We start from the raw sequence: 55,810 nt of genomic DNA on the forward strand, positions 1-55,810 counted from the left end.
AACAGAGGGGCTTGTTCCTCCAGATGCATCCGTAGATCCACGTCATGCGTGGATGGACAGCGCGAGTTGAGCTGTAGTGACCATGTCCTGATCTGGCGCGGGACGCGACGCGCTTTGTGCGTCGCCCCAAACGTTGCCGTGCAACGTTCGGGCCCCTCCCTTTGCCGGCCTCTCCCCGCCCCTGTCGGGGCAGCCCCTCAACAGAGGGGCTTGTTCCTCCAGATGCATCCGTAGATCCACGTCATGCGTGGATGCTGTTCCTGCCGAGCTGGACCATCCACGTATGGCGTGGATGTACCCATTTCATCGCGAGCTGCGGGTTAAACTGCCTGCATCACCTGCTGGAGCTTTTTCCCATGACCGCTGAAATCCTCGTCCCCGTTTCATTCGGCGAGCTGCTGGACAAGATCTCGATCCTGCAGATCAAGTCCGAGCGCATCAGCGACGAGGGCAAGCTGGCCAATGTGCGCAAGGAGCTGTCGGTGCTGGAGCAGACCTGGATGGCGCACCCGGCGGCGGTGAAAGACATCGCCAAGCTGCGTGCCGAGCTGAAAGCGGTCAACGAGCAGCTGTGGGACATCGAGGACGACATCCGGCTGAAGGAGAAGGCGCAGGCGTTCGACCAGGGTTTCATCGACCTGGCGCGCAGCGTCTACCTGCGCAACGACGAACGCGCGCGCATCAAGAAGGCTATCAACCTGGCGCTGGGTTCGGCGTACGTGGAAGAAAAGTCCTACCAGGATTACGCGCAGCGCGCGTAATCCCGGCCAAAGAGTGGATCCACACCATGCGTGGATGGGGCCTGCCGCTCACCCCAGGTGGTCGGCGACGTAGCGTTCGAACGCGGCGATACCGTCGTCGACGGTGATCAGTTCCATCACATCGTCGAACTCGATCTTGGTGCCCCACTTCAGATCCGCGGCCTGCTTGGCCAGGTACTTGCGCGCGGCATCATCGTAGCGGTCCACGCAGTAGCGGCGGTCGGAATAGGGGCCGCTGCGGTTCGGATTGCTGGCCGCATGCAGGCCCAGTACCTTGGCGCCCATCGCGTTGGCGATGTGCATCGGGCCCGAGTCCGGAGTCATCACCAGATTGGCGCGGGCCAGCAGCGCCGGCAGCTGCTTCAAGGTGTCCTTGCCGACCAGGTCCAGCGCCGGTGTGTGCAGCTGCGCCTGGATGGCATCGGCCATGCTGCGCTCCAGTTCGCTGCGCCCACCGCACAGCACCACCCGCCAACCGCGCTGTGCGGCATGGTTGGCCACGGCTGCATAGCGGTCTGCATACCAGTTGCGGCGCACGTGGCTGGAACAGGGCGAGATCATCAGTACCGGTCGGCCATCGTCCTGCCATTGCGCGGCGGCCCACTCATACGCGGACTGCGGTACGGCCAGGTCCCAGCTGACCTCGGTCTGGCGCAGGCCAAGGGGTTCACAGAAGCTGCCGATGGCGTCCAGCACGTGGATGCCGGGGCGGTCCGGGATGCGCTCGTTGATGAACAGGCCGTGCAGATCCTTTGATCGGCTGCGGTCGTAGCCGATGCGACGCTCTGCGGGAATGAAGGCCGACAGCAGGTTGGCGCGGAACGCCACCTGCATCTGCAGCAGCGCTTCGAAGCGCCCGGGCGGCAGCTGCCTGCGCAGTTCCTTGACCCCGGCCATGCCGCTTTTCTTGTCGTAGGCATGGAAGGTGATGCCGGGCAGGCCGTCGAGCAGCTTGTGGCCGGCCTTGTCGATGATCCAGTGGATCGGCGTGTCCGGGCGTGCGGCCTGCAGGGTGCGCACGAGGGGCACCACGTGGGTGACATCGCCAAGTGCGGACAAGCGCAGGAGGCACAAGGAGGAGGACGCTGATGCCATGTGTTGTTAGACTCAATGAAATGGTCGCATTCGACGCCAATGAAGCGCTGACGCCATGCCGCGAGGGTCGCGGCATCGGGGCCATTCTGTTCGACCGCGAGCGGCTGCGGCAAGCCGAGATCGGCCTGTTCTCGCCCCAGCACTGGGGCAGCAAGGCCCGGCCGGTGGACGAGGGCGGGCGCGGCAGCGCCTGGTTCGTCGATGCGCCGTTCGGTGCCAGCGTGCTGCGCCATTACCTGCGCGGCGGCATGGCGGCCCGTATCAGCCACGACCAGTACCTCTGGCGTGGCGCGGACCGGACCCGCAGCTTCGCTGAATTCCGCTTGATGCGCGCACTGCGCGAGAAAAAGCTGCCGGTGCCACGGCCGATCGCTGCGTTCTACATGCGCGAGGGCCTTCGCTATCGGGCCGCGATCCTGATGGAGCGGCTCGAGGGCGTGCGCTCGCTGGCCGACCGGGCATTGGTCACCGGCCGGGGCGCCCCCTGGGAGGAGACCGGACGGCTGATCGCCCGTTTCCACCGTGCCGGCCTGGACCATGCCGACCTCAACGCGCACAACATCCTGTTTGATGGCAGTGGCCATGGCTGGCTGATCGACTTCGACCGTGGGGTGATCCGCATCCCGGCCACCGGCTGGCGCGAACGCAATCTCAAGCGCCTGCTGCGCTCGCTGATCAAGCTGCGCGGCGAGCGCAGCATGGAAGACGTACAGAAGGACTACGCGCGGCTGCGCCGCGCCTATGACATGGCCTGGAACCGGGGCACCTGATGGACTGGTCGTTGCGTTTCCTCGGCGTCGGCAATGCGTCGGCGGTCGAGCTGGGATCACCGATGTCGGTGATCGAGCGGGACGGGCGTCCGTGGCTGACCATCGACTGTGGCGGTGAAGGCCTGACCGCGTTCAAGGCGCACTACGGCCACATGCCGCAGGCGTTGTTCGTCACCCATGTGCACCTGGACCACGTGGCGGGCTTTGAGCGGCTGTTCGTCGACACCTTCTTCAATTCCCACCGGCGCGGCAAGGTGCGCCTGTACGTGCCCGCCACGGTGGTGCCGCTGCTGCACAGGCGTATCGGTGACTATCCGAACGTGCTGGCCGAGGGCGGGGCGAACTTCTGGGATGCCTTCCAGCTGGTCGTGGTGGGCGAGGCGTTCTGGCATGAGGGGGTGCGCCTGGAGGTGTTTCCGGTGCGCCACCACTGGCCGGAGACGGCCTATGGCCTGCGCCTGCAGGGCGCGTTGACCTGGAGCGGTGATACCCGGCCGGTTCCGGAGATGCTGGCCCGCTTCGCCAATGACAACGAACTGATCGCGCACGACTGCGGCCTGCACGGCAACCCGTCGCATACCGGCGTGGACGACCTGGAGCGCGAGTACAGCGCGGAACTGCAGGCGCGGATGATGCTCTACCACTATGCGAGCGTGGCCGATGGCCAGGCGCTGGCCGCGCGGGGGCATCGCGTGGCGCAGCCGGGGCAGTGCGTGCCGCTGGCCACCCCCACTGCACCGCACGTGCTGGCGCAGGATCCGCCGTGAGCGGTGCTGGCCAGCACGCCGACGTGGCGCTGGCCGCCGAACTGGAGGCGCTGGAACGCGCGCTGCATGCGCCGCAGGTGCGGGGTGATCGCGAGTCCCTTGCGGCCCTGCTGGACGAGGATTTCAGCGAGATCGGCAGTTCCGGGCAATGCTACGGCCGTGATGCGGCGTTGCAGGAGATCCCGTTGGAGCGCGCGCAGGTGCTGATCGAATCGGAACAGTACGCGGTGTGGTTGTTGGCCGACGGTCTGGCCCAGGTGCGCTACCGCAGCCGCCATCACGTCGATGGGCAGGCGCAGCGCTGGGTGCTGCGCAGCTCGCTGTGGCGCCGGCAGGGGCAACGGTGGCGCATGGTGTTCCATCAGGGCACGCCCGAGGCACCGTAGCACCGGACCATGCCCGGCAAGGGGCGCCAACCAAGCTTGGTATCTATCAGAGGCGGGGCGTCGCCGCAAAAAGGCGATGGCCCCGCCGGCTGACCTCGGCGCCCGCGTCGATCGATACCGTTGCTGCCTTCCGGCCCTGGCGGGATTTTCGACCTAGCGTCGCGAGGGGCCGACGGGGCCACCATAGAGACGTTGGCCGCCCAGCAGGCGGCCGGTTCACGGATCAGGGGAAGCAGCGCGCGATGCGCCGGAGACCACAGCCGGACTGCACATCGGCTGGCCGATGGCAGACCGCAACTATAGCGCAGGCAGGTACATCGGCGCCAGCTTCACGCACTGAATCGGCTGTAACCCGTTCCCGGCAACGGCGGCCGGGGCTGGCCGCCGTTGCTAGAATGCCGGCCAGGAGGAACGACCTCCCCCGCATCGGGAATCAATGACCAGGACGGCCTGGCCCTACCAAGAGGAGGGCCGTCATGGCCTGGATCTATCTGTTGTTTGCCGGCCTGCTGGAAATCGTCTGGGCCGTGTCCATGAAGCAGTCCGAAGGCTTCACCAGGCTTACCCCCACCGTGGTCACGATCATCGGCATGATCGCCAGCTTCTGGCTGCTGGCGGTGGCCATGCGCAGCCTGCCGTTGGGCACTGCCTACACGATCTGGACCGGCATCGGCGCGGTCGGCGCGTTCGTGGTCGGCATCGTGTTTCTGGGTGAGCAGGTCAGCCCGATGCGGATCGGGGCCGCGGCGCTGATCGTTTCCGGCCTGGTGCTGATGAAACTCTCCAGTAGCTGAATTTATTTACTCATGGCGGGGAATGGATTCTCCGCCGCATGCAGCGATATGCATTTTCGGCAAAACTATTTTGTCCGCCCGTTTTATTTGACGCACGTCATAAAAATAGCGAGCGTGATTCACATGCCGCTGGCGCTGTCGGTCGCACAGTGCCGCCATTCGTCGGGCGAAATCGGGGAGTTTTCGCCTTGAGGGACACGCTGTCGTACCTGTCCCCGGGTGTGATCGCGTGAAGATGTGAAGATTTTCAGGAGTTAATGCCTTCAAACCTTGTTCCCGTATTGGGAGCCGGGGTGGGTCGCATTGTCTCCAAAAAAACTGCCAGCTGTGCCATCCGGTCTTTTCATGGAGATTTACCGATGAACCGCATTTACCGTCTGGTTTTCAATCGTGCCCTTGGGGTAATGCAGGTTGCTTCGGAGGTCGCCCAGAATCCTGGCGGAAGTGCGGTCTGCACGGCACGGATGCCGCGATTGCGGGCGCACCAGTTGACGGTTGCGCTGGCGGCCACACTGGCCAGTGGCTCGGCATTCGCAGCGTGCACAGGCACCACCACCGTCGACTGCGACGGTACCACCAACATCAACAACTACTCCAACGCGACCAACGGCCTCACGCTGAACATCGCCTCGGGTGCGTTGCTGCGTACGCCACCGATCGTAGGTGGCGGCAACGCAGCAACGCTGACCGGCGACAACGTGACGGTCAACAACAATGGCACGATCGATCCAAGCTCGATCATCCTCGCCTCTCCCGGCCTGGTCATCGGCAATGGTTCTGCCAACAACAGCGCGATCGTCGTCAACAACAACGCCAGCGGACAGATCAAGGGTGTCGTCAACATCGCAACGCTGCTGGGCTTTGGTGGACAGGCGCTGGTGGCACAGAATGTCAACGGCACCACCACCATCAACAACGCTGGCCTGATCAGCACGTCATTGATCGGTGCAGGTAGCGTTTCCGACGCGACCACGGTGGTGACCTATGGTGGCGCGGCAGCCAACGTGACCAACACAGGCACCATCGACGGGCGCGTCGGCCTGGGTGCTTCTGGAGGCAACGCGTTCCTCAATGCGGGGGCGGTCAGCGGCAGCGTTCACCTGGGTGATTCAACCGGCGGAAATACCTTCACCGCAGTGTCCGGTTCCAGCGTTGTGGCCGGCGGCGGCACCGCCCTTGCCGGTGTGATTACCGGTGTTACCGGGGTGAAGGTTGCGGCTGCGGGATCGGTCGATGCCGGTATCGGCAGCGGTGCCACCAACAACACACTGGTGCTGCAGAACAGCGCTTCCGGTACGGGATCCGGCACCGGTGGAGCGGTGACAACGCTGGGGTGGAACCAGTACCTCAACTTCCGGAAGCTGACCGTCAACAGTGGTACCTGGAACCTGCAGGGCGCATGGACCGGAACCGGACCCACGACACTCAATGACGGTCTGGTCAATTTCAACAATGCCGGTTCCTTCGGCACGGGGCTGTTCACGGCCAACGGCGGCGCCATTGCCGCCTCCACGGCGGGCCTGAGCCTGACCAACGCCTTCAACCTTGGCGGCAACCTTTCCCTCGGCGGGACCAATGCGTTCGGGCTGGGGGGCGTCCTTTCGGGCGTCGGTGGGCTGACGGTCAACAACACCGGCATCGTCACTCTCGGCGGTGCCAACCTGTTCTCGGGCGGGGTCAATCTCAATGCCGGTGGCCTGTTGCTGGGCAATGCGGGGGCTCTCGGCTCCGGCGCCCTCACCGTGGGTGGCACGGCGTCGCTGGACACCACCGCCGCGTTCAACCTGAGCAACAACCTGATCGTCAGCGGGGGCGGCACGCTCAACCTGCTCGGCAACAACAGCCTTGGCCTCAACGGTTCCATCTCCGGCGCCGGCAACCTGGTCAAGGCCGGTCCGGGTACGCTCACCTTGAATGGTGCCAACCTGCTCACGGGCTCCTTCTCGGTCACCGGGGGGGCGCTGGCATTGGGCGCCGGTGGCAGCCTGTCGCCGACGGGCGCGATCTCGGTGGGCGCAGGCACCAACCTGGATCTTTCGCTTGCCACCAACCAGACCATTGGTTCGCTTGCCGGCGCCGGTACGCTCAACCTCGGCGCGCGCAGCCTCACGCTGGGTGGCCTGAACACCAGCACCAGCTTCTCCGGCGTCATCGGCGGTGTCGGTGGCGCGCTCGTCAAGGTCGGTACGGGTACCCAGACCCTGTCTGGTGCCAATACCTTCACCGGTGGCGTCGCGCTCAACGGCGGTGGGCTGCTGCTGGGCAATGCAGGCGCGCTGGGCACCGGCGCACTCAGTGTCGGCGGCAACGTCACCCTCGATGGCACGGGGGCGCTCGCTCTCGCCAACGCGGTCAATCTGGGCGCGGGCAGCATCCTCAATCTGTCCGGAAACCAGGCGCTGACCTTCAACGGCGCGATCGGTGGTACCGGCGGCCTGGTCAAGAACGGCGCGGCCACCCTGACCCTCAACAACGCCAACACGTTTGGTGGAGGGCTGTCGCTCACCGCCGGTGGGCTGATGCTCGGCAACGGCGGCGCGTTGGGAACCGGCGCATTGAACGTCGGTGGTGCAGTGACGCTTGATGCCAGCTCGGCATTGACCGTGGGCAATGGCATCAACCTGGGGTTGGGTGGTTCGCTCAATGTGCTGGGGGGCAACGCGCTGACGCTGGGCGGCGTGATCGGTGGTACCGGCAGCCTGGTCAAGAACGGTGCCTCCACGCTGACGCTGGGCGGGGCCAACGCGTTCACCGGCGGCCTGAACGTGAACGCAGGCAAGGTGGCGCTGGCCAGTGGCGGCAGCCTGGCGGCAACCGGGGCGGTGAGTCTGGCCGGCGCGGGCGCCGACCTCGACATCTCGCTGGGCGGCAACCAGACCATCGGTGCGCTGTCCGGCGTCGTCGGCAGCACGGTGACATTGGGCAGCAGTACGCTCACCTTCGGTGATGCCACCAACCAGACCTTCGGCGGTGTGATCGGCGGCACCGGCGGCCTGGTCAAGCAGGGCACCGGCGTGCAGACGCTGACCGGCGCCAATACCTTCAGCGGTGGAGTGAATCTTGCGGCCGGTGGCCTGGTGCTGGGCAACGCCGGTGCGCTGGGAAGCGGTGCGCTGACGGTCAGTGGCAACGGTTCGCTGGATACCACTGCTGCGCTCAACCTGGGCAATGCGATCAACCTCGGTGCAGCGCTGACCCTGCCGGGCAGCCAGAACCTGACCCTGGGTGGCAACATCACCGGTACCGGCAGCCTGGTCAAGAACGGCGCATCCACACTGACCTTGAACGGTACCAACACCTTCAGCGGTGGACTGAACGCAAACGCCGGCGGTCTGCTGCTGGGCAACAGTGGAGCGCTGGGTACGGGGGCGCTGAGCGTCGGCGGGATTGTTTCGCTGGACGGCAGTGGCCCGCTGAACCTGGCCAATGATGTCGTGCTCGGCGGCGGTGCCTTGCTGACACTGCCGGGCACGCAGGCCATCACCCTGGGCGGCGTGGTGTCCGGCGCGGGTGGCCTGGTGAAGAACGGCGCCACCACCTTGACCCTCAATGGCGGCAATACCTTCGGTGGCGGGCTGACCGTCAACGGCGGCGGCGTGCTGCTGGGCAACGCCGGCGCGCTGGGCACCGGTGCATTGTCGGTGGGGGCCAACACCACGCTGGACAGTTCGGTGGCGCTGAACCTGGCCAACAGCGTGAACCTCGGGACCAGTGCCGTACTGAACCTGCTGGGCAGCCAGAACGTGTCGCTGGATGGGGTCATCAGCGGCACTGGCGGCCTGGTCAAGAACGGCGCGGCGACACTGGCATTGAATGGGCCCAACACCTTCAGCGGAGGTGTCGGCCTCAACGCAGGCGTACTGCAGCTGGGCAATGCGCAGGCGCTGGGTACCGGGCAGCTGGATGTGGGTGGCAACGCTTCGCTGGATGCAGCATCGGCGCTTACCGTAGGCAACAACATCGGCCTCGCTGCCGGTGCCAACCTCTCCGTGCTGGGCAGCAATGACCTGACGCTGACCGGTCCGGTATTCGGTGCGGGTGGGTTGATCAAGGACGGCCCAGCGCGCCTCACGCTGTCCGGCGCCAACACCTTCGGCGGTGGTACCACCGTCAACGCCGGCACGCTGGCGCTGGGAGCCGGCGGTAGCCTTGCCGCGGCCGGTGCGGTGGATCTTGCTGGCGCCGGTGCGACGCTGGACATCTCCGCAGCCGCCACGGCGCAGACCATCGGCGCGCTCAACGGCGTCGCAGGCAGCCAGCTGGCGCTGGGCGCGCAGTCACTGACCTTTGGCGGCGCCAGCAACGGCGGCTTTGCCGGTGTGATCGGAGGCACCGGCGGTTTGGTCAAGACCGGCACGGGCGTGCAGACGCTGTCCGGTGCAAACACCTTCAGTGGCGGCCTTGCGCTCAATGCGGGTGGCCTGATTCTCGGCAACACCAGCGCGCTTGGTACGGGTGCGCTGGCCATCGGCGGAACCACCACGCTCGACAGCACCGTGGCGCTGAACCTGGCCAACGCGGTGAACTTCGGTGCCGGCACCCAGCTTACCCTGGGCGGGACCAATGACGTTGCGTTCGGAGGCGTGCTGAGCGGCAACGGCAGCCTGGTCAAGAACGGCACCGGCCTGCTGACGCTCAACAACACCAATACGTTTGGTGGCGGCCTGACCTTGAACGGTGGTGGCCTGGTGGTCGGTGCGGATGGTGCGTTTGGTACCGGCGCGCTGGCGGTGAATGCCAGTACCACGCTGGATGCGGGCGCGGCGGTGACGCTCGGCAATGCGGTCACGCTGGGCTCGGGCGTTGCACTGACGTTGCCGGGCAGCAATGCGTTGACGCTGTCGGGTGTGGTCGGAGGCAACGGCAGCCTGATCAAGAACGGCGCTACCACGCTGACCCTGTCCGGTGCCAACACCTACACCGGTGGTACCGCCATCAATGCCGGCACGCTGGCGCTGGGCACGGGCGGCAGCCTGGCTGCGGCGGGTGACGTCACGCTGGGCGCAGGCGCTGGCTTCGATATCTCCGGCGCCGGCAGCAACCAGACCATCGGTGCACTCAACGGAGCGGGTGGAAGCACGCTGACGCTGGGCGGCAATTCGTTGACCTTCGGTACCGCCGGCAACGCCGCGTTCGATGGCGTGATCAGCGGCGGTGGCGGTCTGGTCAAGGTGGGTGCGGGCGTACAGACATTGTCCGGCGCCAACACCTTTGCCGGCGGTGTGACACTGAATGCAGGTGGACTGGTACTCGGCAATGACGCAGCGCTGGGCTCCGGTGCGTTGACGGTCGGCGGTGTCGCCACACTGGATACCACCGGCCTGGCAACGCTGGCCAACAACATCGCGCTCAACGCCGGGCTGACCGTAATCGGGACCAATGCACTGACGCTCAACGGCGTCCTTTCCGGTACCGGCAGCCTCACCAAGAATGGCAGCGCAACGCTGACCTTGAATGGCATCAATACCTATACCGGTGGCACCAACATCAACGCCGGCACGCTGGCGCTGGGGGCCGGTGCCAGCCTGTCGGCGAGCGGTACCGTGAACCTCGCCACCGGTGCCACGCTGGATCTCTCTGCCGGCAGTGGCACGCAGCAGTTCGGAACCCTGATCGGCAACGGTACGGTGAATCTCGGCGCCAACTCGATCGAGGTCGGCGGTGCCACCGATGGCACCTTCAGTGGCTCGATCGCAGGGACCGGTGGCCTGACCAAGGTCGGTGCCGGCATCGAGACGCTGACCGGTGCCAACACCTATACCGGCGGCACTTTCATCAATGCCGGTACGCTGGCGATCGGCCCCGGCGGCAGTCTGGCCGCGACCGGTGCGGTGACGCTCAATGCGGCAGGCACAGGCTTCGATATCTCCACTGCCGGCGCCAACCAGACCATCGGGGCGTTGAACGGGGTGGCGGGCTCGACGGTGAGCCTTGGGGCGCAGACGCTGACCCTGGGCGGCGTTGGCAACAGCACTTTCGATGGCGCGATCTCCGGCACCGGCGGCCTGGTCAAGAATGGCGTCGGCATCCTCACGCTCGGCGGGGCCAACCTGTTCAACGGCGGCGTGGCATTGAACGGCGGTGGGCTGGTGGTCGGCAACAACGCGGCGCTGGGTAGCGGCGTGTTGAACGTCGGTGCCGACGCGACGCTGGACAGCAGCCTGGCGGTGACGCTTGGCAATGCCGTCAACCTCACTGCTGGTGCCAACCTCAACCTGCTCGGCAGCAACGCGCTCACGCTGGGTGGCGTCATCAGTGGTGGCGGTGGCTTGATCAAGAATGGTGCGGCCACGGTGACCCTGACCGGTGCCAACACCTACACCGGCGGTACCACCATCAACAGCGGCACGCTGGCCATCGGTGCCGGCGGCAGCCTGGCTTCCACCGGCGCAGTGAATCTTGCCGGTGCCGGCACGTTCGACATTTCGGCGGGCAACCAGGCCATCGGTTCGCTGGCTGGCGTCGCCGGCAGTACGGTGGCGCTGGGCGGCAGCACGCTGACCCTGGGCGGTGCCGTTGACAGCACCTTCAACGGTGCGATCAGTGGCAATGGCGGCCTGGTCAAGAACGGCGCGGGCGTGCAGACGCTCAACGGCGCCAGCACCTTCAGCGGCGGCGTCGCACTCAACGCCGGTGGCCTGGTGGTCGGCAACAACGACGCGCTCGGTACCGGTGCGGTGACCGTGGGCGGCAACGCCACACTGGATTCGAACACCGCGATCACGCTTGCCAACAACTTCACGCTCAATGCCGGACTGACTGTGCTGGGCAGCAACAACCTCACCCTCAACGGCATCCTCAGTGGTACCGGCTCACTGACCAAGGAGGGTGCCGCGACGCTGACCTTGAATGGTGCCAACACCTATACCGGCGGTACCTTCATCAACGCTGGCACCCTGGCGCTGGGTGCTGGCGCCAGCCTGGCCTCCACGGGCACCGTCAACCTGGCCACGGGCGCGACCTTCGATCTGTCAGCGGGCAGCGGCACGCAGCAGTTCGGTACCCTGATCGGCAGCGGTACGGTGAACCTGGGCGCCAACACATTGACGATCGGAGGCCCTACCGATGGCACCTTCAGTGGTTCGGTGGCCGGCTCCGGTGGCCTGATCAAGGAAGGTTCGGGCACCCAGACGTTGACCGGCACCAACACCTTCACCGGTGGCACCACCATCAACGCCGGCACGCTGGCGATCGGTGCCGGCGGCAGCCTGGCTGCCACGGGTGCGGTGAACCTGGCCAATGCCGGCACCGCCTTTGACATCAGCGCGGGTGGTGCGCAGGCGATCGGTTCGCTGGCAGGCGTGGCGGGTTCGACAGTGGCGCTGGGCGGCAGCACGCTGACCCTCAATGGCGTGGGCAATACCACGTTCGCCGGCACCATCGGAGGGGCCGGTGGCCTGGTAAAGAACGGCGCAGGCATCCAGGGCTTGACGGGCGTCAACGTCTTCACCGGCGGCGTGACCCTCAATGCCGGTGGCCTGCTGCTGGGCAACGACGGTTCGCTGGGCACCGGCGCGCTGACCGTAGGCGGCAACGCCAGCCTGGACGGCACCGGCGCGCTGACACTGGCCAACACCGTGCAGCTGGCCGGCGGCACGCTGACCCTGGCCGGCAGTAATGCGCTGACCTTGAATGGCCCGATCAGCGGTGCCGGTGGCCTGCTGAAGGATGGCGCGGCGACGGTGACCCTGGGCGGTGCCAGCAGCTATACCGGCACCACCACCATCAACAGCGGCACGCTGGCGGTAGCAGCCGGCGGCAGCCTGTCCGGTGCCAGCACGGTGAACCTGGCCGGTGCTGGCACGCTGGATATCAGCGCCGGTGGCAACCAGAGCATCGGCGGCCTGGCCGGTGTGGCCGGCAGCACGGTGGCGCTGGGAGGTGCAACGCTGACTACTGGCGGCAACAACGCCAGCACTTTGTTCGCTGGCGTCCTCAGTGGCACCGGCGGCCTGGTGCAGGGAGGTACCGGTACGCTGACCCTGAGCGGCGACAACACCTACACCGGCGGTACCACCATCAACGGTGGCAGCACCCTGCAGATCGGCAACGGTGGCAGCACCGGTTCGGTGCTGGGCGACATCACCAACAACGGCAGCCTGGTCTACAACCTCGGCACCACGGCAACCGTGGGTGCGGTGGTCAGTGGCAATGGCGGTCTGACCCAGGCCGGCAGCGGCACGCTGGTGCTGACCGGCAACAACACCTACACCGGCGGTACCACCATCAATGCCGGTGGCACGTTGCAGATCGGCAACGGCGGTGCGACCGGTGCGATCGTCGGCGACATCACCAACAACGGTGCGCTGGTGTCCAACGTGGCAGGCAACACCACGCTGGGCGGCACCATCAGCGGCAGTGGCGGCCTGACCCAGGCCGGTGCCGGCACGCTGACCCTGACCGGCAACAACACCTATACCGGCGGTACCACCATCAATGCCGGTGGCACCCTGCAGGTGGGCAATGGCGGTGCGACCGGTGCGATCACCGGCAACGTTGCCAACAACGGCAGCCTGGTATTCAACGTGGGCGGCAACACCACGGTCGGTGGCGCGATCAGTGGCAGTGGCGCGCTGACCCAGGCCGGTGCCGGCGTGCTGACCCTGGTCGGCAACAACACCTACACAGGCGGCACCAGTATCAATACCGGCGGCACGCTGCAGGTGGGCAACGGCGGGGCAACCGGCGCCATCGCCGGTGACATCACCAACAATGGTGCGTTGATTTCCAACGTGGCCGGCAACACCGCGCTGGGCGGCACCATCAGTGGAAGTGGCGGCCTGACCCAGGCCGGCAGCGGTACGCTGCTGCTGACTGGCACCAACACCTACACCGGCGGTACCACCATCAACGCCGGCGGCACGCTGCAGCTGGGCAATGGCGGTGCGACGGGGTCGACCGTCGGTGACATCACCAACAACGGTTCGCTGGTGTCCAACGTGGCCGGTAACACCACGCTGGGCGGCACCATCAGCGGCAGCGGCGGCCTGACCCAGGCCGGCAGCGGCACACTGACCGTGACCGGCAACAACACCTACACCGGGCCGACCACGATCAACGCGGGCGGTACCCTGCAGGTGGGCAATGGCGGCGCGACCGGTGCGATCGGTGGCAGCGTCACCAACAACGGCAATCTGGTGTTCAACGTGGCCGGCAATACCACGGTCGGTGGCGCCATCAGCGGCAGCGGTGGCCTGACCCAGGCCGGTAGCGGCACGTTGATCCTGGGCGGCAACAACACCTATACCGGTGGCACCACCATCAACACCGGCGGCACGTTGCAGGTTGGCAATGGCGGCGCTAGCGGTGCGATCGCCGGCAACGTCAGCAACAACGGCAGCCTGGTGTTCAACGTGGGTGGCAACACCACCGTCGCCGGCACCATCAGTGGCAGCGGTGGCCTGACCCAGGCCGGCAACGGCACCATCACGCTGACCGGCAACAACACCTACACCGGCGGCACCACCATCAATGCGGGTGGCACGGTGCAGGTCGGCAACGGCGGCGCCAGCGGCTCGATCACCGGCAACATCACCAACAACGGTGGCCTGGTGATCAACACCGGTGGCACCACCACCCTGGGCGGCTCCATCAGCGGCGGCGGCAGCATCGTGCAGGCCGGTCCGGGCAGCCTGAACCTCGGCGGCAACAGCGGTGGTTTCAGCGGTACCGGCCAGGTCACCGGCGGTGGCCTGAATGTCACCGGCAACATCGGCGGCCAGTGGACCATCGGCAGCGGCACCATGCTGTCCGGCACCGGCACCATTGGGGGCACTGGCGGTGGTGTGACGGTATCCAGCGGTGGTGTGCTGTCGCCGGGGAATGGCCCGGGCAACGGCAGCGGTGCGGGCAATGGCACCGGCACGATCACAGTGGGCGGCAACCTGACCCTGTCGCCGGGCAGCACGCTGGGCATCGATCTGGGCGCTACCGGCAGCGATACGGTACAGGTGGGCGGCAGCGCCAATGTGGGTGGCAGCACCGTAAAGGTGAACACCATCTCGCCGAGCACCAGCTACCAGCAGGGCCAGCAGTACACCGTGATCAATGCGGGTGGTGGCGTGAGCGGGCAGTTCGCCTCGGCGACCACGCCGTCGGCCTTCCTGACCATCACCCCGGTCTATACCGCGAACACGGCCAACCTGCAGATCGACGTGGCGCAGACCGCAGCGTTCACCACGGTGGCCAACACGCGCAACCAGTACAACACGGCCGCGGCGCTGGACAGCCTGCCGCAGAGTGGACCGGCGCTGGGCCTGTACAACACGGTGCTGATGTATGACGCCGGTACCGCGCGTAGCGCATTCGACCAGCTGTCCGGTGAAGTGCATGCGGCCAGCCGCGCGGTGCTGCTGTATGACAACTATCTGGAAGAAGGCATCCGCCAACGTCTCGGCAGCGAACTGCCGACCGTGCGTGGCGAGCGTGCCTCGGCCTGGCTGGCCGGCAGTGGCAAGGTGTTCAAGCAGGATGGCGACGGCAACGGCGACGACATCCGCTCCAACCGCAATGCGCTGATGGCGGGTGTGGACTGGCAGCTGGGGGAACATGTGGTGCTGGGTGCGGCCGCAGGCAACGAGCGGCTGGATACGCGCCTTTACGATCGCAGCTCGAGGGCCCGCCTGCGCGGCAATACGTTCGGCCTGTATGCGCAGGGCCAATGGAACAACGGCTTTGCGGTGGGTGGCAGCGTGTCGCGCGGTGATTACCGCACGCGCACCACGCGTGAAGTGCCGCTGCTGGGGCAGACCCTGTACAGCCGCCAGGATTCGGATGTGACCATCGCGCAGGTGGAGGGCAGCTGGACCTGGACCCATGGCAAGACCCAACTGCAGCCGTATGTGCAGTTCACCAAGCACTGGGTCGACAGCGATCGTGCGGTGGAGCAGGGCGGCACTGCAGCGCTGGTGCTGGAAGGCGGCAAGGACACGCTCAATGTCAGCACCGTGGGCGTGCGCGGCCGTTGGGACGTGGGCAGCGGCGAGCGCTTCCCGGCGCAGCTGACGGTTGGCCTGGGCTGGCAGCATGCATCGGGTGATACCGATGTGGCCAGCCGCAACCGCTTCGCTGTGGGTGGCAATGCCTTCGACGTCTACAGCGCGGTGATGGCACGCAATGCGCTGGTCAGCCAGGTGGGCGTGGCGGTGGGCCTCGGCCGCAACAGCCAGCTGTCGATGTTCGTGCAGGGCCAGCATGGCGATGGCCGCCGCGACGTGGGCGGGCAGATCAACCTGCGCGTGGGCTTCTGAGGAGAGTGGGGCGACGTTGGATCCACGCCTGCGGATCCAGGGCGGGGCGGAGGGCTAGAACCTCCGCTCCATCTCCACGGCATCGATCCCGGCGCCGTGGCCATCGGGCACGATCCGCGTCACCTGGAAGCCCAGGCCGGCATAGAAGCCCTGGGTGTGCTGGCTGGTGCTGAGCGCGATGCGCTTGATCGAGGGATCCGCTGCAGCCTGGCGCAGGCGTGCCAGCGCCAGTTCCCGGCCAAGTCCATGCCGGTGCAGCGCGCGCTGCACCATGCCCCAGCAGAAACCCGCACTGCCGTCGCCGCGTCGCGACAGGCCGCCACAGGCCACGATGCTGCCATCTCGCTCGATGACCTGGAATGCACAGTGCAAGGCCTGTTCTTGCAGAAAGTGCTCAAAGTCGCTGCGCTCTTCGGGCGCGAAGTAGGTGGGCACGTTGCTGTCGAAAATCGACAGGCAGGCGCTGGCATCGGCGGGGCGGTAGAGGCGGAGGTTCATGGAAAATGCCATGGCGTTGCCCGGGCGCAGTGCAACCGTCCAGACGTTGTCCTTCTCAAGTGGGTATCGCACGACGAGGCCGTAGGGGGGCGCCGAAGTGTTCCAAGGTGCGTGGAGCGGAGTCGATCTTCTCACGGATGATTTCGCCCAACTCGAATGACTGTGCGGAACACAGGCGCCTGTACCAGGCGGGTGCGTCAGTGGCGAGGCGCATGCGGCCGCGATGGCGTGCAGCGGGGCGCGGCGGCTTCTGGGCTATGCTTTCGACACGTGGGACTGACCGCGCGGCAGGATCCGCCGGCCCCATTCGTCTTCCTGCCTGCAACGGAGCTGCCGAGCGATGCCCGACCCTTCTCTTTCCCGGACCGCCCAGGTCATGCGCAGTCTGCTGTTTGGCGCGGTGGGGCTGTTGATCCTTGCCGTGGCCGCCTTCGAAGTGACGCATCGCTTTGAGTTCCTGCAGATCGCGCAGGCCGTCGATGGCCAGGTTGAGCGCCTGAACGCGGGCGGATCGCATCCGCAGATCGCGTTCACCCCCGCGACCGGCCAACGCGTCTCTTACCCGCAGGGCGGCATGATCTTCGGCTATGAGCCTGGACAGCCGGTACGCGTGCTGTACGATCCGGCGCAACCGCGCCTGGAGCCGGTCCTGGATACGTTCGGTGCGCTGTGGGGAATGACGGTCGTGTGGATGCTGCTGGGGCTGGCGTTCGTCGGCGTCTGCGTGCGGGGACTGCTCCGGCGCAGGTGACTCGCAGCGGATCGCGCGCCGTCGCCGGGCGGACCGTTGGAGCTGCCCCGGCGGCAGGGCCTGTTCAGTTCGGTAGTACCGCCAGATAAATAAAAAAGCCGCCCATTGGGCGGCTTCTTCATTTATCTGGCGGAGAGAGGGGGATTCGAACCCCCGAAGCGCGGTTTAGACGCTTACACACTTTCCAGGCGTGCTCCTTCAACCACTCGGACACCTCTCCGGATCCCTGCCATCGGCAAACGCCTCAGCAGGGGCGCAGATTCTAGCGGGCCGCGCGGCACTTCACAAGCACCCCGGCCAGGAACCTGCGAAAGCTGTGCCGGAGGCGAGGGGGCTGGACAGGCATGGCACAATGGAACATCCGATGGAAAACGGTGGCCTGATGTCCTATCTCGTCCTTGCCCGCAAGTGGCGTCCGAAGCGTTTTGCCGAGCTGGTGGGCCAGGAACACGTGGTCCGTGCGCTCAGCAATGCGCTGGACAGCGGCCGGGTCCACCACGCGTTCCTGTTCACCGGCACCCGCGGCGTGGGCAAGACCACCATCGCGCGCATCTTCGCCAAGTCGCTCAACTGCGAGCAGGGCACCAGCGCCGACCCGTGCGGCCAGTGCGCGGCCTGCCTGGACATCGACGCCGGCCGCTACATCGATCTGCTGGAAATCGACGCCGCGTCCAACACCGGTGTGGATGACGTGCGTGAAGTGATCGAGAACGCGCAGTACATGCCCTCGCGTGGCAAGTACAAGGTCTACCTGATCGACGAAGTGCACATGCTGTCCAAGGCGGCGTTCAACGCACTGCTGAAGACGCTGGAAGAACCGCCGGAGCATGTGAAATTCCTGCTGGCCACCACCGATCCGCAGAAGCTGCCGGTCACCGTGCTCAGCCGCTGCCTGCAGTTCAACCTCAAACGACTGGATGAGGATCAGATCCAGGGCCAGATGACCCGCATCCTGGCGGCCGAGGAGATCGAAGCCGACGGCAGTGCCATCGTGCAGCTGGCCAAGGCCGCTGACGGTAGCCTGCGCGACGGCCTGTCGCTGCTGGACCAGGCGATTGCCTATGCCGGCGGCGCGCTGCGCGAGGACGTGGTGCGCACCATGCTGGGCACGGTTGATCGCACCCAGGTGGCGGCGATGCTCGATGCGCTGGCTGACGGCGATGGCCCGCGCCTGCTGCAGGTGGTGGCCGCGCTGGCCGAATTCTCGCCGGACTGGAGTGGCGTGCTGGAAGCGCTGGCCGAAGGCCTGCACCGCATCCAGGTGCAGCAGCTGGTACCGGGTGCCGCAGCGGCTGCCGAAGGCCTGGATGCCGCAGCATTCGCCGAACGCCTGCGCCCGGAAGTGGTGCAGCTCTGGTATCAGATGGCCTTGAACGGCCGCCGTGACCTGCCGTTGGCGCCGAGCCCGCGCGCGGGCTTTGAAATGGCCGTGCTGCGCATGCTGGCGTTCCGCCCGGCCGCGGCGGTCCCGCCGGTGCCGAAGTCGGTGGAGGGTGCAGGCAATGTGCCGGGTGGCCATGCTGCCGGTGGTGGCACCGGTGCGGGTACCCACGAAGCGACGCCGGCGGCTGCCGCTGCTTCGGCAAGCCCGGCCGTGGTGGCGCAGGTGGCTGCTCCGGTGCAGGCCGCGCCGCGCGAACCCGACCCTGAGCCTGAGCCGGCCCCGCAACCCGAACCTGACCCGACGCCGGAGCCCGAGCCGGTCCCGGTGGAAGAGCCGGTGTCACCGCCGCCGGTGAAGGCCGAAGCCGCAGCGCCGCCGTCCATTGAAGCAGAAGCGGGCGACGACCTGCCGCCGTGGGCCACCGACGAAGCAGAGGCGCGTGACCAGGCGCTGGCAGCCGAGATGGCTGGGCCGGACGCCGCCATGGTGGCGCCCTGGCATGAACCGCCAGCTCCCGTCGCGGCTCCCAGCGAGCCTGCACCGTCCGAGCGCCCGTTCCGCACCGAAGGCATTGCCATCGCGCCGGCTGAGCCCGCGCCAGTGCAGGAGACCGCGCCGCTGGAAGGTGTCAGCGATCTGGCCAGTGCCGAGGACTGGCTGGATCTGGTCGCCAACAGTGGCCTGAGCGGCCCGTCGCGGCAGCTGGCGGCCAACGCTGCCTTCATCAGTTGCCAGCACGGGACCTTGAAACTGGGCCTTTCGCCCGGATTTGAATACCTGCGCTCGGAGCGCGCGCTGGCCGCCCTGGGCGAGATGCTGGAGAAGGCCCTCGGCCAGGCGCCGAAGATCGTGGTCGAGACAGTGGAAACCGAACACGTTCCGGCCGAGACCCTGCACCAGCGTGCCGATCGCCAGCGTGGCGAGCGGCAGCAGGTGGCAGAGGCTGTTTTCATGGACGACCCGGAAGTGCAGGTGCTGATCCAACAGCACGGTGCCCGGGTTGTTTCCGATTCCATCCGTTCTTTTGACGAGTAAGACACCATGCGCGGAAACATCGCCCAACTGATGCAGCAGGCCCAGAAGATGCAGGAAAACCTGCAGAAGGCCCAGGAAGAAATCGCCAGGATCGAAGTGACCGGCAGCGCCGGTGGCGGCATGGTCAGCGTGACCCTGACCGGCGCCAAGGAATGCCGCAAGGTGCGCATCGACCCGTCGCTGGCCAGCGACCCGGAGATGCTGGAAGACCTGATCGCCGCCGCCTTCAACGATGCCTCGAACAAGATCGATGCCGAGTCGAAGTCGAAGATGGGTTCGGCCACCGCCGGCATGCAGCTGCCGCCGGGCATGAAGCTGCCGTTCTGATGTTCTGCGTGGCGCCTGTTGCTGCAGGCGCCCGCTGCAACCCTCAGTCGAGCATCGCTCGACTCTACACGTAGCTGTCGAGCCTGCTCGACGCCATCAAAGCATGCCGCCGTGTCCGCACCCCTGCTTGAACAATTGATCGATGCACTGCGGGTGCTGCCTGGCGTAGGCCAGAAGACGGCGCAGCGCATGGCCTATCACCTGCTCGAGCGCGAGCGCGAAGGTGGCCAGCGCCTGGCCGAGGTGCTGGCGTTGGCGGTGGAGCGAATCGGCCACTGCGCGCAGTGCCGCGATTTCAGCGAAACCGAGCTGTGCCCGACCTGTGCCAACAGCAGTCGCGAGCGCAGCCAGCTGTGCGTGGTCGAATCGCCGGCCGACCGCCTGGCCATCGAGAACGCCACCGGTTTCCGCGGTGTCTACTTCGTGCTGCAGGGCCGCCTGTCGCCGCTCGATGGCATTGGCCCGCGCGAACTGGGCCTGGAGCAGCTGGAGCGGCGCCTGGCCGAAGGCGAGGTGCAGGAACTGATCATCGCCACCAGTGCCACCGTCGAAGGTGAAGCCACCGCACATTACCTGGCGCAGCTGGCGCGTGCACGCAAGGTGCAGCCCAGCCGCCTGGCGCAGGGCCTGCCGCTCGGTGGAGAGCTGGAGTACGTCGATCGCGGCACGCTGTCGCACGCGTTCGGGACGCGCAGCGAATTCCGCGATTGAGCAACGGCCGGCATGTCCGGGTGTGCGCGGCCTACAATGCGGGAGACATCCCCGCCGAGGCCGACCATGAGCAACGAAACCCTCTTCAGCAAGATCATCCGTCGCGAGATCCCGGCCACCATCGTCTACGAGGATGACGAGGTGCTCGGCTTCAAGGACATCGCACCGCAGGCGCCGGTGCACGTGCTGTTCATTCCGAAGAACGAGATCATCCCGACCCTGGACGACCTGCAGCCGTCGCAGGCGCACCTGATCGGCAAGCTGGCGCTGGCTGCCGCCGAGTACGCGCGCCGCGAGGGCTTCGCTCAGGACGGCTACCGCATCGTGATGAACTGCCGCGAGGATGCCGGGCAGACCGTGTTCCATATCCACATGCACCTGCTGGCTGGTGCGTCGCTGGGGCACTTCGGTACCCCGGGGCGTTGAGCCTGCGCACCGCATGGATCCACAGGATGCAGAAAGGCCGCCCGAGGGCGGCCTTTTCCGTCACGCCTGTGCGGCGGTGATCACCACCAGCCCCAACGGCCGTAGCCGCCCCAGTACGGGCCATACGGGCCCGGGCCCCACGGGCCATAGGGGTAGGGCACCACGTCGACCTGGCGTTGTTCCGGCCACAGGTAGATCACATCGGCTGACAGCTTCGGCAGGCGGTAGTCGTACTCGCCGATGCGGGTGTTCTGGTAGCCGTCGATCTTGCCGATGAAGGTTACGTCGCGGCCGGCCTCAAACACGGCCGGGTCATAGAAGCCGGCACGGCATGCGATGAAGCGGCCGTCGCTGGCGTCGGACGAGGTGGTGTTCGGACGGCCACTGCCATTGAGCGGGCGCGAGATGATCTGGAAGCAGGTCTCGCCTTGGCCGGGCTTGGTTTCGATGATGCGACCGCCCCAACGGACCGGCGTACCGACCTGCTGGGTGGCGACCGAGTCGCGCGGGGAGACCAGGCTGAACTGTCCCTGCAGCGGCTTTGGGGCCGTGGCGCAGGCCGACAGGGCCAGCGTGGCCACAGCGGTGAGGAGGAACTTGGTGTTCATGGGGAGGCTCCGGAAGTCGGGCGATGCCTGCGCAGGTCCCGCAATAATGAAGCGAGGTCGGTGCAAGTTCCAGCGTAACGCGCATCAGCGAAACGCTGGCTGAGCGTGAGCAGGGCCGGATCGGGATGCTGGGCATGCACCCGGTGTGCCCAGTCGCCTGCGGTTTCGTGGGGATGCCGGGCCCACCCGAGGCGGGCATAGCGCCGGCCCAGCCCATGCCAGGCACGCAGCAGCGGATCACGTTCGCGCTCGCCACGGGCCAACAGCCACGCCATCCACGTCAGTGCCAGCAACGCAGCGATCACAAAGCCGGCGACCAGCTGTCCGGGCCCGAGGTCATCCAGCCCGAACGGCTTGAGCAGCTGTTGCTGGCGGCGCGCGTCGAAGGACAGCACCAGATCGTTCCAGCCGCGGCGCAGCCAGTCGCCCATCTGCCCCAGCTGCAGCCAGCGCTGCTGCAACGGGCTGTTGGTGCCGGCCTGCAAGCGGTCGTCGAGTGTGTCGAGAATGCGTTCCGGTGCCACGGCGGCGGTCGGGTCGACCCGTACCCAGCCGCGCTGTGGCAGCCACACCTCGGCCCAGGCGTGGGCATCCATCCGCCGCACCACCCAGTAGTCGCCAATACGGTTGCGGGTGCCGCCGGCGAAACCGGTTACCACCCGTGCCGGGACGCCGGCGTTGCGCATCAGCACCACGAAGGCCGAGCTGAAGTGTTCACAGAAGCCGGCCTTGTAGCCGAACAGGAACTCGTCAACCGGATCGCGCCCCGCCGGCGGCGTTTCCAGCGTGTAGGAGAAATCGGTGGTGATCCATTGCAGCGCGCGGCGGACGATGGCCTCGTCATCGCCGGCGGCATCCTGCCGCCATTGCCGGGCCAGGGTTGCCGTACGTGGATTGAAGCCGGCGGGCAGCTGCAGCGTGGCGCGGCGCAGGTAGGGCGACAGCGCAGTGTCGAAGCGCTGCGGCGGCGCCGAATGCAGTCGCCAGCGGCTGAGCGAGGCCAGCGAGCGTTCACTGCTCAGGCTCATGTCCGCGTCCAGCGTGCTGCCTGCCGGGGCACGGCTGGGCAGGTCCAGCGCCACCAGCTGGCGGCGGTCTGTGGGCTCGTAGTCGATCTGGTAGTCCCAGCCCTGCGCACCGGCGTCGACCACTGCGGCGGGACGTCGCGCGCTGGCCCGGTCGCGCGTCCAGCGCCGGCCATCGAAGGCGGTCAGCACCGGCCCGCGCCAGTAGCGCTGTGCCGGCTCGGGCACAGCACCAAAGAACTGCACGCGCAGCGCCGGGGTGTCATCGGCCATCAGGTCCAGCCATTGGCCGGGTTCCATGCTGTCGGACAGCCCCGGCGTGCCGACGGCGCGCTCGGGAACACCCCACAGCGGCGTTGCCAGGCGTGGGAACAGCCAGAAGCAGGCCAATGCCAGCGGCAGGCCGATCGCCAGCAGGCGGCCGACACCGCGCAGCTGCCCGCGCAGCGGCAGGCGGCCGGCGTGGCCTTCATCCTGGGCCAGGCGTTGCAGGGCGAGCAATGCGCTGACCCCGGCCAGTGCGGCCAGTGCTGTTGTCAGCGGCCCCTGGTCGAGCAGAAACGCCGCAAACGGCGAGAACAGAGCGAAGCCGAGCAGGCTGCGGGCATCACGCAGGCTGCGCAACTCGCTGGACTTGATCGCCAGCATCGCCGCCAGCAGCGCGCAACCGGTATCGCGCCCTGGGCGCACCATGCCCATCTGCCAGACGATGGCGGCAAGCATGGCCAGTACCAGCAGCAGGCGCACCGGCATTGGCAACTGCCTTCGCCACGACAGGGCGGCGGTGATGATTGCCGCCAGCGCGATCACGCCAGCCAGCAGTGGTGGCAGCTGCAGCAGCAATGGCAACAGCGCCAGCGCCGCGCTGGCCAGGGTCCAGGTGCGGGCAGTGCGGTCAAGCAGGAGAGGGGACTCAGTCATGCGGCATCAACGCCAGCGCGCGCAGGCACAGGTGATGGTGGCTGGCACCCTGGCCGGGGCCGAAGGGGGGATGTGCCGGCAGCAGCAGGGTGTAGCGGCGGCCTTCGCGCTCGGCCATATCCACCCAGCGCGCCAACCGCGCGATGCGTGCTTCATGGCCCAACGGCGCCAGCGTGCGCCAGTCCAGGATGACTTCGATGCCGATCGGCTTTTCGTACTCGCGCACCAGCAGGCTGTCGCGGCGCGCCGAGTGCTTCCACGAAATACTGCGCGGTGCATCGCCTGCGCGGTACGGCCGCAGCTGGTGCAGCTCTTCGCCGCTGGCATGGGCGCGTGTATGCAGCGGATCGTTGCCACTCTCCGGTAGCGCAGGGCTCAGCGTTTCGGCCAGTGGATAGACCAGCAGCGGTTGTTCCGGCCATACCCATGACCATGCCCGCACCAGCCCCAGCGGCTGCGTAGTGGACAGGCGGATGCGTGGCAGTTCCAGCCAGCCGCGGCGCTCGCTGGGCACCTCCAGCTCTACTTCGCCACGGCCGTGTGCAGGCAGTGGGGTCCAGGCCTCGCTGCCGCCCAGCTGCAGGTGCAGGCCGTGACGTGCGCGGGGATCGCGCAGTGACAGGTCCACGCGCAGCCGCAGCGGTTGCCCGGCGGGAACCGGCTCGGCGGAGATGGCGTCGATCTGCACGCCGGACAGTTGCAGGTGCGCGGCGATGGCACTGGCGATCGCTGCGGCCGCCAGCAGCAGGGCCAGCAGCAGGGCCGGGTTGTTGTTGTAGTTCAACGCGCCCAGCAGCATCGCTGCCAGCAGGGTGGCGACGAACAGCCCGAAGCGGGTGGGCAGTACGTAGATGCGGTGGCGGTCCAGCCGCTGCGGCAGCGCTTCGGGCCTGCGAGGGCGAGCCATCAGCTGCAGTCGTGCCCAGCGCGTGGCCACGCTCAGTCGACCGCAACGGTCTGCAGGATCGCGCGTGCCAGTGCCGGCCCCGAGCTGGATTCGGCCTCGGCCACCAGACGATGGCCCGCTACCGCCACGAACAGGGTCTGCACATCTTCGGGCACTACATGGCCGCGCCCCAACAGCAGTGCGTGCGCCTTGGCCGCGCGCAGGAGGGCCAGACCGGCACGCGGCGACAGGCCCACGCGCACGCCGGCGTGCTGGCGGCTGCGGGTCAGCAGCGCCTGCACGTAGTCGATCAGCGCGTCGCTGGCATGCACGTGGTTCACTGCGTCGCGCAGCGCGCGCACCTGGGTGTCATCCAGCTTCGGTACGGCACGCGCGATCAGATCGCGGCGATCGGTGCCGCGCAGCAGTTCGCGCTCGGCCTGTGCGCTGGGGTAGCCCATCGCCAGCCGCAGCAGGAAGCGGTCCAGCTGCGAATCCGGTAGCGGGAACGTGCCGGACAGATCCACCGGGTTCTGCGTGGCGATCACGAAGAAGGGATCGGGCAGGGGATGGGTCTGCCCATCCAGGGTCACCTGCTGTTCGGCCATCGCCTCCAGCAGCGCGCTCTGCGTGCGCGGCGGCGCACGGTTGATCTCGTCGGCCAGCAGCACGTGGGTGAACACCGGCCCTGGATGGAACTGGAACTGGCGGCTGCCGGCTTCGTATACCGAGACGCCCAGTACATCGGCAGGCAGCAGATCGGAGGTGAACTGCACGCGCTGGAAGCTGAGGCCGAGGCTGCTGGCCAGTGCGTGCGCCAGCGTGGTCTTGCCCAGACCGGGCAGATCCTCGATCAGCAGATGGCCGCCGGAAAGCAGGGCGACGAAAGCCAGCCTGACTTCCGGCACCTTGCCCAGTACCAGTGCATTTACCTGATCCTGTGCCTCCCGCAGGGCCTGACGCAGTTGATCGGTTAGCATGCTGGGATTGGGGGGCGAGGCTGTCATGATCGTCTCAGATCTGGAATCCACTCGATTATCCATAGAGCAATGCAAGGCGAACAGCGCGCACGAACGATATTTCTCTGGTTATGGACGCTGGTCACAGCGGCCAAACTGGTGGTGGCTGCGCGCCTGCCGCTGTTCGTCGATGAGGCCTTCTATTGGCAGGAAGGTCAGCACCTGGCGGCTGCGTATTCGGATCTGCCCGGGCTGACTGCATGGCTGGCCCGGCTGGGCGTGGAGATTGGTGGCCATCATGTACTCGCCCTGCGCTTGCCGTTCCTGGCCATCGGCGCGCTGCTGCCGTTGCTGGTGGTGCGCACCGCAACCCGCTGGTTCGGCAATGTGGCGGGTTGGCAGGCGGGCAGCCTCACGCTGCTGATGCCGTTGTCGGCGACGCTGGGCCTGCTGGCAGTGCCCGATGTACCGATGGCCCTGGCAGCGGCGATCTGTCTGCATGCAGGTGCGCGGCTGTTGCACAACGTCGACGCATCATCGGCCATGAAGCTTGCGCTGGGCCTGGCGATCGGTGCGCTCAGCCACTATCGCTTCATTGGTGTCATCGGCGTCGGTTTCATTGCGCTGCTGGCGCTGCCGCAGGGGCGGCGCATGCTGGGTGACCCACGCGTTTGGGTTGCACTGGCGGTGGGCGTGCTGGCATGGCTGCCACTGCTGGCATGGAATGCAGACAACCACGATGCCGGCCTGAAGTTCCAGGTGGTCGAGCGCCATCCCTGGACATTCGAGTGGGGTGGGCTGTGGTTCCTGGTGATCCAGCCGATGCTGGTCACCCCGATCCTGTGCATGGCGATGTGGAAGGTGGCGCTGGCCGGTACCCGCAGCGGCGGCGGCGCGCGCGTGCAGTGGCGCTACTTCGGGCTGGTGGGGGGCGTATCCACCCTGGGCATCTTCCTGCTGGGCTTCTTCACCGACGTCGAGCGCATCAGTTTCCACTGGCCGCTGCCGGGCTACCTGGCGCTGCTGGTGGCGGTGCCGGTGGTGCTCAACGGGTGGCCGCGCTGGCTGCGGCGCACCGGTTGGTGGCTGGCAGGCGCAGGCATGGTGCTCGCGTTCGGCTACTACCTGATGGCGTCCACGCCTTCGTTGCGTGAAGAGTTGGCCGGCAGCAAGTACTACCCGCGCAATTTCGCCGGTTGGCAACCACTGGCTGTCGCGGTTCACGAAGAGCTGCGGCAGATGCCGGAAGGGACGCGCGTGCTGGCCGGCAACTTCAAGGTCGGTGCCGAACTCGGTTTCCAGCTGGGCAATGGCAACATCGAGGTGCTGCCGCATCCGCTCAATGACAAGCATGGGCGCACCGCGCAGCTGGCGCAGTGGGGCCTGCTGCATGAGGGCGAGCGTTCGGCACCGATGCTGCTGGTGCTGTCACCCAGTGACCAGCGCTACCGCGATCTGCTGGCGCGCTATCACGCCATCTGCGAACAGGTGGGGCCGTTGCCGGCGCCGCGGGTGGTCAGCAGTGACCATGGCTTCCAGCGCTTCCTGCTGTTCCGGCTGCCGGTGCAGCGCGCTCCCGGGCCATGCGTGACCCCGGCGATGGCCTGGCTGGATGCACCCGGTGCTGGCGAGAAGGTGTCCGGCACGCTTGCCATCAAGGGCTGGGCGTTCAAGGACGGTGTCGGGCTGGCACGGGTTGAAGTGCTGGTCGATGGCCGCTCGATCGGCGATGCGCGCTATGGGCGCGCCTTCGATGTGCGCCAGACCTGGCCGGACAGCACCGATCCGCAGCATCCCGCCGTCGGCTTCGATGCGTCATTGGACACGACGACGCTGGCACCTGGGAGGCATTGGCTGGGCCTGCGCCTGTTCGGCCGCGATGGCAGCGTAGAGGTGTGGCAGGAGCAGCCGTTCGAGGTTCGTTGAGTCCTCTGGTCCTGTAGAGCCGAGCCGATGCTCGGCTGCTTCTGATTCAGATGGCAGGCAGCCTCGAAAAAAGCAGCCGAGCATGGGCTCGGCTCTACAGTTCACGGCACCGCGTACCCGGCCTGCCGCAGCAATCCGCACACCGCGATCAACGGCAGGCCGATCAGCGCGGTCGGGTCGCGGTTGTCGATCGCCTCGAACAGGCTGATGCCCAAGCCCTCGCACTTGAAGCTGCCGGCGCAGTCCAGCGGCTGTTCGGTGGCGACGTAACGGGTGATCTCATCCCGTTCCAACACGCGGAACCGTACTTCGGTCAGGTCGAGGGCCGTGAATGAATCTCCATTCCCGCTGAGACAGACGGCGGTATGGAAGCGCACGGTCTGCCCGGACATCGCTGCCAGCTGTGCGCAGGCGGCCTCGACCGTGCCGGGCTTGCCCAGCGACTGGCCGTTCAGATCCGCCACCTGATCCGAGCCGATCACCCAGGCGCCCGGATGCCGGGCAGCCACCTCGGCGGCCTTGGCGGCGGCCAGTCGCGTGGCCAGGGCCAGCGGCGCTTCGCCGTTCAACGGGGTTTCATCCACCTCCGGGCTGGCGCACTCGAAAGGCAGGCCCAGCCGTTGCAGCAGTTCGCGCCGGTAGCGGGAGGTGGAGGCCAGGACCAGTGACATGCGAGAATTCCGGGGCAGGGCGCGGCAGTCTGGCCCGTGCGCGGCGCCAGCAGCAAGTCCTGTATGGCGGGCATTTGACAGCTGCCGCCCCGATCCTTAGTATTCAGCGGCTTATGTCCGCGAACGTGCCCGAAACGCTGGATGCCTGGCGGATGGTTGTAGCGCGAAGGCGCTTCGACGGTCAGGTCTCCCTGGCTGAATTGACCCGCCTGCAGGGCTTGGTCGCCGATACCGAAGGTGAGTGCAATTACTCGCTTGAATTCGGTCGCGACGACGTCTTGCGGGTATCCTATGTGGAACTGACCATCGATACCGCGTTGCCGCTGACCTGTCAGCGCAGCATGCAGCGATTCCTGTTGCCGGTGAAGATGACCCAGAGGCTTGGCCTGATCCGCGACGAGGACGAGGAATCGTCCCTGCCGGAGGAGTACGAGGCGTTGCTGGTGCCGGAAGACGGCCAGCTGCGTCCACTGGATCTGGTCGAGGACGAGTTGGTGCTGGCAGTGCCGGTTGTGCCGCTGTCGCCCGATGGCGAAGCAGTCGACAAGGACTGGGCGCCGAGCGAAGAAGAAACGAAGCAGGCCAACCCGTTTGCGGCGTTGGCAGCACTGAAGAAACAATAGCAGCCGGATTGTCGTCGGCGGCTGCGGCGAAAGCGAAAGTGTGCTGGGCGCTGGCGTCCTGCGCGACGATACGACGAAGCAAAACGAACCGAGTTTGGAGCAATCCCATGGCTGTGCAGAAATCCCGTGTCACCCCGTCCCGCCGCGGCATGCGTCGTGCCCATGACGCCCTGAGCGCCAAGCAGCTGTCGACCGACCCGACCACCGGCGAAGTGCACCTGCGTCACCACATCACTGCCGATGGTTTCTACCGCGGCAAGAAGGTCATCCAGACCAAGACCTCGGCCGTCGAAGAAGATTGATGTGCCGGGAAGGCCGCTGCCCCCGGGCAGCGGCCTTTGCCTTCTTTCCCGGGCGTGCCGGTGATCGGCGGCCCGCGCAACAGGAAACATGATGAGCAAGCGGATCTATTCGAGGATCGCGGGCACCGGTAGCTATTTGCCGGAAAAAGTCCTGACCAATGCCGACCTGGAAAAAATGGTCGAAACCTCGGATGAGTGGATCCAGTCGCGCACCGGAATTCGCGAACGGCACATCGCGGCCGAAGGCGAAACCACCAGCGACCTTGGCTACAACGCCGCCCTGCGGGCGCTTGAAGCCGCAGGCATCGATGCCTCGCAGCTCGACATGATCGTGGTCGGCACGACCACTCCTGATCTCATTTTCCCGTCCACCGCGTGCCTGATCCAGGCCAAGCTCGGTGTGGCCGGGTGCCCTGCCTTCGACGTCAACGCAGCCTGTTCCGGCTTCGTGTTCGCGCTGGGCGTGGCCGACAAATTCATCCGCTCCGGCGACTGCAAGCACGTGCTGGTGATCGGCACTGAAACGTTGACCCGCATGGTCGACTGGAACGATCGCACCACCTGCGTGCTGTTCGGCGATGGCGCCGGCGCTGTCGTGCTCAAGGCCGACGAAGACACCGGCATCCTCAGCACCCACCTGCATGCCGACGGCAGCAAGAAGGAGCTGTTGTGGAACCCGGTCGGCGTCTCGACCGGTTTCAAGGACGGCGCCAACGGTGGTGGCACCATCAACATGAAGGGCAACGACGTGTTCAAGTACGCCGTCAAGGCGCTGGACTCGGTCGTGGACGAGACCCTGGCCGCCAACGGCCTGGACAAATCCGACCTGGACTGGCTGATTCCGCACCAGGCCAACCTGCGCATCATCGAAGCCACCGCCAAGCGTCTGGAGATGTCGATGGACCAGGTGGTGGTGACGGTCGACAAGCATGGCAACACCTCGTCCGGCTCGGTGCCGCTGGCGCTGGATGCGGCCGTGCGGTCCGGCAAGGTCGAGCGTGGCCAGCTGCTGCTGCTGGAGGCCTTCGGCGGTGGCTTCACGTGGGGTTCGGCCCTGCTGCGCTATTGATAGTGCAAGTTACGACAACGTGAAGTCTGTCGTTGCGGCCCCTCTGGGGCCGTAACGCGTTTTAAGGAGGACCTGTCATGGTTGAGCCCATCGTCATCGAAGGGCAACGTGCCTGGCTGAAGCAGTACGGCAAGGGAAGCCGAGCACTGGCCCTGGGCCTGCTCAATTTTGTTGCCCGCCGTTTCCATCTCGATGCCCTGCGCCCGCCACCGCACCGCGGCGGTGATGCGGCACGCGAAACCGAGGCCCGTCGCCTGGGGGAGCTGCAGGCGCAGGGCGTGAACGTGCCCGACGTGCTGGGCACCGGCCATGCCGCGCTGGTGATCGGCGACAACGGCAATTCGTTCAATACCTGCCTGCGCCAGGCCGATGAGGCCGGTCGCGACCGGCTGGTGATGGCGGCGATGCAGGCCATCGCCGAGGCGCATGGACGCGGCGCGTATTTTGGCCAGCCGCTGCCGCGCAACCTCACCTGGGATGGGCAGCAGGTGGGCTTCATCGACTTCGAGGAAGATCCGCTGGAAGTGATGGATCTGTCCGAAGCGCAGGCCCGCGACTGGCTGATGTTCGGCTACGGCGTGGCCAAGTACTACGCCGACCGCCCGGAGCAGCTGCAGGCGATGATGGCCGAGGCGATGGGCGATGCCCAGGCGCCGGTGCGCGAGCACGTGCACGCAGTCAGTGGCCGCCTGCGCAGCCTGGCCCGGGTGTGCATGAAGCTGGGCCGCTCAGCGCGCGCGCTGGCCCATTCCATCTTCATTGCCCACGGCGCCAGCACCGCTGGTGTGCTGCTGCTGGTCGGCCTGTGCGTGGATTTCCTCGCCGACGGCGACCTGGACGTCCTGCAACTGTTCTGCTGATGGCAGGTTCGCGCTGCGGTGGAGTCGACTGTTGGTCGACATCCGCGCGCAGCGCGGGTTTTCAGGGGCTGATCGAAGGGCGGTCGACCAACAGTCGCCGCTACCTGGGCGGGGACACCGCGCCGGATGCCGGGTTGTCCCGCGGCCGCGCTCCATACGCGTGCATACGCGCACGTACAGACGACACGGCATGTTCCCCCTTATCATGGGCCGCTTCGATTGCAACAAGCGGATGACCGCGTGACCGTATCCACCCTCGCTTTTGTCTTCCCCGGCCAGGGCTCGCAGTCTGTGGGCATGGTGGCCGAGCTGGCCGAACTGCACCCGCAGGTGCGGGACGCCTTCACCGAGGCATCCGATGGTGCCGGCGTCGACCTGTGGGCGCTGTCCCAGGGCGGCCCGGAGGAAATGCTCAACCGTACCGAATACACCCAGCCGGCCCTGCTGGCCGCAAGCATCGGCGTGTGGCGCGCCTGGAACGCCGTCGGCGGTCCGCGTCCGTCGGTGCTGGCCGGTCACAGCCTGGGCGAATACACCGCACTGGTTGCCGCTGGCGCGCTGAGCCTGCATGACGGTGCGCACCTGGTGCGCCTGCGCGGCCAGCTGATGCAGGAAGCCGCTCCGGCTGGCGTCGGCGCCATGGCTGCGGTGCTTGGCGCCGAGGACCAGCTGGTGCTGGACGTCTGCGCCGAAGCCGCAGGCAGCCAGGTGGTGGTGCCGGCCAACTTCAACTCGCCCGGCCAGATCGTGATCGGTGGCGACGCCGATGCAGTCGACCGCGCGCTGGCGCTGCTGGCCGGGAAGGGCGTGCGCAAGGCGGTCAAGCTGGCCGTCAGCGTGCCCTCGCATACCCCGCTGATGCGCGAAGCCGCCAACCGCCTGGCCGAAGTGATGGCCGGCCTGAACTGGCACGCGCCGCAGCTGCCGGTGGTGCAGAACGTCGATGCCCAGGTCCATGACGGCATTGACGCGATCCGCACCGCACTGGTGCAGCAGTTGTACCAGCCGGTGCAGTGGACCGGTTGCGTGCAGGCGCTGGCCGCCCGTGGCATCACCCAGGTTGCCGAGTGCGGCCCGGGCAAGGTGCTGACTGGCCTGGTCAAGCGCATCGACAAGGCCATCGATGGCCGTTCACTGGCCACGCCGGGCGACTTCGAAGGCGCCCGCGAGGCATGGTCGGCCTGATACCCCCTGTTCTGCCGACCGTACCGGTGGCCGCTGCAAGCGGCACGGGTGCGGCGGCCGCCCCAGCCTGAGGAAAACATCATGAGCAAGCCCCTGCAGGGTGAAATCGCACTGGTCACCGGCGCCAGCCGTGGCATTGGTGCCGCCATCGCCGATCTTCTGGCCGCCCAGGGCGCCACCGTGATCGGTACCGCCACCACCGAATCCGGTGCTGCTGCGATCGGTGAACGCCTGGCCGCCCACGGTGGCCACGGCCGCGCACTGAACGTGACCGACGCTGCCGCGCTGGACGGCGTGCTGGACGGCATCGCCAAGGAATTCGGCCCGATCTCGATCCTGGTCAACAACGCCGGCATCACCCGCGACAATCTGCTGATGCGCATGAAGGATGAGGACTGGGCGTCGATCATCGACACCAACCTGACCAGCGTGTTCCGCACCAGCAAGGCGGTGATGCGCGGCATGATGAAGGCGCGCAAGGGCCGCATCATCAACATCGCATCGGTGGTGGGCGTGACCGGCAATGCCGGCCAGGCCAACTACGCGGCCGCCAAGGCCGGCATCATCGGCTTCAGCAAGTCGCTGGCCAAGGAAATCGGTTCGCGCGGTGTCACCGTCAATGTGGTCGCTCCTGGCTTCATCGACACCGACATGACCAAGGCGTTGCCGGAAGAAGCGCGTACCGCGCTGATCAACGACATCGCCCTCGAACGCCTGGGTTCGCCGGAAGACATCGCCCATGCGGTGGCCTTCCTGGCCAGCCCGGCTGCCGGTTACATCACCGGCGAAACCCTCCATGTGAACGGCGGCATGTACATGCCGTAAGCAAGGGGCGCAGGGATTGCGCCGCAAGTGGTTGATCTGCTGAGGTTTTTGCTGCAATGCAAGGCCGCGCCGGTTTCCACTACACTATCCCACGGCCATCGCCTTTGATGGCGACCACTTTTGAACCACAACTCCATCTGGAGCGAGATCCCATGAGCACCATCGAAGAACGCGTCAAGAAAATCGTCGTCGAACAGCTTGGCGTCAAGGAAGAAGAAGTCACCAACAGCGCATCGTTCGTCGATGACCTGGGCGCTGACTCGCTGGACACCGTCGAGCTGGTGATGGCCCTGGAAGAAGAATTCGAGTGCGAGATCCCGGACGAAGAAGCCGAGAAGATCAGCACCGTGCAGGCCGCCATCGACTACGTCAAGGCCCACGTCAAGGCCTGATGTCAGACGGCAGTGCGCGCGCGGGTTGATCCTCGCCGCGCACCGCACCCCATGGGGCCGCTGTTGCGGCCCCGTGTGTTTGGGCATCACATCGAAGCAAACCGAGTTACCCGCAGAAATCATCCGGGTCAGGAGAAACAGCAATGAAGCGTCGCGTCGTCGTAACCGGCCTGGGTATCGTCTCGCCGTTGGGCAATGATCTGGCCAGCAGCTGGGAAGGCATCACCCATGGTCGTTCGGGCATCGGTCCGCTGACCAACGTTTCTGATGCCTACCTGGACCGGTTCACCACCAAGATTGCAGGTGAGGTCAAGGGATTCGACATCACCGCCGACAATGAACTGTTCGGCAAATTCCGGGTCAGCGGCAAGGATGCCAAGAAGATGGACCCGTTCATCCATTACGGCCTCGGTGCCTCGTTCATGGCCCTGCACGACTCGGGCCTGGAGATCACCGACGCCAATGCCGAGCGCATCGGCGCCATCGTCGGCGCCGGCATCGGCGGCCTGCTTGGCATCGAAGAGCAGACCATCGAGTTCCACGAGGGCAAGAAGATCTCGCCCTTCTACGTGCCCAAGACCATCATCAACATGCTGCCGGGCCAGCTGAGCATCATCACCGGCCTGAAGGGTCCGTCGTTCTCGGCGGTCTCGGCGTGCGCGACCTCGAACCACTCGATCGGTACCGCGATGCGCATGATCCAGTACGGCGATGCCGACGTGATGGTGGTCGGTGGTGCCGAGCGTGGCTCGTCGCCGACCGCCGTGGGCGGTTTCTGCGCGATGAAGGCCATGAGCACCCGCAACGATGCTCCGGAACAGGCCTCGCGCCCGTGGGACAAGGACCGTGACGGCTTCGTGCTGGGCGACGGCGCCGGCATCCTGATCCTGGAAGAGTACGAGCACGCCAAGGCCCGTGGTGCGAAGATCTACTGCGAACTGGCCGGCTTCGGCGCGAGCTCCGACGCGTACCACATGACCGCGCCGAGCGAGAACGGCGAAGGCGCCGCGCGCTGCATGGTCATGGCCATGAAGGATGCCGGCGTGAGCCCGGAGCAGGTGGGCTACCTCAACGCGCACGGCACCTCCACGCCGCTGGGCGACCTGGGCGAGACCATGGCGATGAAGACCGCCTTCGGCGACCACGCCTACAAGATGATGGTCAGCTCCACCAAGTCGATGACCGGCCACCTGCTGGGCGCTGCCGGCGGCGTGGAAGCGATCTTCTCGGTGATGGCGCTGCAGGACAACGTCATTCCGCCGACCATCAACCTGCAGCAGCCGGGCGAAGGCTGCGACCTGGACTACGTGCCCAACGAAGCACGCCAGGCCAAGGTCGACGTGGTGATGTCCAATGGCTTCGGCTTCGGCGGCACCAACGGCACGCTGATCTTCAAGCGCGTCTGACCGGGTTGTAGAGTCGAGCTTGCTCGACTCCGCCCTTGTGTAGAGTCGAGCCATGCTCGACTGAACGTGCAACACAGTCGAGCAAGCTCGACTCTACGCACGAGGAGGCCGCCGCAAGGCGGCTTCCGTGCATCTGAATCCCCGAACTGGCCGCCATGACCCACGCCCCGCTGATCCACCCGCTGCCGCACCCGATCGATCTGCTTGCCCTGCAGCAGCACGACCCGGCGCGCTTCCCGCTGCTGATGGAGTCCACCGCCTCGGGTACCGCCCAGGGCCGCTGGAGCCTGCTGCTGGCCGCGCAGGGCGATTGTCTGCGGCTGGATGCCGATGGCCGGGTGCGCGACCAGCACGATGCGGTCCACGCCGGCAGCTTCCTGCAGGTGATGGACCGTGCCTGGCAGCGCGAACGCCTGCCGCATGACGGCAGCCACAGCCTGCCGTTCCGCGGCGGCTGGGCGTTGATGCTGGATTACGAAGTGGCCAGCCAGATCGAACCGGTGCTGCCGGCGCGCGCGCGCGCGGACGGCCGCCCGACCGCGTTGGCGCTGCGCTGCCCGGCGGCGGTGCTGCATGACCACCACAACGATGCCAGCTTCGTCATCGCCGAAGCCGACGAGCAGGCGTTGCTGGATGCGCTGGTGGCACTGGCCTCGGCCGCGCTGCCCGAAGCCGGGCAGGGCTGGCAGCCGCCGCAGTTGGTGGGCGAGGATGCGCCGCAGCGCTTCACCGACGGCGTACGCCGGGTGATCGAGTACCTGCGTGCCGGCGACGTGTTCCAGGTGAACCTGTCGCGGCGCTGGAGCGCGCAGTTCGCTGCGCCGGTCAGCCCGCAGGCGCTGTACGCGCAGCTGCGCCGTGCCAACCCGGCACCGTTCGCCGGCCTGTTCAGCGCCCATGGCCGCCATGTGGTCAGTTCCTCGCCGGAGCGGCTGGTGTCGGTGCATGCCGGCCACGCGCAGACCCGTCCGATTGCCGGCACGCGTCCGCGCTTCGAGGGGGACGATGATGCCGTGCGCATCCAGGAGCTGGTCGGCCACCCGAAGGAGCGTGCCGAGCACGTGATGCTGATCGACCTGGAGCGCAACGACCTGGGCCGCATCTGCCTGCCCGGTACCGTGGTGGTCGATGAGCTGATGACCGTGGAAAGCTACGCGCACGTGCACCACATCGTCAGCAACGTCAGCGGCCACCTGCGCCCCGAGGTCACGCCCGGCGAGGTGATTGCCGCGACCTTCCCCGGCGGCACCATCACCGGCTGCCCGAAGGTGCGCTGCATGCAGATCATCAGCGAGCTGGAGCAGGTGCCGCGTGGTGCCTACACCGGTGCGTTCGGCTGGCTGAACCGCGATGGCGACCTGGACCTGAACATCCTGATCCGCACCGCCGAAGTGGACGGGCATGAGGTGAGCTTCCGCACCGGCGCCGGCATCGTGGTCGACTCGGACCCGGACAAGGAACTGGACGAGACCCGCGCCAAGGCCCGCGGCCTGCTGCGCGCACTCGGCCAGCAAGGGTAGTGCCGGCCGCTGGCCGGCAACCTCATTCATCCGGGGCCGCGGTTCTGGTGGGTGCCGACCTTGGTCGGCACGGATGCGGGCATCTGCCACCCGGTCATGACCCCAATCCACCGGCACGGTATCCTGCACGACGGAATCGAGTTCAGAGGTAGTCCATGGCGGGAGCCAAGCGCGGGTGTCTGTTCGTGGTAACGCTGGTGGTGGTGCTGGCCGCCGTCGTGGCCGGCGCGGGCGCGTGGTTCTTCTACCAGCAAACCCGGTTCGCCGACGCCCCGATCACCCCGACCGCCGAGAGCATGGTCATCGCCAGCGGCGATGGCATGAACAGCGTGCTGCGCAAGCTGCGCGACGCCGGCGTGGACGAGGGCCAGGACGCGCAATGGCAGCTGCTGGCGCGCCAGCTTGATGCCGCCGGCAAGCTGAAAGTGGGCGAGTACGCGCTCAGTGGCGAGCTGACCCCGCGCGAGCTGCTGCTGCGCATGCGCGCCGGCAAGGTGCTGCAGCACCGGGTCACCATCGTGGAGGGTTGGAACATCCGCCAGCTGCGTGCCGCGCTCAAGCGCGCCGAGCCGTTGCTGCACACCACCGACAGCCTCGATGACGCCGCGCTGATGCAGCGTCTCGGGTTTGGTGGCCAGCATCCGGAAGGCCGCTTCCTGCCGGAGACTTACGTCTACCAGCGTGGCGACAGCGATCTGGACGTGCTCAAGCGCGCCCACGCCGCAATGGAAAAGGCGCTGGATGAAGCCTGGGAAAGCCGTGCGCCGGACCTGCCGATCAACACGCCGTACGAACTGCTGACGATGGCGTCGATCATCGAGAAGGAAACCGCGCTGGCCAGTGAGCGTCCGCAGATTGCCGGTGTGTTCATGCGCCGCCTGAAGATCGGCATGCGCCTGCAGACCGACCCAACCGTGATCTACGGCATCGGTGCGGCGTATGACGGCAACATCCGCCGCCGCGACCTGACCACCGATACGCCCTACAACACCTATACCCGTGCGGGCCTGACCCCGACCCCGATCGCCATGCCCAGCCGCGATGCGCTGATGGCGGCCGCGCAACCCGCAGCGGGCGACGCGCTGTACTTCGTCGCCGTGGGCGATGGCAGTGGCGCGCACGTGTTCTCGCCCAGCCTGGACCAGCACAACGCCGCAGTGGCCCGCTACCTGCAGCAGCTGCGCCAGCAACGTACCCAGGAGACCCCGGCGCAATGAGTCCCGCGCTGCTTCGCCACCCGCGTTTCGTCAGCCTGGAAGGCGGCGAGGGCGCGGGCAAGACCACCGCCATCAATGCCATCCGTGACTGCCTGCGCAGCCACGGCCACGAGGTGGTGCTGACCCGCGAGCCTGGCGGTACGCCGCTGGCCGAGCGTATCCGCGGCCTGGTGCTGAAGCCCGATGCCCAGATCGCCGCCGAACCGCTCAGCGCCGAAGCCGAGCTGCTGCTGGTGTTCGCTGCACGCGCGCAGCATGTGCGCCAGGTGATCCAGCCGGCGCTGCAGCGCGGCGCCTATGTGCTGAGCGATCGCTTCACCGATTCCAGCTACGCCTACCAGGGGGGGGGCCGTGGCCTTGATCCGCAGTGGATTGCCGACCTGGAACGCCGCGCGGTGGGCCTGCTGCCGGGCCTGACCCTGCTGCTGGACGTGGACGTGGCAGTAGGCCGCGCACGCGCCAATGGCCGTGACCTGTGGCCGGACCGCATCGAGAGCGAGCAGGACGATTTCTTCCAGCGCGTGCGCGAAGTGTTCCGCGGCCGCGCACAGCAGGACCCGCAGCGGTTCGCCCTGATCGACGCTGGCCAGGTGCAGGAACGCGTCGCCGCTGATGTGGTCGCGCGTGTCGAGCACTGGCTGCAGGACGGGGAGAGCGCATGAGCCGTTTCTCGCCGTGGCAGCAGCGCGCGTTCGATCAGACCGTGGCCGCGCTCGATGCCGGTCGGCTCGGTCATGGCCTGCTGATCTGCGGCCCGTCCGGGCTGGGCAAGCGCGAGGTGGCGTTGGCCTTGGCCGACCACGTGCTGGCGCGCGGTGATGCCGCGCATGCCACGCGCACGCGCCAGCTGATCGCCGCCGGTACCCATCCGGACCTGCAGCTGGTCAGCTTCATTCCAAACAAGAGCGGCGACAAGCTGCGCACCGAGATCGTCATCGAGCAGGTGCGTGAGATCACCGACAAGCTGGCGCTGACCCCGCAGTACGGCGTGGCGCAGGTGGTGATCGTCGACCCGGCCGATGCGATCAACCGCTCGGCCGCCAACGCGCTGCTGAAGACGCTGGAAGAACCGCAGCCCGGCCGCTACCTGTGGCTGATCAGCAGCGACCCGGCGCGTCTGCCGCAGACCATCCGCAGCCGTTGCCAGCGCTTGGAATTCAAGTTGCCGCCACAGCACGAAGCGATGGCCTGGCTGCAGCAGCAGGGCCACAGCGAAGCATCGGCGCGCGAAGCGCTGGACGCCGCGCGCGGCCATCCCGGCCAGGCCGACAACTGGCTGCGTGAAGATGGCCTGAGCCTGCGCCGCGAAGTAGGGCGCGAGCTGGAACAGTTGGCCGCCGGCAAGGCCGGTGCGGTGGAGCTGGCGCAGAAGTGGTGCGGTGACGACAACGCGGCGCTGCGCCTGCGCTTCGCTGCCGACCTGGCGCTGGCCCAGGCCAGCACCGATGCCTTGACCACGCCGGAGCGATTGCACAAGCTTGCAGCCTGGTTCGATGCGGCCAACCGCACCCGCGACCTGCTGCGCACCACGGTGCGTGCAGACCTTGCCGTGGTCGAGTTGCTGCTGGCCTGGAACAAGGTGAACGAGCGGCCTGCCGCAAGGGGAAATCGATGAGTGCCAGCAACGCCCGCCAGGGCATCCTGTCCCTGGCCGTGAAGGACAAAGCCGCGCTGTACAGCGCGTACATGCCGTTCGTGAAGAATGGCGGCATCTTCGTGCCCACGCCCAAGCGCTACTTCCTGGGCGACGAGGTGTTCCTGCTGCTGACCCTGCCCGATTCCAGCGAGCGCCTGCCGGTGGCCGGCAAGGTGATCTGGGTGACCCCGGCCGGCGCGCAGGGCAACCGCACCGCCGGCATCGGCGTGCAGCTGGCTGACGGCGCCGAAGGCGAGGGCGTGCGCCACAAGATCGAGACCCTGCTGGCCGGCCTGACCGGCTCGGACAAGCCGACCCATACGATGTGATTCCGGTAGCGCCGGGCCATGCCCGGCCACGACCTCGAAACACCCGTGAACACGAATGTGAAAAACTGTTGACGGCCTCTGAAAAGCCCCTATAATGAGCGGCTCAGCAACACACCGGGCGGTTAGCTCAGCGGTAGAGCATTGCCTTCACACGGCAAGGGTCACAGGTTCGATCCCTGTACCGCCCACCATGTTGCAGAACGAAAGAAGCCTCCAGAAATGGGGGCTTTTTTGTTGCCTGACCATCAGCGCGACTCTCCGGCTCCCGCAACCGCGCGAAGCGCTCGGGGACGCACTTCACCGATGCGGGCAGAGGATTCCATCCATGTGCTGTTGCGTGGTTCCCGGCCGGCGTACTCTCGAGGCACTGCCGTGTCCCCATTCCCCGGAGTGCCACCATGCCGCTCGCCCGCATCGATCTTCGCAAAGGTAAATCCGCCGACTACCTGCAACGTGTCGGCGAAACCATCTACCAGGCCATGCGCGCGGTGGGCGTGCCGGAAAACGATCGCTTCCAGATCTTCCAGGAACACGAGCCCGGCACGCTGATCTACGACGCCAGCTACCTGGGCGTGGACCGCACCGACGATTTCATCTGCATCCAGATCACCTGGAACGAAGGACGCACGCTGGAGCAGAAGAAGGCGTTGTACGCCGGCATCGCCGAGGGATTGCACGCGGCGGTGGGCATTCGCCGCGAGGATGTGTTCATCAATCTTGTGGAAGTGAAGAAGGAGAACTGGTCGTTCGGGAACGGGGTTGCGCAGTACGTGAGTTGATGCGCGAAAAGCATCCACGCATGGCGTGGATCTACCGAGCTTGGTCGAGGCCGCCGATGTAGATCCACGCCCGCGTGGATTTACACCTCGCTGCCGACCTGCTCGCCTTCGGTGGCCGCGGCACTGCGGGCCGCCTTCACTGCGTCGGCGCTGTTGGGTTGTTCGCACTCGATGCTGGTCACGTAGCCGTCGTGGCTGATGTTGTGCTCGGCGCGCTTGACCAGCCACTGCCCGTCCACGCCATCGCGGAAGCCCTGCATCACCACCGTGGCTTCGGCCATCAGCGTCTCGCGGCCGGGTAGGGTGTAGCTCAGCGTACGCGTCTGCCGGGCCTGTTCCTGGTGCTTGGCGCGCGCTGCAGCTTCGGCGGTTTCGCGGTCGGCGTAGGCCATGCGCAGGCGCACGATCGGCTCACCGCTGCCCAGCTTCACTTCCTGGCGCGTGGCACCGCGTACATCGCGGTAATAGGCGATGGTGGTGCCTGTCTTCTCGCGTGAGACGATGCTCACTTTGTAGGCACTGCCATCGGCCGGGGTCAGGGTGACGTCGGGAATGCGCTCACCGCTGGCACTGGTGGATTCGCCCCGCTTGACGAACATCAGGCGGCCGCCGCCCGGCTTGGCGATGGCATCGTGCTGCTTGGCCAGGCGCAGCAGCAGGTTCATGTCCGACTCCTGCGACTGCACCGTCAACGGCAGCGCGATCGATGCAAGCGACCCGCTCACGGCTGCCTCCATTCCGTGTTCGCCGGCCATGCGTTGCACCATGCCGCCGATGGTCGTGCCCTTCTTCCAGGTGCGCGTCTTCTGCGTCTGCAGATCGTTCTTGCCGCCCTTGCTGGCTTCGAACGGCGCTGCGCGGGCACGCAGGGTCATGCTGCCCGGGTAGCCGGAAATCTCCACCTCGTCGCAGATGTACAGGCCCATGCGCCGCACGTCACCGTCGTAGCCGATGAAGGCCTCCAGCTCCGCGCCTGCCGGCGGCAGCTGGATCGGATCGGAAGGATCATGGTCGGCCAGCTGCAGTTCCAGCATGTCCGAGTTGTTGTCGGTCTCGTCGGTGATCCGCAGCGACTTGAAGCGCGACCTGATGGTGTCGGTGATGTCCTGGTTGTTGGCCACCACACGGAATGCCGGTGTGATGTTCAGTCCCACAGGGCCACTCCCTTGCGCTCGTTTGCCGGGCGCTGCACATCCGGCAGGGTGATCGCCATGCCCGCGGGCAGTACCGCGCCGCGTGCGGCAAGGCCCGGGTTGGCGTCGAATACCGCGCGCAGGATGGCCGGCGATTGTTCGCCATAGTGCGTGTACGCGATGCGGTCGACGACGTCGCCGTCGCGGGTGTTATACGTTCGTGCCATCGCTGTGCTTCCGCAGGGAGAGGGTGAATTCGTGTTTCAGGATCGCGCTGTCGGCGGTGAACTCGCTGGCGGTGGCATCGATCTTCTCGATGACCCACAGGCCCAGGTTGCCGCCTTTGCCGGTCAGCAGTCGATGAGGCGTGCCCTGCGCGGCCAGCTTGCGCAGCTGTGAGAGCTCATTGCCGGCGCTGCGGAACTGGTAGTAGATGACGCCCGGCAGGGTCATGCTGGCTGAGCCCGGTCCGGTGTACTGCAGGGCCGCCATCTGGCCGATGCGGTCCTGCGCCTGCCAGCGATACTCGTTGGATTGCTGGATCTCCCGGAAGACCGCGGTGTTGAGGCTGAACTTGAAGCCGCCCAGCATCAGCAGGACCGGGGCGTTGCCGGAGTCATTGGCTTTGAACTGCGACAGCAGCTTGTCCACAGTGCCGGTTACGAATTCGCGTTTCATGCTCAGTTCCTGTCTGCCAGGCCACCACGGGCGGCAACCGCGTTGCGACGCTGCAGCTCGTCGGCCGTGCGGCGCGCCACCGCTTCGCTGGATTCGCCTGGCTGCTGGTGGATGGTGATGTGGTTGGTCTGCTGCTGCTGCACCGTGGTGGCGCTGCGCGGGGTGGGCGAAGGCATCTCCGGTGCGGCACGCCCGGCCGGCGTACCAAAGGCATTCGGCATGCGTGGCTGCACGCTGGCGCTGTGCATGCTGGCGGGCGCCAGCATCACCGGAGGCAGCTGTATGCCGCCGTCTGCGCGTATCGCGCCGTAGGCATCAGCCGCGGCGTTCACACCAAGCGCGATCTTGTCCTTGGCGGTGCCCAGCACGCCCCCGACCTTGTCCATGATGGTACCGACCACCTCCATGAAGGGGGCGATCTTGGCCATCATCGTGTCGATCACGCTGCTGACCTTCGCTGAAACCCAGTCCCAGGCACTGCCGAAGGTGACGACGATGAATCCAGCCACCGTGCCGATGACCTCACCGATCATCCTGAAGACCTCGGCGACGAAGCCAGCGACCTGGATGACGGCGCGGAAGTTGAACATCAGCGCTTCGCCCACCAGCTTGCCGATCTCGCCCACGCGGGAGAGTTCGTTTCCGGTGTACTGCGCCGGGGCCAGCATCCGCGACAGCCAGTCCCAGGCCTGTCCCAGCAGGGCACTCACGGCCTCCCACGCCGGACGCAGCGGCGCAACGGCATTCATCAGCTCTCCCATCGCTGAGGTGCCCGCGCTGCTGAGACCTTCCCATACACCGCCCAGGAAGGCCTTGATCGGCTCCCAGTACTTGCGGACAAGCAGGGCACCGGCAGTGAGCGCGGCCACAGCTACCGCGATAGGGCCGCCACCAATGGCGCCCACTGCGGTGGCGATGACGCGGAACACCGAGGCGATACGCATGGCCATCGGGCCGAAGCGCCCCAGCTGGGCCAGCAGGTTGCCGGCACGGAACAGCTGGAAGACCTTCTGCACACCCAGGATCGGACCCTTCACGAACGTCCAGGCGTAACGGGCACCCAGCACCGCACTGCGCATGGCGAGCATGCCCACCACCACCTTGGTGGTATTGGCGATCAGCTTCGGATTCTCGGTCACGAAGGTGGTCACGCCGTTCAGCAGTTCGGTCAGCTTCACCGCCGCGTCGCCGACCGCGGGCAGCAACGCCGCACCAAAAGCCTTGGACAGGTTGTCCACGGCGATCTTCGTGCCCTGGATCTTCTCCGGGTCGGTCTGCATGGCATTGGCATACGCCGCATCGGTGGTTCCGGCAGAGCCATTGAGCGCCTTGTCGCGGATCCGGGTGTACTGATCCCAGTTCTGGATCATCGGGCCGATGAAGTTCTTCGCCTGTGCATCGCCGAACAGCTTGCCGATCTTCTGCTGATCGCCGGCCGTGGCCTGGATGATGGCCTGCATCGCAGCGTCGAACGGGTTGCCACCGCTGCTCTGTGCGTCGCTGATGACCTTGCGCAGGTCCAGGCCGAATCCCTTCTTGGCCTTGGCCTGCAGCTCGGGCGACATGATCGATGTCATGAAGCCCTTCATCTGGGTGGCTGCCTGATCAGCGCCGCCCGCGGACCGGCGCGTGGCTTCCAGTGCCGCGCCCATGGTGGCCGCTGCTGCGTTGCCCTGCAGCTTCAGCGCCTGGAATGACGTTCCCAGCACCGGCATTACCTTGGCCATGTCCTTCAGCCCCAGCCCGCCCTGGTGGCTGCTGACGACCAGGACATCCAGCGCCGACTGCATGCTGGCAGGGTCGATGTCGAATGATTGCTGCAGGCCCACGGCGGCGCTGGAGACGTCGTCGATCCCGGTACCGGTGACGGTGGCGGTGCGGCCGATGGCGCGCAGGCTGGTCTGCGCCGACTGTGCATCCATGCCGGCGTCGACCAGCAGCCGGATGGCGCGCTGCAGGTCATTCGCCTTCTGGTTGGTGTTGCCGGTCTCGGCCAGGATCGTCCTGCCCAGTGCTTTGACCTGGCCGTTGTCCAGGCCCGCTGCGCTGCCGATCTGCTGGTTCTGGCGGGCGAAGCTTGAGGCGTTCTCGACCGGCTTGGCCAGCTGGGTCACTGCGCTGCCGAGCAGGGTGCGTGACTCCTTGAAGGAGGTTCCCAGCTTCTTGCGGTTACGCAGATTGGCGGTGCTTGCCTTCTCGATGCGCTCCAGGCCGGTCTGCACCTTGCGCAGGCGATCGCCCTCGCTGGAGAGCCTGGCGTACTCCTGCCGCAGCCCGGCAACGTTCTGCTTGAGCTTTACCAGCGAGGGGTTCGCCTTGCTCATGGAGCGCTGCTTGCGCTCCAGCCTGTCCAGTTCGCTGCCGATCTTCTTCAGTCCGTCCTCGGTGGAGGACAGTGCGGACTTCAGCGAGCCCGAGATCGAGCCACCGATCGTGATCGTTGTCGTTTGAACGTTACTCGCCATGTACCGGCAATCCTTGTATCCACCAGATGAACTTCGACACCCGCAGCGTCATGATTTCGCGCAGGCCCCAGCCGGTATGGCCGGCCAGGGCGAGCACTCCCTGCCTGATCTGCGGCAGGGTCAGGTGGTAAAAAGCGCGACTCCCGACTGCAGGCGGGCGTAATCGCGCAGCGGCAGCTTGCGCAGGTCGTCCGGCGGGATCTCGCACAGGTTGGCGATCATCCGCACTTCACGCTGTGCATCGCTGCCCTTGTCATCCTGGAACCGCTCCATGTCTTCCACGGTGGGTTCGCGCATGCGCAGCACGGCGGTTTCCACGCCATTGACTTGGCGCGGGCGGGTGAGGGTGACTTCGGCATAGCCATCGCGTTCGATGACGTGGTCGTTGGTGGTCTTGGTCTTGCTGGACATGGATGTGTTCCTGGAAATCGAGGGAGCGCGATGAAGGCGGGGGGCGCGAGGCGCCCCCGGTGCTGTGGAGACGCGTGCGGGGTCAGATGCCCAGGGCGCTGCGCAGGCCGGCCAGCATGTCCACGCCGTTCTGCTTGGCGATCATGTTGACCACGTCCAACTCCTGGACGACCAGCGGTCCGTGGGTGAGCTTGTAGTAGCTCAGTGCGAGCGAGATCTTCACCGTGCCCTTCTCGCCGGACTTGGATTCGCCACGATCAATGGCCTTGACCTTGCCGCGCATGTTGTGGACCACGGCGGTGATGCTGCCGTCGCTGGACTCCAGCGCCTCGCGTGCGGTGAAGGAGTACTCCTTGCTTTCCACCACATGGAACTTCCCCATGATGTCCGGGTCATCGGCGATGAGGACAGCCTCGGCTTCAAGCTTCTCGTGGCCCAGGGTGATTTCGGTCGGGGCGAACATGCCACCCGCCTGGAAATCCTCGGTCTTCAGCGTCAGCTTCGGAGCGGTGAAGGATTCGACGTTGCCGGCATAGCCCTTGCCGTCGACGTAGAAGTTGAAGTTCTTTCGGACGTTGCGCGCCATGCTTAGAAGATCTCCGAGACGTAGTTGTTGTTCATGTGCATGCGGAAGGTCAGCTGCTCACCCGGGTAGGTCGGAGTGAAGTCGAAGTCCCAGTAGAAGCGGCCCTGGGCCACGCTGTCCGCTGCGTTCAGTTCCGGGTCGATCCAGCAGTTGCCGCCGAGGATCGCGCCCTGGGTCTTCAGGCCGCGCAGGAAGGCATTGACGCCCTCGCGCACGTCATCGACGTAGGTCTTGCTGATGCCGCGGTCGACGGCCCACAGGTGGGCGGCTTCCAGGCTGTCGGCGATGATGTCGGCGGTGCGCACCACGCACAGGAACTGCCACTTCGGATCGATGCTGGTGGTGCGGTTGCCCCACAGGCGGAAGCCCCCTTCGCGGATGACCGTGGCCACGTTGGCCTGGTTCAGCAGGTTGGCGCGACTGGTGGCATCGGACAGGCCGAAGTCGATCGCACGCGCGGTACCGACCACGCCGTTGAGTTCCAGGTTCGACGGCGACGCCCACCAGCCGCGCTCGTTGTCGCTGCGGGCGATGGCACCGGCCACGGCACCGGAGGCATGGCGGGTGACGATGGCATCACCGGACTGCACCAGCAGCGCGGGGTCGACCACGTAGACGCGCTTGGAGCCGGTCAGGGCGGCGGTGGACCTGGCAGCGTCGTCGTTGCTGTTCGGGCCGTCCTTGATGATCACTGCGCGCAGCTTGTCGGCGATGCCAAGCAGCTCGGCCACGACCGGGTTGGCCAGCACGGCCTCCGGCTTGGCCGGATCGGCTGGGTGCATATGGGTGAAGCCGGGGGCGACCAGGATGCGCGGCTTGACGCCGACGATGGACTTGGCGGCCAGCAGCGCATGCACGCCTTCGTAGGCGCCGGTCTGGGCGTTCACGCCGCCCAGCACGTTGGCCAGGGTGGCGCTTTCATTGGCGCCCTTCTCGACGCGGACGACGACGACGACGGCACTGGACTGGTCGAAGATCGTGTCGAGCGCACCGGGCAGGGTGCCGGCATCGGTGCCGGCATCGGTGCCGGTGGTCGCCGACAGCTTGGCGGCCTGCGACGGCGAGGTCACCAGTACGGGCGTGTTGATGGGGAACGCATCGGTGTCGGCCAGCGGTGCGGTGCCGACGATGCCGATCACGCTGCTGGAGACGATGGCAATCGATCGGGCACCGGTATCGATGTTGACGACCTGTACGCCATGGAGAAATTCGGTCATTCGGGGTTCTTCCTCGGTGTGGGTGTGTGCCGGCTTGTGCAGGCGACGGGGTAATGTTCGGAGAATGTGGCGGTCGGGATAATTGCAGCGGTGGCCCGCTGATCGATCAGACCCAGCCGGAGGCGCTGACGCTGGCGCTGAAGGTGGAAACCTGGGCGATACCTCCGGCACGGCGCAGCGCGACGGAAATGCTGACGCTGTCCGATTCGTAGCTGGCGGACCTGGCAGGGACGCTGATCGACACGCCTGCCGACGGTCCAGCCGATGCCGGCACGAACGAGGGAGCACTGGTGCTGAAAGAGGCTTTGGCGGGCGAGGAGCCGGTGATCTGCACTTCGTACTCGGAAACGCTTGCACCTGCCGGAAGCCACTGGCCTGACGCTGCTACCGAGCTGCCTCCATTGCCGCCACCGGCGACGCCCGTGCGGATGGCATAGGTGCCGTCGGCATACATCAGGATCGAGACGGTTGCCGACACGGAGCCGGTGGAGTTGGTCTTGGCGCCATTGCTTGCCGAGTAGCCCTTGCCATGGAATGGCAGCCTGTAGGTGGCGCTGCCGCGGGCCGCCCACAGGTTGGACACGTCCATGCCGTTGATGCGATGGCCTACGTCGGCACGCTTACTGCCGTACTGGATGTGGGCATAGCGACGACTGAGGTCGGTGCCGCCGATACGGCGGCCCGAGTCCTGTGCCTGCGGACCTTCGACGTACGGATCGAACAGGTCGTCAAAGTCGACGCCGGAAGAGCGATATCCGCTGGGCATGTCAGCGCTCCGCTTTCAGTGCGCGCACTTCGGCGGCCAGTTCCTGGATGGCCTTGGCCATCACCGGCAGCAGCTGGTCGAGCTTGACCGATGCCACGCGTTCGCCCTGGAACTCGACGCCTTCCAGGTCGACCGCTTCCGGCACCAGTTCGGCCAGCTGCTCGGCGACGAAGAACAGGCGGCGACGACCGTCGTCGTTGTACTCGGGCTTGTAGTGGCCAGATGCGAGCTCCATGCGCTCGACGTCTGCCAGACCATAAGGGACCACGCTGTCGATCTCTTTCAGCTTGCGTGACGAGCCGACATCGAAGCCGCCGTTGGCGCTGGCAGCGCCAACTACATTGAGGTTTCCGTACTGATCGATGCGAAGCTGCTGTCCTACACCGCCACCAACGCTACCGAAGCCGATGTTCGTTCCACCTGATTGCATGTAGATGCCACAAGTGAGGCCCCCATCGGTCATCCCGTAGCCGCCACCGAAGCTGCCGCCAGTACGGAAGCCAAAGCTGGATACGCCGGTCCCAGGATTTGGCGCGGTCGGATAAGAGTCAATGTTTCCAGTTTCAGTGATACGTCCGGTTCGGCGCTGCGAGACGTTCGCGACCGCCGCGTAGAACACGTGACCACCAGTGCCGCCGCCACGATAATTGATGTACTCCGAACATCCGTAGCCGTTCTCCCTACCGAGTTGATTCCACAGAATCTCGGTGCCGTACGCGTCGTGTGGAATCCGGATTCGCAATGGGCGAACCTCGCAGGGCATATTGATGTACGAGCCGCGCATCTCGATCGGCGTGAATTCGGACTCCGCGTCATTGACGCCCTGGATTACGCTTCGACCATCGAAATCCATGACGCGAAGCATGCGGTCGGCGCCCGCAGCCATCCTCACTGCATTGTTTACCCGGAGGGCGCCGGGCATCACGTCGCCGGCCTTGTTCACCTTGCTTGCCGGATCAAAGTTCCCACTGGTCCAGACGGTGCCGCCAGAGTTGATCGTCGCGGTGAATCCACCTTCCACGTTCTTGAGCGAGAACGCAGAACCGCTCTTGAAGAGGTAGCTATCGCCTGAGCCGAAGTACACAACACCGTCGGTCGCGGCGTTACCCCAGCCGGATAGCCGCAGCGAGTTGCTCTTGATGGTGACGTTGCCAGTGAACGTGCCACCGGTCAGGTTGATCTTCGAGTCCGGTGCGAAATTGCCCGCATGCCACATCGCCGATCCATTCCAGCGCGGGCCATCACCATGCTTGATGGTGATCTCGCTGCTGGCGCTACGGTCGGTACTCCACACGCGCCACAGTCCGGTGTTTGCCCAGCCGCCAATGAACGACTGTTCTGCGCCCGAACTACCGAAGCCGACCAGGGGCGAGCTGCCCGCGATGAACTGCTGGTCGGTGAACGTGTTGCCGCCCCTGGATGCCTTGCCATCCAGTGCCGACTGCAGCCCGGTCACATCGGCAATCACATGCTTGTGGCCTACGGTGGCGAAGTCACCGGCCAGGGCGAACTCGGAGGCGTGCTTGCCGTCCAGGGTGTCGGCGTCCAGGCCGTTGCCATGCCCGGTATCCTTCAGCGCGGCGCTCTTCAGTTCCAGCGCGGTGCGCGCCGCCGCGGTGCTCGCCGCAGACAGCAGCGTCTTCGCCAGCGCGGTCGGGGCGCTGGCACCGAAGCGCTTGTCGGTGTACGCACGCACGCCACGCGGGGTCACCGCGCGCTGGGTGTCGGTTGCATCTTCGGCTTCGGTGCTGGTGGCCAGCTCGACCACGCCGACGACTTCGGTGGTGGCCGGTGGATAGAGGAAGCCGGCATCGCCGAACTGGATCTGCGTCGCGTCGATCCCGCTGAAGCGGGTATCGGTGGCCAGCAGCAGCATCGATGCGGCCGACTTCTCCATGATCGGATCGGCCTGGCCGTAGCTGGCGAACAGCGTACCGTCAGCCAGGTACAGGCCGAAGCCGCGCAGCGTGTAGGAGGTGGCGCTGTCGTCGCGGATGGTGACGTGCACGGTGTCATCGCCCACGGCCTGGCCGCCGAAGGTGGCGACGCGCTTGATCTCGCCGGGCAGTGCGGTGAGCCCCGCGGAAGGCACGAAGGCGGTCGAGGTCAGGCCGATCTGGGTGATCAGCACGGCGTTGGTGCCGGTGTTCGGCGGATTGACCAGCTTGGCGAAGCCGGCATCGGTGATTTTCAAGCGCATGCGGGGGTTACTCTCCGATCAGTTGAAGGCGGCGGAAGGCCGTGGCGTGGGCGGCTGCAAGTGCGCCGATGGCGGCGTCGGCCTGCATGCCCTGGGTAAAGGTGAAATGCGAGCGCACCGGCTTGGTCCGGGTGATTTCGCCGATGACGTCCTCGACGAACATCGCAGTGGCGGACTGGCCATCCTGGTTGGCGATGGTCATCACCGCTTCGAAGGTGTGCGGCGCGCCCTTGGGCTGCAGCTGCCACCACTCGCGGATCAGCACCGAGCCGCCGAAGGCGGCCACCACGTCGCGCACGCTGCCGGCGGTGCCCTTGCGTCGCTGGATGGCGATGGCCGTACGCACCCGGGCGCGCTTCACGGCCTCGGGCCAGTAGGCCTTCCATTCGTCCACCGACAGCGCCCAGGCCAGCCAGGGCAGCAGTGCGGTCGGACAGCGATCGGCATCCCACAGCGCGGTGATGTCCACCGGCAACGGACGTGCGACGATGGCGCGGGCAAGCGCGCGCTCGGCGTGGGTGGCGTTGGCGGGAAGCAGGTTCGCCGCCGAGGGCACCACCACCTGGGCGTCACCATCGATGACCTCGCCGGGCGCCGGTGCAGCGGCCAGGGTGACCCTGCTGCCCTCGATGACGCTGCCCTGCAACGGCTGCCGCCCCCGTGCATCGGTGCGGTACACCGCCTGCAGGCTCGCCAGCGCGCCGCCGGGGTGGCGGAAGGTGCGGTTGCGGCCATCGATCGCGCCGCGCAGGCGCGCGTTGATCAGGCGCGTGCTCGGCTCATTCATCGGTGCCGCCGTGGGTCAGGGTCACGCCGGCGCAGTGGGTGGCCTGGGTTCGGTCCACCACCACATCTGCAGCCGGATGGACGATCTCCACGCGCTGCACGCCCTCGGCATGCAATGCGGCGAACAACCCCGAACGGGTGACATCGCGGCCGAGGCGATGTGACTCGCTGATGTAGCGGTCCAGGCGGGTGCGCGCTTCGGCAAGCACGACCTGCGAATCCGGGCCGGCAAAGGTGAACAGCGTGGCGTCGACCGAGTAGGTGACGATCGTGGCCGGCTTCACCAGCACGTGGTCGGTCAGCGGTCGCACGTCATCGGCGCTCAGCTTCGCCTCGACGATGTCGAGCAGGCCCTGGGTGGCGGTTCCATCCGCTTCGCGCGACAGCACCGAGACCACCACTTCGCCCGGGGCGGGACTGGTCGCACTGGCGTCGAGCACGCGCGGGTCGGCGCTCAGCGCATGGAATACATAGGCACCTTCCGGCCCTGCCACGCTGAACCCTTCCGGGCCCAGCTGGATGCGGCGGCGGAAGTCCTCATCGCTCTCATATCGCGGTGGAATGCCTTCCTGCGGCCTGCCCGGGTCGAGCACCTGGCGGGCGACGCCGAAGATCGCGGCGAGGTGGTCGAGGTCGCTGCCACCGGCATAGGCCAGCATCACGCCACGCGCGGCGTCGTTGACACGCTGGCGATCGAGCAGGCGCAGGTAGGTGCAGACCTCCAGGATCTTGAAGGCCGGGTCCGACGGCAACAGCGCGTCGAAGGTGGGATCCAGGGCCTGCAGTGCGGTCAGCGATTCATCGAACATGGCTTCGAAATCGAGCACTTCGATGACCGCCGGTGCAGGCAGCTGGGACAGATTGACACTGGTGAACGAGCCGGATGCCACGGTTAGCGAACCTCGATTCCTTCGATGGTGATGGCCTCGCCGTCGGACAGATGGATTCCGGTCACTGCCAGGATCATCACGCCGGGGGCGGGGAGGGAGACGTCGACGTTCTCGACGTGGAGACGCGGTTCCCATCGCGCGAGCGCGTCGACGGTGGCCGCGATCAGGTCCATGCGCAGCGAGCGGTTGGTCGGCGCATCGATCAGTTCGAACACGCGCGAGCCGTATTCGCGGCGCAGTACGCGGGAGCCAAGGGGCGTGGTGAGAATGTCACGCACGGACTGGTGCAGATGGGCTAGCCCATCCAGTGTTTTGCCGGTGTTGGCGTCGATTCCTCGCATGGCCTCTATCGTCGTGAAGTGCGGTTTTTCAGGGCATTGCAGGCGTGGCCGATCAGGACTGCGCCGGCGTGGTCGGAGCGGTCGGCCCCTGCGCGGTGTGCTTGTGTGCCTTCAGCCCGATGGCGCCTGCCTTGATCTCGGCGGGTGTACTGATGTCCTTGCCCGCACTGATCGCGCCGCTGACGTCCAGGTTGCCGGTCGCCTTGATCGACGGTGTATCGAGCACGATCGATTCGCTGGCGATCACCTGTGCATTCGCGCAGGTGACGATGACCTTGCCACTGCCGACATGGACGTTGAGGGTGGTGGTTTCCTGGTCGTATTCGACGGTGCTGCCGTCGGCGAATTCGGTGCGTTGCCGCAGGCGCGAGTCGGCCGGTGGCGGAAAGCGGTCCTGGTACAGGCTGCCGAGTACCAGCGCCTGGCCGGGGTCACCATAGGGGCACGCCAGTACGACCTGCTCGCCCGGCTCGGGCGCGCACCAGCTGCGCACGCTGGGTCCGGCCCGGCGTTCCAGCCAGGGAATCCAGTCGGTGAGCATGCCATCGGCATCTACGCGCACGCGGCCGCCTGCTTCGTCCAGCTCGCGCACGACGCCGATCATCAGCAGATTGCCGATCAAACGTGCGTGTTCGGCGCTCATGGCGCGCGCTCCGGCAGGGGCTGGTAGCGCGTCGCATGGGCAAGGCCGATCTCTGGCGCGAAGCTATAGGATGCCTGCGGCACTGGGCCCCTTTCATCGTCCCAGGCGTTGTCGCCCAGCGCGACCGGCAGTGACCATTCGACGATCCAGCTGCGCAGGCCGGGCTGTGCGGTTGCGGTGTCTTCGGGCAGGGCAGCGATCACGTCGATCGCGCCGCTGGAGGCGCCGTGGAAGCGGCCTATCTGGTGCAGCCAGGTGGCCAGTGCAATCGCGGCATTGCGCAGGTGCAGCGCGCCTGCGGTGTTATCGGCCGCTACGACGACGCGTGCCTCGAAACGCAGCACTGCCTGCAGCAGTCCGCTGCCGTCATTGCCTTCCCGGCTGCGGTCACAGCGGGTCAGTGCCAGCAGGCAGGCTGGTGTGGGCATGCCTTCGGTGCTGGCCTCGCGATAGAACTCGACGGTTGCGAAGTCCGGAAAGCGTTCGCGGATGGCAGTTTCGATGGCGCCGTGCAGTGTGTCGAGCGTCGGGGAGGGGGAGTCAGTCGCCATATCAGCTCATGTAGTGAATGGTGGAAGGACGTGGCCTTGTGGCACGCGCGGTCTGCAGCCAGTGTTGCCATCACCGGAGCGGCACGGCATTGCAGGCGTGGCCGCCCGCGGCGGAATCAGAAGGCCGGCGCATCGCCGTGGTTGTTGCCGGTAGCGACGCCGCAGCCTGGAGGCGTTACCGGAACTGCGCCGTTGAGGGTGATGCCGCGCTGACTGCCGAGGCTGCACAGCAGCGCTCGCAGTTGATCGGCCAGCACGTGGTACTGCCGCGCGACCGCAACGTGGTTGCGCAGCAGTGCATCATCGGTGGCAGCCTGCAGGTCCGGCAGCTCGTCCGGCGCACGCAACTGCGCCGGTGCGATGCTGAGATCAACGAGGCAGGGCGCGGCCGGCGTTGGCTTCGCGCCAGATGCGCACGAACTCAGCATCAGCGTCGCCGCGATCACGGCCAGGCGTCTTGGCATGGGTCTCGATGTCCTGTTGCAGGTTGGTGAATTGCCGGGTGCGTTCGGCTTGCGTGGCCAGGCGCTGTGACTCGGCCTGCGCGCTGGTACGGAGATTGGCGAGGTTCTGCTGGTGTGCGGCCTGCATCGAGTCAGCGCGCGACGCCTGCTGCGCGGCCTGGGCGCTGGCATCGGCGAGGTCTGCACTGCGGTCGCGTAGCGTCCACCCCAGCCAGGCGCAGCCTGCGTGGCTCCCGGCAAGGACCAGCAGGCCGATTCGGAACCGCAGGGCGAGGGGGTCACTGCAGGGCTCCACCGGCGGTGCGGTAGGCCACGCGCAGTGTTTCCAGCGCATGTTCCTTCTGCCCATAGCCGGCGCCGGGCAGTGACGCCCAGATGCGCCGGGCCGCGGTGACGGCGGCATCGAAACGTCCCAGTCGGATCAGCTCGTAGGCCCCGCACTGCTTGAGCAGCGCAACCGCTGCGCGATCCTGCGAAACCGGGCCGAAGTCGGGCAGGTCCAGCCGTGCACGCAGGTCATCCCAGGTACTGCGCAGGAACTGGTAGCGACCAGCGGCGCTGGATTTGATGCCATAGCGCGGCAGCGACACCAGCACCCGGGGATGGTCGCGGTAGTCGCTGAACAGCTTGCCACCGACGATCACGTCGTAGCCACGGTCACGCGAGCGCTGGCCGGGAAAGTCGGTGCCTTCGGACACGGCCAGCATGTCCAGGAATGCGGCGACATTGGCGCCGCCGAGGGGGATGGCTGTGGCGGCGGTCATGCAGCGGCTTCCGGCTGTTTGCGCACCAGCGCCAGCAGCGCGTCTATCTGCACGCTCTGCTGGACGATCTGTGCGCGCAGGGCGCTGACCTCGCCGCGCAGCTGGCCGATCTCCTGCGCCATTGCCTCGCGTTCGTGCATCAGGCCGTCGGCGCGGGTGCGTTCGGCGGCCAGCTGCTCCTGCAGGGTGCGCAGCGTGTTACTGGTGGCTTCGTCGGCGGTACGGTCGACTTTGGCTGACGACAACCATTGGCGCAGCCACAGCGATACCGCGATCAGCACGCCCGAGGTTCCCCCCAGGTACTTGGCCCAGTCCGGTACACCGGCCAGCAGGTCACTTTCGTTCATGCGCGCGCGTATCCCTTGAGCAGGGCCGGATGGACCGCCGGCGGTGGCGCGGAGCGGGCACCGCGCAGGGCGCGCTTGATGGTGGTCTGCGAGACACCGAACTCACGTGCCACATGTTCGCGCGGCATTCCACTGGCGACCGCGCGGGCGATCTGCTCACGGCGTTCGTGCGCGCCGGCAGCGAAGCAGGACGCCAGGAACAACAGTTCGCCGCCGAAGTGCGCGACCAGCCGCCGGGCGACGTCGTGGCCAAGGATGTCGATCAGCCGATGCTGGTCGGGCAGGGTGGAGGGAACGTAGACGATGACGCGGTGACGCCCGGTGGTGCTGGAGGTGGTCGGCGGCCACGCACGCACCAGCGTGAGGGCTGCGGATTCGCCGATGACCTCGGCCAGGGTCTGGATGCTGTCGGGCAGGGCGTTCATGAAGGGTGTCGTCAGTGGCATTGATCTCCACTGTTGCCACCCCGTCGCTTTGGTCAACACCTTTCATCTACTTTCGGCTATTTGTGCTGAAGGCATTCATCGGCGCCGCGAGGACGGGTGAGGAGTGCAGCAGGCCGCGGTGTGATGCCTTGCGACTGCTGGCTGTCGCCACCGATGTTTCCCTGTCCTTTCGTACTCGTGGTCCTCACAGGGCGGAAGGAAGGGCAGATCAAGGAGATGCGGCAGGTACAGGGTGAGGACGACGCCCCGTTGGCCATCCTCATGCAGGCGAGCGGGCCCTGAAACGAAAAAGCCCCGGACGATGCCGGGGCTTCAGGACTGCAGGAGGCGCTGGATCAAAGATCGAATACCAGATTGCCGCCGGTCTTGCGCGGGATGTAACCCGCGTCGCGCAGCCAGCGGGCTGCGTTGACCTGGTCCATGCGCTTGACCGGGAAGCGGTTGGCGAACATCAGAAAGCGCGCCACGGTGATCGACTCGCCCTTGCCCTTCAAGGCAGCGAGGGTTTCGGTGAACCACGGTGCGGGCGGTTGTTGGTTGCCAGGGCGTGCGGCGGTCCGCACCTGCCTGGCACTGCCGGCGTCGGCCTGGACATTGGCCTGCGAGCACAGCGAGATGAAGATCGCGTCCAGGCTCACGGTGTCCTTGCTGCCCTTGGGCTGGGACTTGAACAACTCGATGGCCTTCAGGCGCATCGACGTGAACTGTTCGACCTCCATGGCGTTTCCTCTCTGCGAAATGGGTTGGGGATGCAGGGTGACGACAGGTGTCGTCGGTGATGGGGGACGACCTTACATCATTTTCGCCGATGATGGGCCGGAACCTGCGATCGAGTCAGTGGAAGAGACGGGGCAGCCCGGCCCTGAGACAGGCTCAGATCAAGCCGCGCGACAGCAGCTGGTCCAGCGTCCTGCGTACCAGATCGGCCTGGCTGCCGTTGTTGCTCACCTCGATGTCGACCAGTTCATCGGGCAGTGACTGCTCGCTGGCGCGGGTGTCATGGGCTCCATGGCCCGGGCGGTTGACGCG

General features: G+C 66.6%; 54 protein-coding genes, 2 tRNA genes and 1 other RNA gene (1 of these 57 cut by a window edge). 27 read left to right on the plus strand and 30 right to left on the minus strand.

The window, feature by feature from the left end; translation table 11 throughout:
* The first annotated feature begins 356 nt into the window (after positions 1 to 356).
* The gene (locus R1H25_RS08530) at positions 357 to 761 is read left to right on the plus strand and encodes a DUF6165 family protein (protein WP_317223354.1); all 405 of its coding nucleotides are present in this window, start codon (positions 357 to 359) and stop codon (positions 759 to 761) included.
* 48 nt (positions 762 to 809) lie between these two features.
* Here R1H25_RS08530 and R1H25_RS08535 read toward each other — a convergent pair whose 3' ends face one another.
* The gene (locus tag R1H25_RS08535) at positions 810 to 1,856 is read right to left on the minus strand and encodes a glycosyltransferase family 9 protein (RefSeq protein ID WP_317223355.1); all 1,047 of its coding nucleotides are present in this window, start codon (positions 1,854 to 1,856) and stop codon (positions 810 to 812) included.
* A 20-nt stretch (positions 1,857 to 1,876) separates the two neighbouring features.
* Here R1H25_RS08535 and R1H25_RS08540 point away from each other — a divergent pair, with 20 nt between their 5' ends.
* Genes R1H25_RS08540 through R1H25_RS08550 form a run of 3 tightly spaced genes read left to right on the plus strand, consistent with a single transcriptional unit; the run spans position 1,877 to position 3,779 of the window.
* Positions 1,877 to 2,626 carry a 3-deoxy-D-manno-octulosonic acid kinase gene (locus R1H25_RS08540; RefSeq protein ID WP_049444045.1) on the plus strand — a complete coding sequence of 250 codons (750 nt, stop codon included), beginning with the start codon at positions 1,877 to 1,879 and terminating at the stop codon, positions 2,624 to 2,626.
* On the plus strand, positions 2,626 to 3,393 hold the full coding sequence (locus R1H25_RS08545; protein WP_317223356.1) for an MBL fold metallo-hydrolase: 768 nt from the start codon (positions 2,626 to 2,628) through the stop codon (positions 3,391 to 3,393). Before R1H25_RS08540 ends, R1H25_RS08545 begins: the two co-directional genes overlap by 1 nt.
* Positions 3,390 to 3,779 (plus strand): DUF4440 domain-containing protein, encoded by a 390-nt coding sequence (locus tag R1H25_RS08550; protein WP_049444049.1) that lies wholly within the window; start codon positions 3,390 to 3,392, stop codon positions 3,777 to 3,779. The genes R1H25_RS08545 and R1H25_RS08550 overlap by 4 nt, the downstream gene beginning before the upstream one ends.
* Positions 3,780 to 3,858: 79 nt before the next feature.
* On the opposite strand, the gene ffs is transcribed toward R1H25_RS08550, so the two are convergent.
* Positions 3,859 to 3,955: signal recognition particle sRNA small type (ffs, locus tag R1H25_RS08555), an RNA gene on the minus strand.
* Positions 3,956 to 4,255: 300 nt separating this feature from the next.
* Between ffs and sugE the strand changes: the two genes are divergently transcribed.
* Positions 4,256 to 4,573 (plus strand): quaternary ammonium compound efflux SMR transporter SugE, encoded by a 318-nt coding sequence (gene sugE, locus R1H25_RS08560; protein WP_049444051.1) that lies wholly within the window; start codon positions 4,256 to 4,258, stop codon positions 4,571 to 4,573.
* A 359-nt stretch (positions 4,574 to 4,932) separates the two neighbouring features.
* Positions 4,933 to 15,822, plus strand: coding sequence for an autotransporter-associated beta strand repeat-containing protein (locus tag R1H25_RS08565; RefSeq protein ID WP_317223357.1), 10,890 nt, complete (start codon positions 4,933 to 4,935; stop codon positions 15,820 to 15,822).
* A 54-nt stretch (positions 15,823 to 15,876) separates the two neighbouring features.
* Here R1H25_RS08565 and R1H25_RS08570 read toward each other — a convergent pair whose 3' ends face one another.
* Positions 15,877 to 16,320 carry a GNAT family N-acetyltransferase gene (locus R1H25_RS08570; RefSeq protein ID WP_317223358.1) on the minus strand — a complete coding sequence of 148 codons (444 nt, stop codon included), beginning with the start codon at positions 16,318 to 16,320 and terminating at the stop codon, positions 15,877 to 15,879.
* A 376-nt stretch (positions 16,321 to 16,696) separates the two neighbouring features.
* Between R1H25_RS08570 and R1H25_RS08575 the strand changes: the two genes are divergently transcribed.
* Entirely contained in the window at positions 16,697 to 17,071 is a 375-nt protein-coding gene (locus R1H25_RS08575; protein WP_317223359.1) for a DUF3592 domain-containing protein, read from the plus strand.
* Positions 17,072 to 17,198: 127 nt separating this feature from the next.
* On the opposite strand, the gene R1H25_RS08580 is transcribed toward R1H25_RS08575, so the two are convergent.
* A tRNA-Ser gene (locus tag R1H25_RS08580) sits at positions 17,199 to 17,291 on the minus strand.
* 144 nt (positions 17,292 to 17,435) lie between these two features.
* Here R1H25_RS08580 and dnaX point away from each other — a divergent pair.
* From dnaX to R1H25_RS08600, 4 genes are all read left to right on the plus strand, one after another.
* Positions 17,436 to 19,490, plus strand: coding sequence for a DNA polymerase III subunit gamma/tau (gene dnaX / locus R1H25_RS08585; protein WP_317223403.1), 2,055 nt, complete (start codon positions 17,436 to 17,438; stop codon positions 19,488 to 19,490).
* 6 nt (positions 19,491 to 19,496) lie between these two features.
* Positions 19,497 to 19,817, plus strand: a complete 321-nt coding sequence (locus R1H25_RS08590) for a YbaB/EbfC family nucleoid-associated protein (protein WP_010483846.1) — start codon at positions 19,497 to 19,499, stop codon at positions 19,815 to 19,817.
* A 111-nt stretch (positions 19,818 to 19,928) separates the two neighbouring features.
* Complete coding sequence (recR, locus tag R1H25_RS08595; protein WP_057501949.1) at positions 19,929 to 20,528, plus strand: recombination mediator RecR; 600 nt, start codon at positions 19,929 to 19,931, stop codon at positions 20,526 to 20,528.
* Positions 20,529 to 20,594: 66 nt separating this feature from the next.
* Positions 20,595 to 20,954, plus strand: a complete 360-nt coding sequence (locus R1H25_RS08600) for a histidine triad nucleotide-binding protein (RefSeq protein ID WP_010483842.1) — start codon at positions 20,595 to 20,597, stop codon at positions 20,952 to 20,954.
* Between the two features lie 80 nt (positions 20,955 to 21,034).
* On the opposite strand, the gene R1H25_RS08605 is transcribed toward R1H25_RS08600, so the two are convergent.
* The 4 genes from R1H25_RS08605 to R1H25_RS08620 are packed head-to-tail and all read right to left on the minus strand — an operon-like array spanning position 21,035 to position 25,401.
* Positions 21,035 to 21,562 (minus strand): Slp family lipoprotein, encoded by a 528-nt coding sequence (locus R1H25_RS08605; RefSeq protein ID WP_005408301.1) that lies wholly within the window; start codon positions 21,560 to 21,562, stop codon positions 21,035 to 21,037.
* Positions 21,559 to 23,508 carry a DUF3488 and transglutaminase-like domain-containing protein gene (locus R1H25_RS08610; protein ID WP_317223360.1) on the minus strand — a complete coding sequence of 650 codons (1,950 nt, stop codon included), beginning with the start codon at positions 23,506 to 23,508 and terminating at the stop codon, positions 21,559 to 21,561. The genes R1H25_RS08605 and R1H25_RS08610 overlap by 4 nt, the downstream gene beginning before the upstream one ends.
* A complete protein-coding gene (locus R1H25_RS08615) occupies positions 23,501 to 24,415 on the minus strand; it encodes a DUF58 domain-containing protein (RefSeq protein ID WP_170935804.1) in 915 nt (304 codons plus the stop codon). The genes R1H25_RS08610 and R1H25_RS08615 overlap by 8 nt, the downstream gene beginning before the upstream one ends.
* Positions 24,416 to 24,447: 32 nt before the next feature.
* Entirely contained in the window at positions 24,448 to 25,401 is a 954-nt protein-coding gene (locus R1H25_RS08620; RefSeq protein WP_049444061.1) for a MoxR family ATPase, read from the minus strand.
* Positions 25,402 to 25,443: 42 nt separating this feature from the next.
* Between R1H25_RS08620 and R1H25_RS08625 the strand changes: the two genes are divergently transcribed.
* Complete coding sequence (locus R1H25_RS08625; protein WP_057501947.1) at positions 25,444 to 27,279, plus strand: glycosyltransferase family 39 protein; 1,836 nt, start codon at positions 25,444 to 25,446, stop codon at positions 27,277 to 27,279.
* 101 nt (positions 27,280 to 27,380) lie between these two features.
* On the opposite strand, the gene R1H25_RS08630 is transcribed toward R1H25_RS08625, so the two are convergent.
* A complete protein-coding gene (locus tag R1H25_RS08630; protein ID WP_049444065.1) occupies positions 27,381 to 27,950 on the minus strand; it encodes a nucleoside triphosphate pyrophosphatase in 570 nt (189 codons plus the stop codon).
* 113 nt (positions 27,951 to 28,063) lie between these two features.
* On the opposite strand from R1H25_RS08630, the gene R1H25_RS08635 reads away from it, so the two are divergent.
* From R1H25_RS08635 to R1H25_RS08705, 15 genes are all read left to right on the plus strand, one after another.
* Positions 28,064 to 28,573: a YceD family protein gene (locus R1H25_RS08635; RefSeq protein WP_049444067.1), complete on the plus strand. Its 510-nt coding sequence runs from the start codon at positions 28,064 to 28,066 to the stop codon at positions 28,571 to 28,573.
* A 107-nt stretch (positions 28,574 to 28,680) separates the two neighbouring features.
* The gene (rpmF, locus tag R1H25_RS08640) at positions 28,681 to 28,875 is read left to right on the plus strand and encodes a 50S ribosomal protein L32 (protein WP_004154640.1); all 195 of its coding nucleotides are present in this window, start codon (positions 28,681 to 28,683) and stop codon (positions 28,873 to 28,875) included.
* A 91-nt stretch (positions 28,876 to 28,966) separates the two neighbouring features.
* A complete protein-coding gene (locus R1H25_RS08645; protein ID WP_014646186.1) occupies positions 28,967 to 29,944 on the plus strand; it encodes a beta-ketoacyl-ACP synthase III in 978 nt (325 codons plus the stop codon).
* Between the two features lie 77 nt (positions 29,945 to 30,021).
* Complete coding sequence (locus R1H25_RS08650; protein ID WP_088481015.1) at positions 30,022 to 30,804, plus strand: serine/threonine protein phosphatase; 783 nt, start codon at positions 30,022 to 30,024, stop codon at positions 30,802 to 30,804.
* Between the two features lie 240 nt (positions 30,805 to 31,044).
* A complete protein-coding gene (gene fabD, locus R1H25_RS08655) occupies positions 31,045 to 31,989 on the plus strand; it encodes an ACP S-malonyltransferase (protein WP_049444071.1) in 945 nt (314 codons plus the stop codon).
* 81 nt (positions 31,990 to 32,070) lie between these two features.
* Positions 32,071 to 32,814, plus strand: a complete 744-nt coding sequence (gene fabG, locus R1H25_RS08660; protein WP_057501944.1) for a 3-oxoacyl-ACP reductase FabG — start codon at positions 32,071 to 32,073, stop codon at positions 32,812 to 32,814.
* Between the two features lie 152 nt (positions 32,815 to 32,966).
* The gene (gene acpP / locus R1H25_RS08665; RefSeq protein WP_005408313.1) at positions 32,967 to 33,206 is read left to right on the plus strand and encodes an acyl carrier protein; all 240 of its coding nucleotides are present in this window, start codon (positions 32,967 to 32,969) and stop codon (positions 33,204 to 33,206) included.
* Positions 33,207 to 33,349: 143 nt separating this feature from the next.
* A complete protein-coding gene (fabF, locus tag R1H25_RS08670; RefSeq protein WP_049444073.1) occupies positions 33,350 to 34,612 on the plus strand; it encodes a beta-ketoacyl-ACP synthase II in 1,263 nt (420 codons plus the stop codon).
* 155 nt (positions 34,613 to 34,767) lie between these two features.
* Positions 34,768 to 36,132 carry an aminodeoxychorismate synthase component I gene (locus R1H25_RS08675; RefSeq protein ID WP_317223361.1) on the plus strand — a complete coding sequence of 455 codons (1,365 nt, stop codon included), beginning with the start codon at positions 34,768 to 34,770 and terminating at the stop codon, positions 36,130 to 36,132.
* Positions 36,133 to 36,287: 155 nt separating this feature from the next.
* Positions 36,288 to 37,349 (plus strand): endolytic transglycosylase MltG, encoded by a 1,062-nt coding sequence (mltG, locus tag R1H25_RS08680; RefSeq protein WP_317223362.1) that lies wholly within the window; start codon positions 36,288 to 36,290, stop codon positions 37,347 to 37,349.
* Positions 37,346 to 38,011, plus strand: a complete 666-nt coding sequence (gene tmk, locus R1H25_RS08685) for a dTMP kinase (RefSeq protein WP_317223363.1) — start codon at positions 37,346 to 37,348, stop codon at positions 38,009 to 38,011. Before mltG ends, tmk begins: the two co-directional genes overlap by 4 nt.
* The gene (locus R1H25_RS08690) at positions 38,008 to 38,964 is read left to right on the plus strand and encodes a DNA polymerase III subunit delta' (RefSeq protein WP_241881841.1); all 957 of its coding nucleotides are present in this window, start codon (positions 38,008 to 38,010) and stop codon (positions 38,962 to 38,964) included. The genes tmk and R1H25_RS08690 overlap by 4 nt, the downstream gene beginning before the upstream one ends.
* Positions 38,961 to 39,314: a PilZ domain-containing protein gene (locus tag R1H25_RS08695; protein WP_005412452.1), complete on the plus strand. Its 354-nt coding sequence runs from the start codon at positions 38,961 to 38,963 to the stop codon at positions 39,312 to 39,314. Before R1H25_RS08690 ends, R1H25_RS08695 begins: the two co-directional genes overlap by 4 nt.
* Before the next feature lie 116 nt (positions 39,315 to 39,430).
* Positions 39,431 to 39,505, plus strand: a tRNA-Val gene (locus R1H25_RS08700).
* A gap of 207 nt (positions 39,506 to 39,712) precedes the next feature.
* On the plus strand, positions 39,713 to 40,093 hold the full coding sequence (locus R1H25_RS08705; protein WP_106549828.1) for a tautomerase family protein: 381 nt from the start codon (positions 39,713 to 39,715) through the stop codon (positions 40,091 to 40,093).
* Between the two features lie 80 nt (positions 40,094 to 40,173).
* Here R1H25_RS08705 and R1H25_RS08710 read toward each other — a convergent pair whose 3' ends face one another.
* The 21 genes from R1H25_RS08710 to R1H25_RS08810 all read right to left on the minus strand — a co-directional run.
* Positions 40,174 to 41,247, minus strand: a complete 1,074-nt coding sequence (locus R1H25_RS08710) for a contractile injection system protein, VgrG/Pvc8 family (protein WP_317223364.1) — start codon at positions 41,245 to 41,247, stop codon at positions 40,174 to 40,176.
* Positions 41,238 to 41,453, minus strand: coding sequence for a tail protein X (locus R1H25_RS08715; protein WP_049430174.1), 216 nt, complete (start codon positions 41,451 to 41,453; stop codon positions 41,238 to 41,240). Before R1H25_RS08715 ends, R1H25_RS08710 begins: the two co-directional genes overlap by 10 nt.
* On the minus strand, positions 41,437 to 41,904 hold the full coding sequence (locus R1H25_RS08720) for a phage tail protein (RefSeq protein ID WP_317223365.1): 468 nt from the start codon (positions 41,902 to 41,904) through the stop codon (positions 41,437 to 41,439). Before R1H25_RS08720 ends, R1H25_RS08715 begins: the two co-directional genes overlap by 17 nt.
* A 2-nt stretch (positions 41,905 to 41,906) precedes the next feature.
* On the minus strand, positions 41,907 to 44,369 hold the full coding sequence (locus R1H25_RS08725) for a phage tail tape measure protein (protein ID WP_317223366.1): 2,463 nt from the start codon (positions 44,367 to 44,369) through the stop codon (positions 41,907 to 41,909).
* A 120-nt stretch (positions 44,370 to 44,489) separates the two neighbouring features.
* Positions 44,490 to 44,780: a phage tail assembly protein gene (locus R1H25_RS08730; protein ID WP_005408325.1), complete on the minus strand. Its 291-nt coding sequence runs from the start codon at positions 44,778 to 44,780 to the stop codon at positions 44,490 to 44,492.
* An 82-nt stretch (positions 44,781 to 44,862) separates the two neighbouring features.
* Positions 44,863 to 45,366, minus strand: a complete 504-nt coding sequence (locus R1H25_RS08735; RefSeq protein WP_005408326.1) for a phage major tail tube protein — start codon at positions 45,364 to 45,366, stop codon at positions 44,863 to 44,865.
* Positions 45,367 to 45,368: 2 nt separating this feature from the next.
* The gene (locus R1H25_RS08740) at positions 45,369 to 46,583 is read right to left on the minus strand and encodes a phage tail sheath C-terminal domain-containing protein (protein ID WP_317223367.1); all 1,215 of its coding nucleotides are present in this window, start codon (positions 46,581 to 46,583) and stop codon (positions 45,369 to 45,371) included.
* A 106-nt stretch (positions 46,584 to 46,689) separates the two neighbouring features.
* Positions 46,690 to 47,349, minus strand: coding sequence for a hypothetical protein (locus tag R1H25_RS08745; protein WP_138969780.1), 660 nt, complete (start codon positions 47,347 to 47,349; stop codon positions 46,690 to 46,692).
* 1 nt (position 47,350) lies between these two features.
* Positions 47,351 to 49,549 (minus strand): tail fiber domain-containing protein, encoded by a 2,199-nt coding sequence (locus tag R1H25_RS08750; RefSeq protein ID WP_317223368.1) that lies wholly within the window; start codon positions 49,547 to 49,549, stop codon positions 47,351 to 47,353.
* Positions 49,550 to 49,556: 7 nt separating this feature from the next.
* Positions 49,557 to 50,105: a phage tail protein I gene (locus tag R1H25_RS08755; RefSeq protein ID WP_134948479.1), complete on the minus strand. Its 549-nt coding sequence runs from the start codon at positions 50,103 to 50,105 to the stop codon at positions 49,557 to 49,559.
* Positions 50,106 to 50,328: 223 nt separating this feature from the next.
* Entirely contained in the window at positions 50,329 to 51,225 is an 897-nt protein-coding gene (locus tag R1H25_RS08760) for a baseplate J/gp47 family protein (protein ID WP_005412462.1), read from the minus strand.
* Positions 51,226 to 51,227: 2 nt separating this feature from the next.
* Positions 51,228 to 51,566: a GPW/gp25 family protein gene (locus R1H25_RS08765; RefSeq protein ID WP_317223369.1), complete on the minus strand. Its 339-nt coding sequence runs from the start codon at positions 51,564 to 51,566 to the stop codon at positions 51,228 to 51,230.
* A 52-nt stretch (positions 51,567 to 51,618) separates the two neighbouring features.
* Complete coding sequence (locus R1H25_RS08770; protein WP_317223370.1) at positions 51,619 to 52,209, minus strand: phage baseplate assembly protein V; 591 nt, start codon at positions 52,207 to 52,209, stop codon at positions 51,619 to 51,621.
* Positions 52,206 to 52,760, minus strand: coding sequence for a hypothetical protein (locus R1H25_RS08775; RefSeq protein WP_317223371.1), 555 nt, complete (start codon positions 52,758 to 52,760; stop codon positions 52,206 to 52,208). Before R1H25_RS08775 ends, R1H25_RS08770 begins: the two co-directional genes overlap by 4 nt.
* A 116-nt stretch (positions 52,761 to 52,876) precedes the next feature.
* Positions 52,877 to 53,107 carry a hypothetical protein gene (locus tag R1H25_RS08780; RefSeq protein ID WP_317223372.1) on the minus strand — a complete coding sequence of 77 codons (231 nt, stop codon included), beginning with the start codon at positions 53,105 to 53,107 and terminating at the stop codon, positions 52,877 to 52,879.
* A gap of 22 nt (positions 53,108 to 53,129) precedes the next feature.
* Positions 53,130 to 53,558, minus strand: coding sequence for a hypothetical protein (locus tag R1H25_RS08785; protein WP_317223373.1), 429 nt, complete (start codon positions 53,556 to 53,558; stop codon positions 53,130 to 53,132).
* Positions 53,503 to 53,988: a glycoside hydrolase family 104 protein gene (locus tag R1H25_RS08790; protein WP_317223374.1), complete on the minus strand. Its 486-nt coding sequence runs from the start codon at positions 53,986 to 53,988 to the stop codon at positions 53,503 to 53,505. The genes R1H25_RS08785 and R1H25_RS08790 overlap by 56 nt, the downstream gene beginning before the upstream one ends.
* Positions 53,985 to 54,335, minus strand: coding sequence for a hypothetical protein (locus R1H25_RS08795; RefSeq protein WP_317223375.1), 351 nt, complete (start codon positions 54,333 to 54,335; stop codon positions 53,985 to 53,987). The genes R1H25_RS08790 and R1H25_RS08795 overlap by 4 nt, the downstream gene beginning before the upstream one ends.
* On the minus strand, positions 54,332 to 54,760 hold the full coding sequence (locus R1H25_RS08800; RefSeq protein ID WP_232015473.1) for a helix-turn-helix domain-containing protein: 429 nt from the start codon (positions 54,758 to 54,760) through the stop codon (positions 54,332 to 54,334). Before R1H25_RS08800 ends, R1H25_RS08795 begins: the two co-directional genes overlap by 4 nt.
* A gap of 356 nt (positions 54,761 to 55,116) precedes the next feature.
* Positions 55,117 to 55,500: a hypothetical protein gene (locus R1H25_RS08805; RefSeq protein ID WP_088481027.1), complete on the minus strand. Its 384-nt coding sequence runs from the start codon at positions 55,498 to 55,500 to the stop codon at positions 55,117 to 55,119.
* A 154-nt stretch (positions 55,501 to 55,654) separates the two neighbouring features.
* Positions 55,655 to 55,810: the 3' portion of a hypothetical protein gene (locus tag R1H25_RS08810; RefSeq protein ID WP_057501920.1), read on the minus strand. Its footprint extends 483 nt past the window's final position; only the last 156 of its 639 coding nucleotides appear in the window; its start codon lies beyond the right edge, outside the window; the stop codon is at positions 55,655 to 55,657.

This window comes from Stenotrophomonas veracruzanensis, from assembly GCF_032911525.1.
GTDB lineage: Bacteria > Pseudomonadota > Gammaproteobacteria > Xanthomonadales > Xanthomonadaceae > Stenotrophomonas > Stenotrophomonas africana.

What these genes read in the sequence shown, in the direction of transcription:
- R1H25_RS08530 (WP_317223354.1), top strand. Translation starts at nt 357, where the DNA reads ATGACCGCTGAAATCCTCGTCCCCGTTTCATTCGGCGAGCTGCTGGAC.
- R1H25_RS08535 (WP_317223355.1), bottom strand. Translation starts at nt 1,856, where the DNA reads ATGGCATCAGCGTCCTCCTCCTTGTGCCTCCTGCGCTTGTCCGCACTT.
- R1H25_RS08540 (WP_049444045.1), top strand. Translation starts at nt 1,877, where the DNA reads ATGGTCGCATTCGACGCCAATGAAGCGCTGACGCCATGCCGCGAGGGT.
- R1H25_RS08545 (WP_317223356.1), top strand. Translation starts at nt 2,626, where the DNA reads ATGGACTGGTCGTTGCGTTTCCTCGGCGTCGGCAATGCGTCGGCGGTC.
- sugE (WP_049444051.1), top strand. Translation starts at nt 4,256, where the DNA reads ATGGCCTGGATCTATCTGTTGTTTGCCGGCCTGCTGGAAATCGTCTGG.
- R1H25_RS08565 (WP_317223357.1), top strand. Translation starts at nt 4,933, where the DNA reads ATGAACCGCATTTACCGTCTGGTTTTCAATCGTGCCCTTGGGGTAATG.
- R1H25_RS08570 (WP_317223358.1), bottom strand. Translation starts at nt 16,320, where the DNA reads ATGAACCTCCGCCTCTACCGCCCCGCCGATGCCAGCGCCTGCCTGTCG.
- R1H25_RS08575 (WP_317223359.1), top strand. Translation starts at nt 16,697, where the DNA reads ATGCGCAGTCTGCTGTTTGGCGCGGTGGGGCTGTTGATCCTTGCCGTG.
- dnaX (WP_317223403.1), top strand. Translation starts at nt 17,436, where the DNA reads ATGGAAAACGGTGGCCTGATGTCCTATCTCGTCCTTGCCCGCAAGTGG.
- R1H25_RS08590 (WP_010483846.1), top strand. Translation starts at nt 19,497, where the DNA reads ATGCGCGGAAACATCGCCCAACTGATGCAGCAGGCCCAGAAGATGCAG.
- R1H25_RS08600 (WP_010483842.1), top strand. Translation starts at nt 20,595, where the DNA reads ATGAGCAACGAAACCCTCTTCAGCAAGATCATCCGTCGCGAGATCCCG.
- R1H25_RS08605 (WP_005408301.1), bottom strand. Translation starts at nt 21,562, where the DNA reads ATGAACACCAAGTTCCTCCTCACCGCTGTGGCCACGCTGGCCCTGTCG.
- R1H25_RS08610 (WP_317223360.1), bottom strand. Translation starts at nt 23,508, where the DNA reads ATGACTGAGTCCCCTCTCCTGCTTGACCGCACTGCCCGCACCTGGACC.
- R1H25_RS08615 (WP_170935804.1), bottom strand. Translation starts at nt 24,415, where the DNA reads ATGGCTCGCCCTCGCAGGCCCGAAGCGCTGCCGCAGCGGCTGGACCGC.
- R1H25_RS08620 (WP_049444061.1), bottom strand. Translation starts at nt 25,401, where the DNA reads ATGACAGCCTCGCCCCCCAATCCCAGCATGCTAACCGATCAACTGCGT.
- R1H25_RS08625 (WP_057501947.1), top strand. Translation starts at nt 25,444, where the DNA reads ATGCAAGGCGAACAGCGCGCACGAACGATATTTCTCTGGTTATGGACG.
- R1H25_RS08630 (WP_049444065.1), bottom strand. Translation starts at nt 27,950, where the DNA reads ATGTCACTGGTCCTGGCCTCCACCTCCCGCTACCGGCGCGAACTGCTG.
- R1H25_RS08635 (WP_049444067.1), top strand. Translation starts at nt 28,064, where the DNA reads ATGTCCGCGAACGTGCCCGAAACGCTGGATGCCTGGCGGATGGTTGTA.
- rpmF (WP_004154640.1), top strand. Translation starts at nt 28,681, where the DNA reads ATGGCTGTGCAGAAATCCCGTGTCACCCCGTCCCGCCGCGGCATGCGT.
- R1H25_RS08645 (WP_014646186.1), top strand. Translation starts at nt 28,967, where the DNA reads ATGAGCAAGCGGATCTATTCGAGGATCGCGGGCACCGGTAGCTATTTG.
- R1H25_RS08650 (WP_088481015.1), top strand. Translation starts at nt 30,022, where the DNA reads ATGGTTGAGCCCATCGTCATCGAAGGGCAACGTGCCTGGCTGAAGCAG.
- fabG (WP_057501944.1), top strand. Translation starts at nt 32,071, where the DNA reads ATGAGCAAGCCCCTGCAGGGTGAAATCGCACTGGTCACCGGCGCCAGC.
- acpP (WP_005408313.1), top strand. Translation starts at nt 32,967, where the DNA reads ATGAGCACCATCGAAGAACGCGTCAAGAAAATCGTCGTCGAACAGCTT.
- fabF (WP_049444073.1), top strand. Translation starts at nt 33,350, where the DNA reads ATGAAGCGTCGCGTCGTCGTAACCGGCCTGGGTATCGTCTCGCCGTTG.
- R1H25_RS08675 (WP_317223361.1), top strand. Translation starts at nt 34,768, where the DNA reads ATGACCCACGCCCCGCTGATCCACCCGCTGCCGCACCCGATCGATCTG.
- mltG (WP_317223362.1), top strand. Translation starts at nt 36,288, where the DNA reads ATGGCGGGAGCCAAGCGCGGGTGTCTGTTCGTGGTAACGCTGGTGGTG.
- tmk (WP_317223363.1), top strand. Translation starts at nt 37,346, where the DNA reads ATGAGTCCCGCGCTGCTTCGCCACCCGCGTTTCGTCAGCCTGGAAGGC.
- R1H25_RS08690 (WP_241881841.1), top strand. Translation starts at nt 38,008, where the DNA reads ATGAGCCGTTTCTCGCCGTGGCAGCAGCGCGCGTTCGATCAGACCGTG.
- R1H25_RS08695 (WP_005412452.1), top strand. Translation starts at nt 38,961, where the DNA reads ATGAGTGCCAGCAACGCCCGCCAGGGCATCCTGTCCCTGGCCGTGAAG.
- R1H25_RS08705 (WP_106549828.1), top strand. Translation starts at nt 39,713, where the DNA reads ATGCCGCTCGCCCGCATCGATCTTCGCAAAGGTAAATCCGCCGACTAC.
- R1H25_RS08715 (WP_049430174.1), bottom strand. Translation starts at nt 41,453, where the DNA reads ATGGCACGAACGTATAACACCCGCGACGGCGACGTCGTCGACCGCATC.
- R1H25_RS08720 (WP_317223365.1), bottom strand. Translation starts at nt 41,904, where the DNA reads ATGAAACGCGAATTCGTAACCGGCACTGTGGACAAGCTGCTGTCGCAG.
- R1H25_RS08725 (WP_317223366.1), bottom strand. Translation starts at nt 44,369, where the DNA reads ATGGCGAGTAACGTTCAAACGACAACGATCACGATCGGTGGCTCGATC.
- R1H25_RS08730 (WP_005408325.1), bottom strand. Translation starts at nt 44,780, where the DNA reads ATGTCCAGCAAGACCAAGACCACCAACGACCACGTCATCGAACGCGAT.
- R1H25_RS08735 (WP_005408326.1), bottom strand. Translation starts at nt 45,366, where the DNA reads ATGGCGCGCAACGTCCGAAAGAACTTCAACTTCTACGTCGACGGCAAG.
- R1H25_RS08740 (WP_317223367.1), bottom strand. Translation starts at nt 46,583, where the DNA reads ATGACCGAATTTCTCCATGGCGTACAGGTCGTCAACATCGATACCGGT.
- R1H25_RS08745 (WP_138969780.1), bottom strand. Translation starts at nt 47,349, where the DNA reads ATGCCCAGCGGATATCGCTCTTCCGGCGTCGACTTTGACGACCTGTTC.
- R1H25_RS08750 (WP_317223368.1), bottom strand. Translation starts at nt 49,549, where the DNA reads ATGCGCTTGAAAATCACCGATGCCGGCTTCGCCAAGCTGGTCAATCCG.
- R1H25_RS08765 (WP_317223369.1), bottom strand. Translation starts at nt 51,566, where the DNA reads ATGCGAGGAATCGACGCCAACACCGGCAAAACACTGGATGGGCTAGCC.
- R1H25_RS08770 (WP_317223370.1), bottom strand. Translation starts at nt 52,209, where the DNA reads ATGAGCGCCGAACACGCACGTTTGATCGGCAATCTGCTGATGATCGGC.
- R1H25_RS08775 (WP_317223371.1), bottom strand. Translation starts at nt 52,760, where the DNA reads ATGGCGACTGACTCCCCCTCCCCGACGCTCGACACACTGCACGGCGCC.
- R1H25_RS08785 (WP_317223373.1), bottom strand. Translation starts at nt 53,558, where the DNA reads ATGCGCTGGAAACACTGCGCGTGGCCTACCGCACCGCCGGTGGAGCCC.
- R1H25_RS08790 (WP_317223374.1), bottom strand. Translation starts at nt 53,988, where the DNA reads ATGACCGCCGCCACAGCCATCCCCCTCGGCGGCGCCAATGTCGCCGCA.
- R1H25_RS08795 (WP_317223375.1), bottom strand. Translation starts at nt 54,335, where the DNA reads ATGAACGAAAGTGACCTGCTGGCCGGTGTACCGGACTGGGCCAAGTAC.
- R1H25_RS08800 (WP_232015473.1), bottom strand. Translation starts at nt 54,760, where the DNA reads ATGAACGCCCTGCCCGACAGCATCCAGACCCTGGCCGAGGTCATCGGC.
- R1H25_RS08805 (WP_088481027.1), bottom strand. Translation starts at nt 55,500, where the DNA reads ATGGAGGTCGAACAGTTCACGTCGATGCGCCTGAAGGCCATCGAGTTG.